This is a genomic window from Sinorhizobium sp. B11, assembly GCA_039725955.1.
Taxonomy (GTDB): Bacteria; Pseudomonadota; Alphaproteobacteria; order Rhizobiales; family Rhizobiaceae; genus Rhizobium.
The window spans coordinates 57,672-113,261 of sequence record CP091033.1 but is presented as its reverse complement, the minus strand read 5'-3'; the positions used below and the strand labels follow the sequence as shown (position 1 = coordinate 113,261).

Genomic DNA, 55,590 nt, shown 5'->3' with positions numbered 1-55,590 from the left:
ATGTTCTGGCTGCTCGGCAGTTTTGGCGGCGTGCGCTGGCCGGAATTCATGCTCGTTTCTGCTGTCGTCGGCTTTGGGCTTGTCGTCTGCCTGCTGCATGCCAGGGTTCTCGATGCTTTTGCCTTCGGTGATGAAGCGGCCGCATCTCTGGGTGTCAACGTCGGCCGGGCGCGCATCGTGCTGTTTGCGCTGACCGCAATGATGACGGCCACGATCGTCAGCATGGTCGGCTCGATCGGCTTCGTCGGTCTTGTCGTGCCGCACGCGGCCCGCTTCGTCGTCGGGCCGCTCCATATCCGGCTTCTGCCAGCCTGCGCCGTTGCCGGCGCAATCTTCATGGTCCTTGCCGACATCGCTTCACGCGCGCTGATCCCGCAGCAGGTTCTTCCGATCGGGGTCGTCACGGCGCTGGTTGGCGTTCCCTTCTTCTCCGTGATTCTCTACCGGTTCCAGCGCGCATCATGAGCATCAAAGCCGAAAATCTCGTCTGGAAAATTGGCAGGAAGACCATTCTTGATGGCGTCTCCTTCGAAGCGAAAAAGGGAAAGATGCTCGGCCTGCTTGGCCCGAACGGTTCCGGCAAGACCTCGCTTCTGCGGCTTCTCGCCGGCCTGAAACAACCCAATTCCGGGCGCATCTCACTCGATCTGCAGGATATAGGGACCATCGGACGCCGCACGATCGCTCAACGCGTCGCCTTCGTCGAACAGAATGCGACGACCAACGCCGATCTGAAGGTCATTGATGTCGTCAAGCTCGGACGCTTTCCGCATCGCTCGATGTTTTCCGGCTGGACACTCGCTGACGATCACGCCGTTGAGGAGGCCTTGACGCGAGCCGGCATGACCGACAAGCGTCATGATCGCTGGCAGAGCCTGTCCGGTGGGGAAAGGCAGCGCACCCACATTGCACGGGCGTTGGCGCAGTCGCCGAAAGAACTGATCCTCGATGAACCAACCAACCATCTCGATATCCAGCACCAGATCAGCCTCATGCGGCTCGTCTCCGGTCTGCCGGTCACCAGCATCATCGCGCTGCACGATCTCAACCATGCGGCCATGTTTTGCGACGAGCTGATCGTCATGCAGAAGGGGACGATCGTCGCCTCCGGCACGCCGGCCGGAGTCTTGACCGAAGAGGTTCTCAGGGAGGTTTTCTCGGTGGATGCGCGCGTCGAAGTCTCAGCCTATCACGCCCGGCCGCACATCCACTATCTCCGTTGACGACGCGGCTTCGCCGAGACAGGCCTTCGCATGGCCCGCCTGCAGGGCGATCACGTTGCCTTGCTTGACCTATCGCTCCGATTTCAGCTCGCGCAGAGCTTCTTCAGCGCCTTCTCCACGCCCTTGCGAAGGGCAGCCGAAATTTCGGGTTCGAACGTCGTGACAACGTCGCCGAACTCTCCCCTTGCCTCGATGATATCGATCGAACTTGCGCTCATCGCACAGGTCGCAAGATTTGCCTGCAGGTGAATTCGAGCCTTCGCCGAGAAGCCGCCCTTCAGAGGGGAGCTGTCCGACGTCTTGCATGCGAGCGTGCCGAGTGCGCTTGCCTCGGCCACATCACCAGCCACTCTGATCTCGATCGTGTCGATTTTAACGAAGTCGAGCTTGTCGATACCCAGTTCGACCTTCACGCCCAAAACCGGCTGACTGACCTTCAAAGGCTTACAGGGTTGGGCGGCCTCGATCGCTCGCTCGAGGACATTGGCGGCGGATGCGGGAGAGTTCAGAGATGGGGCAGCGACAAGGGCCATGCCGAGCGCCGTACACGCCAGATGTCTCCAACCGTTTCTGTATCCCTTGCCGCGGTGCTTCATGTTGCCGGGCGAACCAGCCGGCCAAGATACGGTTTTCGAACCGATGTCAAAATGATCGACAGGCATACTCTTCCTCAAGTCGAAGTGTGTCTGGCGACATCAGAATACAGGGTCTCCACGCAAAGGAAAGAACGTTGCATCAGGTCGTCCCCTGTAGCGCCTTGCCCGTGGTTCGGTCACCCGTTCACAGAGGCACGTCGCCGTTCGACGAGATCATCAGGATCGGACGCTTCCCGCAGACGAAGGACAGGCGGGCGGAGTAATGCCGCGGGGTTCCGGCACTATCTCCGCCCGTCCTCGGCCAAAGCGGCCGGCCGATTTCGGGCGCCTGTCAAACATTCGCGTAGCGACTGCACGACGCCGGGGCTACCTCTTCCGTCAACGTGCCATTGCAGGCTTCGACTTCTTTTCCGTCCACTGCGGCGGAGCCCCATACTTTGAGGCAAGCGCGCCGAGCAGCCCGGGTGCGCGACCGAACGCATCGCAGGCGGCATATTTCGGCTTTCCGCCAAGCCAGGAGCGAGCGCGTTGCCTCGACGGAAGTGAAAGGTTCAGTCCCTTCGGTTCCTTTCCAGCGATCAGCACCCGTGAAAAATCACCGGCAAATTTTGTTGCGAGACCATAGGCGTCCCCGACCTCGGAAACGCGGGGATTATCCTGAATGGAGTTTGCGCCACGCGCCCACAGCATTGCGGCATTCTGCATTCCCGTGGCATCGACAGCTTCGGCTTCGACCGCCAGGCCGCCGAGACCGAAGGGGAGGCGCGGTACGCTTACAGGCAGGGCAAAGCCCGAACCGACACTGACGACGGTCGCGACCCCGGCAGCGGCCTTGTTGGTGGGAACGATGTCGGCGACGACCGAGCGAACGGTCAGATCCGCAGGCTGGCCGGCCGGGACCATCTGGTATTTGTCACTCAGCGCCACGCAAAGCGCCCGGTCGAGAGCATTGGAAACCAGAGACCGGTCGGCTTCGGACTTGATCTTGGACGCAGCACCGAACGAAAAGACGGTCGGGGCGATGGCGACGGTCTTCACACGTGCCAACTGCTGCCCATCGACATAGAGCCGTTTCTTGGCAAGCGTCCCCTTCGATGGACCGAGATTGTTGTAGGAGACGAGCGTTCCCGCTTCCTTGAGTGGCACGGCAGCGCATCCGGAAACGGCTGCTGTTGTCAGTAACGCAAAAAATCCCAGGAGCGACGCCCTATACGGCTGATTGAAAAGTGGCTGGCTGAAAAATCGACGACGTGAATGCGAATTGCTGGGCATGTCTCTCGTTGGCCTCCGGTCATCACGATGACCGGACACTCGAATCAAACAATTGCGACACAATTACATTGCCCGCCGCTTGCTGCGTTTTGCATGCGATACTTCTGTTCCAAACGGACCGCCTCCGGTGCCACTCTCTGATCAGAATTTGCCGTGATCTGCTTGACAAGTTCTGCCACGATTCCCATCCCCGGCTCTTCGCAACCACTCGAAATTCTCCATCCTCATGAAAGAGAGCGATTATTGGGTCCACCGATGAAGTTTGCTGTTTGACTCGCTAGTTGACGACGTATTGTAAAATTTCCTCCACGTCACATGGCTCGGGCAGAGGCACTGCTCCATGAGCTTCGAAGCCCGTCGGCGATTATCACGTCCCGGAGCAGACGGTCGCCGCTCGAACTAGAGAGCGATTTCCGCCATCGCCTAACCGGCCTCAACGCAGACGCCAACGACCCCTCGTGGGAGATTTACTGGTCTACGCGGTACTTTCCTTTCGCATCTCCAGAATGTTTAGGGGATCATAGCGCTGGAGCGATCGACAGCCCGCCGCTGGCGCTCCGAGACGATCTGCTGGCCATTCTGGGCGCGCACAATCGCCTGCAGGACCTTTAACCGCCCCTGCATCGCTCCAAACACCTGGCGTTGACTAGGCGACAGGCCTTTGGCGAGATCTTTTTCGCCACGTAAGATCGCGTTCCTACCGAAACGGACGTCGAGCGCCCTGCTGACCGCGGCGAACTCCTGTTGGATGCGCGGATCGAGTGAGTCGGCGGCAGCGTCGACCGTGGCACCCTTGCCTTTTGCTTGTCTCTTTTTCATGTCAGTCAGGATTCGGCGGAGCGCGTCGTCGGCCGCTTGTGAGAGAGCTGGAATGGCAACCGCCATACGTCGCCGCTCCTCGGTTACTGCCTGGGTCTCGGTGTCGAGGGCAGTGATCCAGGACGCGCCCAGCGAGCGCACGCGACCCACCGCTTCCGGCACCGCCAGCAGCGCCTCCCTCCGTTCTCGCCCGGCCGCGAGCATCTTATCCATCATGCGTTGGGAGCCCCGCAGCGCGCCATAGGCGGCGGGATCGTTGAGTACAGCTGCGGCGATCCGATTGCCCGCGAAACCCTTTTGGATCAGCTCCTCGATCTTGCCGACGGCGCCGGCGGGATCGCGCCAGATGCGGGTCGCCGCGTCCACGAGGGAAGCGCGATCTTGACCATAGTGAGGAACCGCGTGGGCCCTTGTCCGAGCCTCCTCCTCGACTGGCGTTTTGAATTCCGTCAAGGCGGCGAGCATCGGCAACACCGGCATCGTCTCCCTCCCCGGCTCGATACTGGCACCGGCCTCCAGCTGCGTGCGATCTTTCCTCTCTACGACACGCTGCTCCTGGGCAAAGCGGCGCACGACCGAAAACAGACGAGCCAGCTTTTCGCGCCGATCCGGCGCAAGGTCCTCCGGCATGCGCTCGGCAACGCTGCGCTGTGCGATCGCGGCGGTCTTGTCGGTAAAGGCGGACCAACCGAAGCGAGCCGTGAGGGCGTCGTTGACCGCCTTTACCTCCTGCACGAGAAGCCGGTCCTCCACCGCGAAGGTAAAAGCCGTCTTGTAGGCGTCCTGCCCGCCGCGCTCGCGCACGGCTTCAATCTCGACGAGACGCGCCATCGCCGGTTTCGACAAGGCCGGGATCGACAACGACATATGCGCGCGGCGCTGCTCCTCGCGGATGCCGAAGCGCTCGGCCTGCCGGCGGAACTCGGTGGCATGGGCGCGTACGAGTGGCAGCAATTCCGGCAGTGCGGCTGTGGCAGCATTCCGCTCGTCGCGCGCCGCGCGGCCGTCAACCAGGAGATCGGAACCGCGAAGGCGTCCGAGCCGATCAGGTGCTGCCGCAAGATCGTCAGCAAGTCTGCGCGGCTCGATCGTTGCGTCCGACGCCAGCGCATTCAGGCGAACAAGCGTGTGGTCCGGATCGCGATAGATTTTCTCGAGTACCGGGCGCAGGATCGCTTCCCGCTCCTTCCACCGTTCCGAGGCGAGCTGCGCGCGGCGCGCATCCTCATCGACGCTGCGGGCAAAGATCGTGGTGGGCGGGATCAGATACTTTCCGCCGATCGCGATATCTGCAGCGCACGGCTCATTCGGCTCCTCGTGATACGAGACGTGGCGTTCCCGCTCGATCGCAAAACCGAGCGCAACGCTCGCCCGCTCCCAAAGCTTCGCCACCTGTTCGCGCTTTTCCGCAATCCACGCCAGCCGCGCCGAAACCCCATCCTCCATCCCGGCCACGACCCCGGCGAGCGTGTCGATGCCGCGCCGCCGCGCAAAATCTTTCGCATGCGCCCGGTAGCCTTCCTCGCTTTCAAAATCGAGCGTCGTCGTCTTGGCACCGGATCGCGACAGGCGCTCCACAAGCTGCTTGAACAATTCCGGGCGATGGCCCTCGCGTTCGATCCGCTCCTGGCGATCTTCTGCAGATTCGACCTGCCTGGCGGTCCAGACATTGCGATCGACCGTCCGTTCCTCAAAACTCTTTTTTCCGGTCTTCTCATCAATCACTGGGACAGTCACCGTGACCCGTTCGACGCCGTCCTTGCGCAGGGTTACGGTGTCGCCTTCCGACACACCGCCCTCTTCCAGCGCCTTCGGCAGGCTGACACCCCAAAGACGATGAACGGCGCCGTCATCGGTCTTCACGTCGGCATAAGGGCTTTCGTCCGCGTCTTCGTCATTGGGCCGGAACTTCGCCAGCCCGGTTTCCACCAGTTCGCCGATAACGCCAGCGGCATGGTCGACCCGCGGCTTCCGTCCCCATTCCGGCTTCGCCTGAAAGTCCTCGCTTGCGGCATAGAGGTCGGCGCGATCGCGATGGCGCGTCATCGACACATAGGTCAGATGCTGGTCCATCATGGGGGTGGCGAGCACGAAGGTCCGGTCGACGGTCGATCCTTGAGACTTGTGGATCGTCGCTGCATAACCATGATCGATATTGCGATAGCTGTCCTCGCTGATGACGACGTCGCGACCATTGTCGAGGCGGACCGAGAGCAATGCGCCGCCGCGATTGTCGCCGGTGGAAACGACAGTGCCGAGCATGCCGTTCTTCACATATTGGGGACCAAGATGCCGCGCACGCGGCTCAAGGAAACGGGCGTTTTCGAGAAAGATGATCCGGTCGCCGGCGGCGAACTCGCGAAACCCGCGCGCAGTCTGGAATTCGCGCGTATCGGTAAGCGCACCCTCCTGCATCATGACGTTGCGCAGAGATTCGTTGAGACGCTTCACATCTTCATTGGTGTGGGTCAGAACGAGCAACTCGTCACCACGAAGACGGCGCACGTCCTCGCCTCCGGCAGAGTTGCGCAGAAGGTCACGGCGGGCATCGGTCCAATCGGCAACGATACGTTTGACGATTTCCTCGCGCGTCCCTGCTTCAACGAGGAGGCCATGCTGCGCATAGGCATCAAGCCCCTCTTCGACCCGACCACGAGCGAAGAGACGCGAGGCCTCACGCGCCCACTCCTCACGCTGTCGGCGCACGCCGGCGAGTTCGGCAAAGCCAACGCGGTCGCTGATCGCCCTGAATGCCGCACCCGCGTGGATCGGCTGCAGCTGCATCGCATCGCCGACCAGGACGACCTTCGCCCCCGCGTCTTCGACGATCTTGAGGACACGGGCCATCTGCTGCGAGGACACCATGCCGGCTTCGTCGACGACAAGGACGTTTCCACGTTCGAGCAACTCGCGGCCGCCGGCCCATGCCAGTTCCCAGGAGGCCAGCGTGCGCGACCGAATGCCGGAACTGTCCTCCAGCCCCTCGGCCGCTTTTCCGGCAAGCGCTGCGCCGATCACCCTGCGGCCTTCTCCCTCAAAGGCCACGCGAGCCGCCGCGAGAAGCGTCGACTTGCCGGCACCGGCAAGACCGACGACGGCGGCGATAGCATTGTCGCCCGTCACATGCCTGATAGCATCGACCTGCTCGGGATCGAAACGGAAGGGTTTCTGCGGATCCTGTGTCTCGACTCTCTCGATCGCCGTCACGACGGCACCCTCGGCAACAGCAAAGCCGTGCCGCTCCGACAGTACGTGCGCCGACTGCGCCATGTCATATTCGATGCGCAGGATCTCCCGTGTGGTGAAGATCGCCGGCTCCGATACCTTGCCGCTTTCAGCTTCGACCTGCTGCCGCTTCAGAAGTACCAGATCGTCCGAGGCCATCAGCCGTTCGCGGATATTGGCAAAATCCACGGGGTCGTCGACGTAGCGATGCAGTGCCCTGGCGATATCGCGCTCATCGAAGGTGGAGCGTTCATTGGAAAGCTGCTTCAACAGCAGCGCGGGATCAGCCAGTAGGCGGTCGGCCATATCCTGCCGACGGGCAAGATCGGCCGGCGCGAAATAGATCTCGGCGCCTTTGCGCGCGAGCGCGGCTTTTTCTGGCCCAAGGTGTTTCTGCGCAATCCCGTCGAGCCCCTGTTCGGCATAGGAGCGGCCATCGAGGCGGATCTCATGACCGGCAAGCGCCAGATGGCGATTGGCCGTCTCCGCCCAGGCGATCTTCCACGCCTTCATGGTTTCCTTGTCGCCGGCCCACAGCCTGTAGACGATCTTCCCGTTCGCCCGGTCCGGCGTGGCAACGCGCAAGGGCTCACCGTCCTCGCCTGTTACCGCCACCTTCTTCGGCCCGAAGCCATCTTCGGTCAGCGGCCGCAACGTCGTCATCAGATGGATATGCGGATTGCCGTCCTTGTCATGGAATACCCAGTCGGCGACCATCCCGTTCGAGGTCAGGTTGTCGTGGACGAATTCCCGCACCAGCGCGATGTTTTCCGCCCGTGTCAGCTCCTCCGGCAGCGCTATGATCAGCTCGCGGGCAAGCTGCGCATCGGACCGCTTCTCGAACGCATCGACCGCATTCCAGAGCATCTCGCAGGCGCCGGCGACGGATTTTCCTTCGATCGCGGTTTTCAGCCATGTCGGTATTACATCCGGCAGCGCCAACTCCTCATGCACCAGCTCGGATGCGCCGCCCCTATAGCTGAAGGATGTGCCGGCCTGCTCGTCCATCATTCGGGCGCGATGGCGATAGGCAGCGGCCGAGACAATGCTGCGCCCCGCCGCCCTGCCGATTACCTGCGCTCTGACGAACATGATCGCCACTGCCGGTCTCCCGATCCTCCAAGCACGTCGCGCCAGCGACGTATATTGCGCCCTCAAACCGATCGGACCGAAGGGCAGATGCTGCTTTTTCCGGAGACGGCCATCGGCCGGCATTCCGGCTGCGACGTTTTGGATTGACGCAAGATAGCCTATTTAACTATCTTATAATAGTTAGTATAATCAGCCACGCTGAAGGTATTCACCGAAAGGACGGTTCACCAATGGCCGTAAACTCATCAATTTCAAATCTCGATGCCCAGATTGAGAAACTCCGAGAACGTAGACGTTTTCTGATAGTTAAATCCGCCGAACGCTTCGCCAGAGCCGCCACGAAGTCCGGGCTGGCGCAGATGGAGATCGCAGACGAGGAGGTGGATCGGATCTTCGAAGAGATCGCCGCCCGATTTCGCAAAGAGGGGAAAAAGGCCTTGCCTGGCGCGCCTACTCAGGCACGTCGATCAACGGTTGGTGCGGCTGGAACGCCGGAGGCTATCTTGCATGACAACTGACTTGAAGCATGAAGCACGGGTGAAATTTCTGCTTGGCGGCATTGTCGTCAAGGCGGGTCTGGCGAGAGCCGACCGGGCGTTTCTGCTCGGCGGCCTGCGCGAACTGGCGCGCGTCGCCATCGGATCGCCCCAACATCGGCGGCTGCGCGAGATCGGCAAAGAAGCGTTCAAGGCGTCTTCGCCCAAGGATCGGATTGCGCCCACCGAGGAGATACTGGAATGGCAGTAAGGGAAAAATTGCATCCGGCGTTGCTGCTCTTCTTTGTGCCGATCGCTGTCACGGCCGTCGCCGTCTACATCATCGAGTGGCGATGGACGGGACTGGCTAGCAGCATGTCGGGCAAGACCGAATACTGGTTCCTGCGTGCCGCGCCGTTGCCGGCGCTTTTGTTTGGACCACTCGGGGGGCTCCTGACTGTCTGGGCATCCCCGAAACATCGCCGACGGCCAGTCGCCGGGACAAGCCTGTTGTGCTTCTTGGGTGTCGTCGGCTTCTATGGGCTGCGAGAATATGGACGGCTTGCCCCGTTCGTCCAGCACGGCGTCGTCACCTGGAACGTCGCTCTGTCCTTCCTCGATATCGTCGTGTTGATCGGCGCGCTCGCCGGCTTCATCGCCGTGGCCGCCTCCGCCCGGTTCTCCACAGTCATTCCCGAACAGGTGAAACGCGCGCGGCGCGCGACGTTTGGCGACGCCGACTGGCTTTCGATGGGGGCAGCCGGAAAACTGTTTCCGCCCGACGGCGAAATCGTGATTGGCGAGCGTTATCGCGTCGATAAGGAAATTGTTCACGAGTTAACTTTCGATCCGGACGATTCCTCGACCTGGGGACAAGGCGGCAGGGCTCCCTTGCTGACATACCGGCAAAATTTCGATTCCACTCATATGCTGTTCTTTGCGGGATCCGGCGGATACAAGACAACCAGCAATGTCGTCCCGACGGCTTTGCGCTACAGCGGGCCACTGATCTGCCTTGACCCTTCGACCGAGGTCGCACCGATGGTCGTCGAACATCGCACTAACGTTCTAAAGCGTGAGGTGATGGTTCTCGATCCGACGAACCCGATTATGGGCTTCAATGTGCTCGACGGCATTGAGACATCGGAGCATAAGGAAGAAGACATCGTTGGCATTGCTCACATGCTGTTGTCGGAAAGCGTACGTTCTGAGAGTTCCACGGCCTCGTATTTCCTAAGCCAGGCGCACAATCTACTAACCGGCCTGCTCGCGCACGTCATGCTGTCGCCGGATTATGCCGGCCGGCGAAATCTGCGCAGCCTTCGGCAGATCGTCTCGGAGCCTGAGCCGTCCGTGCTGGCGATGCTTCGCGACATTCAGGAAAATTCCGGATCGGCATTCATTCGCGAAACCTTAGGCGTGTTCACCAACATGACTGAACAGACATTCTCCGGCGTCTATTCGACGGCGTCAAAGGACACCCAATGGCTCTCGCTCGACGGTTATGCCGCACTCGTTTGCGGCAACGCCTTTAAGACGAGTGACATTGCCATCGGACGAAAAGATGTTTTTCTCAATATCCCTGCCGCGCTCCTGCGCTCCTATCCAGGGATTGGTCGCGTGATCATTGGTGCGTTGATAAATGCAATGATGCAGGCTGACGGTGCGTTCAAGCGTCGCGCGCTCTTCATGCTCGATGAGGTCGATCTGCTCGGTTATATGCGCGTTCTGGAGGAGGCACGTGATCGCGGGCGGAAATACGGGATCTCGCTGATGCTGATGTACCAGTCTGTGGGTCAACTGGAACGACATTTCGGCAGGGACGGCGCAACCTCCTGGATCGATGGTTGCGCGTTTGCCTCCTATGCGGCGATCAAGGCGCTCGACACAGCGCGAAATGTCTCGGCGCAGTGTGGTGAAATGACCGTGGAGGTGAAGGGAAGCTCGCGAAATCTCGGCTGGACTACCAACAGTGGGGCGTCGCGGAAGTCGGAGAACGTCAGTTTCCAACGTCGACCGCTGATCATGCCGCACGAAATTACGCAGTCGATGCGCAAGGACGAGCAGATCATCATCGTGCAGGGGTATAGCCCGATCCGATGCGGTCGCGCGATCTACTTCCGGCGGAAGGATATGGGTGCCGCTGCGAACGCCAACCGGTTCGTAGGAAATTGACCCTAAGCATCAGGTGAATCGAGTGGTCACGAGAGAGACTCGTGCGGCAATAACCTGCGACCGCTTTCGGCGGAGACACAGGGTGCGTCGAGCGGTTACGCCGCCGTCAGCCATCCCGGTCGGCCAAATCGGCCGACCTTCCTCTTCCGCAGAGGAAATGAGCTGCCTCATGGCAGCTCCTGCTCCGTGGCGTGTTCGGCAAGTTCGGCCCTCAGCGCTTCCACTTGCGCCTCGATCTCACGACGCTCCTTCGCAGTGGGAGCTTCCCTGGCCTCCAGCCGCAGCTCCTCAATGTTCCGGGCAAGGTTATAGTGATGGTCGTCCGTCATCGTCGTCATCTCCTTGTTGATGTGAAAGATGACGCCCGGGTTGTGAGGATCGTGTCGGGTCAAGGTTCGCAACGCGACCGCCGGAGGCGGCGCGCGGAGGTGCCGATTTTGTCGGAGTGGCGTAAAACGTCACAGCGGCAAAATTGGAGGCGCCGCGTGACCTTGACGCGGCGCGAGCCCCTCACGGTAGACTTGATCTTCTGAGCAGACAGACTTTCGTCTCGTTTGGCACAGTGGGAGGAAGGAAAGGGGCTCGACGCCACTTGCCTTCCCATCACAGCTCGGCAAAGCCTGCGAAGCCGGCCCCGATCGCTCGGGGCCGGCTGCTTATTGCTCAGTCTGGATTGTTCCAGAGGATCACCTTCTTACTCGGATCACCGCCAGGAGCCTGTGCGAGGTTTCCGAAGATCACGCCGATCTCGGGGGCCTCCAGCTTCAGCGAGAGATATTCCTCGCCGGTCTGGCGGGCGATCCGGTTCCAGCCTGCACCGATCTCGAAACCGGTCCGGCGATGGATGACGCGGAAGTCGGGCGCTTCCTCGCTTGCCTTCTGTGCGTTTGGGATGATGGCGATCGGGGCGTTGACCCGGATGGTGGCAAAGATGCCTTCGAGACTGCCGTCGGTCTTTTGTGTCAGGGTTGCGATCGTGGTGGCCATGGTTTTGTCTCCTTCGGTTGCTCGGGACCATTCCCGATGGCGCACGAAGAGACGCCCGACCTGCTGAGGTCAGCTCGGCTGAAAATTCTGCAAAATTGTATTTTCCGCCAGAACAAGGGAGCCGAAATAGAATTTTGCAGAATTTTCGGGCGAGTCTTACCCCTTCAGGGGTTGGCCACAAAAGCAGGCGGTCGTCTATACGAGCGACCCATAACGGGACTGGCCCTCAGCGACCGAAGGACCTGGCAACCGTTTTGGCTGCCCGATCAAGCGCTGTGCAGCACCCCGCATGGCTCAAAACACGTCTTCGCCACCGTCCGGGCGACGCCTTGGCCTCGGCCCGCCGTCACCATTGCAAGCTCAGAGAACCACCACCCCTGCCATCCCTCGTCGGACCGGTTTCGAGATCGTCCATGCGACCAGTTGCCCACTACCGCACAGCGATCCGAAGCGAAGCTGTGCGTGCCGGCTGATGGATGCCTGATCTTCCCAACCCGCCGATACGGCACTCGGTCACCGACGCCGGAGCCATCCGTTAGGGACACCCGCGAAGGGGAAGCGCCCTCGCCTGAGATATCCGGGGACGGTTTCGCCGGCGTCCTGGCCGACCTTCGCCGAGGACGTACGCAACGTGGACCCGGTCCGGCAGCGGATGCGCCCGAGCGGGCGCGGCGCATCCAATTGCTTCTTAAGGGATGCATGGATCAAGCAGCCATATCCCAACCCCACTTTGCCAAAACCAAATCGCGCCGGCGAGGCCGCGTTGGAATGCATCTTCACGATCACGCAGAGCGCCACGACCTGCGAAGCGCATATCGACCGCAACCTGACCAATCAGCAGGCAGAGGACGGGATCGGGTGGCCGGCCGGTGCAAATCTTCGGTTGAGCGGGATCCGGCCCATCCACGAATGCCGCGTAGGAAAGCGTCACCTTCACCCCGGCGAAGGCCCTCAAGGATGCGCTGAAGATAGTCCCTGTCTAGAGACAGCGCGGGAGATGGCGACCAAGATACGATGGCGCTCACGCGCCATCGCCTCCGAAGCGCCAGACTGGAATACCCAGCCGGCGGGCTTTGTCCGCGAGATTGCCAGTGATGCCGGAGCCGGGAAAGACGATGACGCCACTCGGCATAACTGACAGCATATCGTCGTTGCGGCGGAACGGGGCTGCCTTCGCATGTTTCGTCCAGTTTGGCTTAAAGGTGATCTGCGTCACCTTGCGCGCCTCCGCCCAGCACGCCGCGATGCGCTCAGCACCTTTCGGCGATCCGCCATGCAGCAGCACCATGTCGTGGAATTTTGCGCGGGCGCGATCGAGAGTGCCCCATATCGCCTCGTGATCGTTGTAGTCCATGCCGCCGCCGAAGGCGATCTTCGTGCCGGCTGGGATCAATACTGTGTTTTCGGCGTGCTGACGGGCAGAGACAAAATCTCTGGAGTCGATTATCGCCGCGGTCATGTTGGCGTGGTTGACCTTGGAGCCGGTGCGCGGCCGCCACGCCGAGCCGGTTTCAGCCTCGAAGAGGTCGGCTGCAAAGTCGCGCATGAATTCGAACGCGTTGCGCCGTTCGAGAAGCGTGATGCCTTCGGCGACCTGACGCTCAAGCTCCACGCTTTTCACTTCCGAACCGTCCTGTTCGCGCTGACCGGCGTGCTGCGCATCCTCATTGCGTTGAAGTTCGCGCTGGATACGCTCGCCGGCGCGGTGGAAAAGGTTGACCGTGGACCAGAGAAGATCTTCGAGATCAGGCTCCAGCCGTGTTTCGGCGAGCATTTCGAACACGGCGTCGAATATCGTGGTCAACGCTGACTGGACGATCGACTCCTCGGGCAGCGGCCGCGGATCCGGCTCGTCCTGGAATGGGCGATAGCCGTAGATCTGCATCTCGTAGATAAAGCGGTAGGTCGGGGAGGATGCCTGGTCGGGTTCGAAGGCGTCGCCGATGGGAAATGTTAGGTCCATGATTGTCTCCGTCAGTTTCGGCCGCGCCTCTCGCGGCCTGACGGCGATCCCTGTGCAGGCGGTGGGCGGACCGGAACCGCGAGCGAAGCGGAGCGGCCCAGCGTCAGCGCCGGGCGGCTGAAGGGAAGGATTCTTGGAACCGCGAGGAGCGCTGGCTCCGCATCGGCTCGAAAATCCGGAACCGGATTTCGGGCCCATCGAAAGAAAGGGCCGGCGCGGGGAAGAAACCTGACCAACCCGCTGAAGGCCCGCCAACTGCCTGGTAAGGGTCGCCTACTGGCAGGCCCGCAGGCGCGCGTCACCAGACGGAGATTGTCGCGAAACCGGCGGTTCCACCACGCCGCTACCGCACCGTCCTCCACTCACGCCCGCCTCACGCGGACAGAAGCGCCTGCTCGTCCTCCGGTCCGAGTTGTGCGCGGGATTTACGAGGAGCCGATCAGGTCCAAGCCGGCGCCGATCCTCGAACGCGCCGAGTTCCAACGTCAAGACAAGCGGCAGGATGCCAAGCATCTGGGCGCTCTGGCTCAGTCCCTTTATTCCCTGCCGGCTGGTCCTATCCGCGTCGGCGGCGACATGGAGGCAAAGACCGGTTGGCAGCTAGAACGCGGCAAGTTGATTGGTGGTCACCCCCGAGACCATTGGCATGCCAGGCCTCACGTGTTGCGGAGATGCTTTCGAGCCCGTCGCCGGCGGCCATCGCCGAAGCGCAAGCATGGAGCGGAAAGCGGGACTGCTTCGTTGCCGCGCAACGCTAGGGGATCGTCGACCACAAGACAAATTTGGTCGCGCCAAAAAAGGGATCGACTGCCTTGGCGCGTGCTTGCGTCCTGTTGGAGCCGCCACCTCTCCACCCCGCTGTTTCCATCGTCTTTCCTTCGTAATCTCGCGATTGGGGCAGAAACTCTCGCCTTACGTATCGCAACCGCATCTGGCGGCTTTACTGTCTTATTTACGGTAGTAAAATGGTTGTCGTATAGCCTCAATAGCGGACCTGGGGAGAACAAAGATGCGCAGATTTACGATCGGTGGCCGGGTGCTTGATGAAGCGACGCCTGGATTGCAGGCATCCCTCGCACAGGCCTACGAGCAACGGCTGCGGCCGATGTGCATGTGCAATGAGCGGCGAGCGCCAATGTACATCGCGCGTGTTGAAGACCACTATTTCATCAAGCGGATGCCGTTATCGGGGCGCGATCATGATCCTGTCTGCCCCTCTTACGATCCCCCCTACGAGCTTTCTGGCCTTGGGCCACTGATCGGCGGCGCGATCCAGATCGCCGCGAACGGCAAAGCCGATCTAAAGCTGGACTTCTCGCTTACGAAGCGTGGGCGCCGCGCCGCAGCCGGCCAGCTGTCAGAAGCGCCTGAGCATGGCATCCGCAACGAACCACGGAAATTGTCGCTGCGGGCAATGCTGCACTATCTATGGGAGGCAGGCGAATTGACCGAATGGCGTTCAGCCTGGTCAGGCAAGCGCGGCTGGGGTCGCGTGCGGGCAAATCTTCTCAGTGCTGCCGCGCAGATGACCGCAAGAGGCAGCAGCCTGGGAGACATGCTCTTCGTACCGGAAGTGTTTCACCCCGAGGACAAGGACGCGATCGCCGTCCGGCGCGCTACGGCGCTCAAGGGCGTACAGGCTATCGACTCCGGTCCACGTAAGCTGATGATGATCGTGGCCGAAGTGAAAGAGTTCTCTGCCGCTCGCGAGGGCCAAAGGATCGTCGTGCGGCATATGCCCTTTCCGCTGATGATCGAGGAGAGCGCATGGCGACGGCTCGCCGTGCGCCATGAAACAGAGCTCGAACTGTGGCGCTCCAATGAGGTGTTCCATCTGATTGTCATCGCCACGTTTGGCATTTCAGCCGCCGGTATTGCAGCAGGCGAAGAGATCGCGCTGATGGTGGTCAACGAGCACTGGCTGCCATTTGAGAATATTCATGAGCTGCGGCTTCTGGAAAAGGTGAGCCACCTCAAGCGAAAGAGTGTCAAAGGCTTGCGTTTCAACCTGCCGCAAGATGCGCCGATCGTGTCGGTGACATTGCCGGAGCAGAAGCCGGCCCCCGTGGCGATGTTCATCGTGCCGGCGAGCGCCAGTGAGGATTATGAACAGGCGCTTGCGGACATGATCAACGCGAAGCCCGAGATTACGCCCTGGGTCTGGCGGGTCGCCGACGGCGAAATCCCCCGCCTGCCCTAGTCGCAATGATCATGCGGTTGAGGGAGCCTTCACCTTCTCGGCGATCTCTCCACACAATGGGGATAGGATGCCTCGCCTCCGGAGATGCCGGTCATGCCAATCGCCATGATTGTGGTCGCACATTATTTTTCCAAATCGCACGCATCCCGGTAATAGATTTCCGTCACGCGAAACTGTCCGTCAATTCGCTTGCACTGGACGATCACGTCAATGGCAAGCATCAGCATCTCGCGGATGTCGTGCCGGTCGAGGTCTCCGCCCCTCTCCGATTCCTTGATGAGCAATGTTAACTGCTCTAAGGCGAGGCGGGCGGAGCCAGCATGGACCGTCGTGATCGATCCAGGATGCCCAGAATTTACATTTCTAATGTAATAGAAGGCCGTCCCATCGCGCAGTTCCTGCAGCAGGATCCGGTCGGGCCGCATGCGCAGGCAGGATTCGAGTAGATCCTTGGCACCGATTTTGGACGTTCCCTGGCCACCTTTGGAATAGAAAAGCCGCACGTGGTTTGGGTGCGGGATCACCAGTTCTGGTGTGTCCTCAATGGAAATGACGCGCTCGCTCTCAGGGATGTAACGGATCAGCGCTTTGCATAACGTCGTCTTGCCCGAACCGGTAGCACCTGAAATGATGATGTTTTTTCGCGCCAGCACGGCCTCTCTAAGGAATTGCTTATAGGCTCCGTTCCGATAGAGTTCCGATAGCTCTTCAACCGACTGGTCCGTTTTCCCGGCTCGCGCGACATCCGCAAACAGCCCTCGAAAATCGAGGTCATCGAGATTGAGCGTGACGGAAGAGGGCTTACGAATGGTGAGGCTGACAGTCCCCCTCGTGGTCGCTGGTGGAATTACGATCTGGATACGCTCGTCGTCGGGCAAGGCCGCTGACAGGATCGGGTGGGTTTCATCGATCGACTGATTCGAGAAGCTTGCGATCACTCGCGCGAGCCGCATCAGTCTCTCGTAGGAGAGCACGGGTATTTCGTGGGCCTGCCATCCGTCCGCCCCCTCGGTGACGACCTTGCCCGGCTCATTGACGATGACTTCATAGAGTGAATCGTCCTGAAGAAACCGGGACAGCGGCAGGAGTAGCTCTCGCACAACACCTGAGTCCGCGGCTTCAGTCATCGCGTCCTCTACTTCGTGACCAAGTTTGAGCCCAAGCGGAAATCGCCCAGCACGGCACGGTCGTAGATACGGTTGCGAGGTTCGGTGACGCGGAGCCGGTAGACGGTTGAGAAGTCGAGATCGCGCGCCACAAAGATAGAAACGAGTTCGCCCTGTACCTTCTCGAGCGTCGGCGGAATATTGATGGACTGCTCCACTGCGATCGCGGCGGCCTGCTGCCCCGCGTCCGTTGTATTCTGTGCCTCGACATTGCTGTCCTGCAATCGACCGTTCGCGTATGAACTGGCATCGGCGACGATGGATAACAGGATGGCGCTCCCGAACCGCTCCCACCAGTGCGTGTCGACGTAGCCGTCTACGCCGCCTCGTCCAAGCGGGTCGGTTGCCGGAGAGGCGAGTGTTATGATCACGCCCTTCGGCGTCTTTGCCCGGGTCCAGAGCACGAAGAGCCGCTTTTGCCCGCGGCGAAGACCGCCGCGATATTCCCCGACAACCTGCGTACCCTTTTCCATCAGCACGACACGACCGTTGTCCGACAGGACATCGCGGTTAATGAGACAACTAGTGAAGCCGGGCTGGACAGAGGACAACGCCGTTTCCAGCACGCATGAGATTGACGTCCCCATCGCGACGATGAAGTCACGGTTTCCGAGCGTGCCAGCGCGTGCCCCCTGCAACTGTGTCGGTGCCATCATCCGGTTGAACCTTTGCTCCTCGTTCTCCGTCTGCCCGGCAAGACTGGTTGGCTCGGTCCCGAGCGAAACGTACTTGGAGTCTAGGTCGGTAGTGGCACCGTCCTCCTGCCGCCTGCCGGTTGGCGTTTTCTCGGCACCATAGGCCATGACCGGCGCGCGACGTGCGGCGTCGAGCAGCTCGTCACCATCAGTTGGCACCATTTCGGTGAGGACTGGTGTTGGGAGTTGGACCTCGGTTGGCGTCGTCACCGGTTGCACCGGCTCCTTAGCCGGTTCGAAATCCGTCGTCTGGCGGATGACGACCCGCTCCGGCACGCCATCCGCCGGGGTATTGTTTGCGCGCATAGTCCACAGAGCGAAGGCGACAAAGGCAACGATCGCCACGGCGACCACGCCACGTTTCAAAACCGGATTGTTGTCGCGCCGGCGGCCGGTCGACGTCTCGGCGCGCTCGCCGGGAATCTGGGTGATTTCTTCCTCGGCCATGCCACCTCCTATTGCGCTTCGCCAGACGCCGTCTTGACAACGCGCTCGACTGACGGTGACGTCGTGTTCGTTTCTGGGTTGATGCCAACGCGGTCGTAGGCCTCGCTGAAGACGCAATGTACGTCGCCGCCGCGACGCAGAATGAACTTACGGCTGATCGCGTGGACTATCACAAGATTGCCAGCGACGGATTTCGGGACTAGGCTTTCGGAACCATCGGAGTTCTCGACGTAAATCGCCGGCATTTCCTGGTTTCCGACAAAGGCGAAGGTCGTGACTTTTCCATTATCGTAGACCGCTTGCGGCTCTAGCGCCCCGCTACCCTGAGCGGAGTAGCGCCAGTTTCGTGGACCATACGCCTCATGCAGCGCAAGAACGCGATCTGCGTCGCCGGCTTGTTTCGCTTGCGCGCGCGCGGCGGCGTTGAGCCGGCGCCGCTCGGCCTCGTCGGCCGGGTAGCGATACTTAACGTAGAAATAGGTGTTCTGTCCGGCCTCCACGGTGCCATCGCGAACGGTCAGTTCCATCTGATAACTGCGGGTCGAGCCGTCCCGTCTGGTCGTCACGACCGAAATATTGGTCACCGGCTGGTTTTCGCGTGGCTTGAGAAAAAGGATATTTCCCGCTGGCGCGACTTCCCATGCCACACTGTTGCCAAGCGCGACATGGGCGATCTCCTCATCGGCGGCAAACTCGATCTGCACCGACGACCTCAGCGTCCCGACAATTTTCGTGATGTTATAGGGCTGGTAATCGACGAAGCGGATGCGACTGTCCTGCGACGACCCGCGCGGGATGTCGAGAGCGAAGGCGGACGACGACAGCCCAGCGGCAAGAGCCAACAGCATGAAAAAACGAGAATTCAATTGATTGCCTCCGCATCGGCGCGATAGTCGCTGACGACGAAACCCAGAGGGTTGACCAGCCGATCAGTGGACGACATCGGAGCGTTAACGTAGGAAAAGGTGAGCGTTGCCACCCAATGCGTGGTGCGCACTTCCTCACCGCGCGTGACCGTGCGCATATAGCGGACTGATGCCACCTTCGCGTTGATCAGCGAGATCGAGACGACGTTGATCCGCGATGTCGCGCTTCGGCCATAGATATTCTGCGGGGAATCCGGATTGCTGCCGCGGTACGTGGCGGCGAAACGAGTCTGCTCAGGCTGCGTCGACAGGAGTGCCACGGTCCGGAAGTTGTCTTCCGCCTCGCTTGACACAAAGCCTTCGCGAGAGCGAACATATTTGGCCGCGAAATACTTCGTCACCGCCTCGTCATAGGTGCCGGCAGTCGAGGTCAGTGCGGAAACCACATCAACGATGCCCGTCGACTTGTCGACGCGCACGACGAAGGGTTCGACCGTCTTTAATGGCGTGAGCCCGGCGATGGCGAAGACGGAGACGGCGGCGATGATGCTGGCGCAAGTCGCAACGAACCACGCGATGCGGGCGGAGCGCTCGACCTGGATCAACCGGTCCTGATCGAACCGGCGAGCCTTCTCGAAATAGCTTTTAAGACTGTCAGTGTTCACCATGTCATTGGGCCTCGCAGGGTCGATATGAGCCGGCGACATCGAACTGTGCAAAGGCGGCGGGCGTCACAGAGGCGGGTTCCTCCACCAGGGAGGCAGCCCTGCTTGTCGGCTCGGTGCCGGCCCCGGTGGTCGACTGATTGCTGTCGCCCTCCCATTGCCACATCGACCGGTTCAACGGGCGCCGGGAATAGCCGTCACATTTGGGAAGAGGGTGGATGATCGATCCGCAGCCTACGAGGCTTGCGGTCAGGAAAAGCAACAGAAGCACACGGGGCATTCAGAAATACCTGTCCAGTTTCTGATATCGAGTCAGTCATTCCGTCCGGTTCGGGGTGAGCCGGCGGCCGACGGCGCGGGTTCCGCGGCCGATGGCCATGACGGTGTGCGAGGCAGACCAGGCGAGTGTGCTTTCATGCGCGTCTCGTGCTGCACCATAGCCGTAGGTCAGGGATGCGCCGCCGGCGGCGAGAGCCGACGCGATCCCGGGCAATTGATAAAAGACGTAGAGAGCGGCGATGCAGATGGCGCAAAGCGCGATCGGCCGCATCAGCACGTCGCTGTAACCCTCGATGGCGGTAAAGGTCGTGTCGATGCAGGTGATGAGCAGCGAGCCGATCGCAACGACCAAGACCTGGAGGATCACAAAATTCGCAAGCTGACCGATCCAGGATTCGGTAAAGCGGCGTGTCGATTGAAACATGGCGAGCGCGATGAAGATCGGACCGATCGCCAGCACGATGGCGAGCGCCAGTCGCGCATAGAGCGAGACGATGTAGCCGATGGCCGCCACAAGGAAACTCGCGCCGATTACCAGCATTCCACCGACACCAGTCACAATATCGACCGGCCATGAGCCGCGCGACCAGATCTCGTAAGCGCATTTTTGCCCCTTATCAAGCAGACTATCGAAGGTCGATGCGCTCGGCGCCGTCCCAGAGTTCAGCGCCTGCGATAACTCACGCGGTAGCGCGTCGAAGAAGATATTCGTCACATAAGTCTGATAGTCGCTGGCGTTCCTCACCAGCATGACGATGATCGCAAGCTTCATTGCGCGAAAGGCGAATTCAAGGATCGGTTCCTGCAGGGAGCCGCGCAGCACGAGGTAGCCGTAGAGCACGACATACAGTGTCAGCGCCGCTGTCAGTGGACCGCTAGCCCAATTGGCAATGTTCGAAGTGCCGGAAGAAATGAAGTTCTCGAGCGGTGCCTTGAACTGGCCGTCGACGAAGCTGAACACCTCATACATCAGCCAGCCTCCGAGCGACTTGCGGATGCGCTCGAAAGGCAGTTTGCCGTCGGCCGCCTTGGCGCTTCGGCGGTCGGGCGTGTCGCACAGCTGTGTTGCCCCATTCTGCGATAATTCTTGTCATCGGCGCGGGATCGGCTACCAGCTCAGCGATGGTATGGATCTTTACCGCTTCCGAAGAGCATGAAGGCAGGAAAAACGCCCGCGCGACTAAAGCCACCATATTCATTTAAGCGCAGCTCCCATTGTGTCCATACGCTGGCGCCAGTCTTCGGCCTTGCGTTGGTCGGCGACCTGGACTTGAGCCTGCTGGACCATCCGTAGTCCTTGCATGCGCAGCACATCGCTCTGCAGGAAGGCGGTTTCCGCCTGCAGGCGGGCCTGCAGATCGGCGATGTCCTTGGCGTCGGCGGCGCTCGAAATCTTCTGGCGTAGCTGGTCAATGCCATCGATGCGCTTGGTGGCAGCATCATAGATCTGCTGGCCCAGGCTCATCTGCCCCGCGTTTTGGTTCTGCATGCGGGAAAGCTCCTGAGCGTAGAAATCGTTCGCGCTGGTGCGATAGGTCGAATTGCCCTGGAGGAATTTCGATGCGGATTCGCTGAAGACGCCGCTTAACGATCCCTTGAACAAGCTTTCGATGGCATAGAAGTCTTGAGGGAGCGCCTTGCGGATCGATGGATCGTTCAGGACGGTGGCGACATCGGCCATGTTGGTGATCTTGTTGAGTGAGCTATAAAGCTGCTGTGCCTCGGAAATCTGCTGGTTCAGCGCATCGAGCTGGGACTTGAGCTGGGTGATGCTCTCAATCTGTTTGGCAATTGAAGTCTCGTCGATGACGGGAATGCCCTGAGCTCGCGCGGTAATGACTGATGCAAGCAACGCCGCCGTCAATAGAACGTGGCAAGTCATCTCTTTGCGGATCATGCTCTTCTCCTTCGCTCCTGAAACACGGACAGCCAGTCTTCATGTCTTTCGCCGAGCTCGGCGCGGATTGAGTCGGCGAGTTCTACATTTGCCGTTCGGCCCGACAGGATCGCCAGCTCGTCGTCGAAGCCATTGAGGTTGAGCTCCGCAACGACGCTGTTGTGCCCCTGCTTGACGATGAAGCGCCGGCTTTCCACCGATAGTTCGCGGGCGATCAGCTCGAACTCCCGATCCGTCAGCTTAAACCCGTCGACATAGTCGACGCGGTCACCGCGCGGATTGGGCAGGAAGACCTGCGTCGGGCATTGCTCGATAATGGTGTGGGCGATCGGCGAGACAATGGCGTCGCGCGGGCTCTGAGTCGCAAACAGCAGAAGACCGTTCTGCTTGCGGATCGTCTTCAGTTTGTTCTGCGCAAGATCACGGAAGCCCTCATCCTGCAATGCCTTCCAGAACTCATCGATGACGATGATGATCCGGCGCCCGTCGATCAGCTGCTCGATCCGATAGAACAGGTAGGCCATCAGGGGCGTGCGGATTTCCTCGTTGTCGAGGAAGTTCGTCATGTCGTAGCCGATAAACTTGGCGCCGATACCGATGTCGTCCAAATCGTTGTCGAAGACCCAGCCGAGCGGCCCTCCCCTTTCCCACCGGCGCAGCCGCGAAGCAATACCTTCGGGATCAGTGTTGTTCATGAAGGTCCGCAGAGCGCCGATGGAGCGGCGCTCGACGGGAAGGTCCGCCAGACCTTCGACGGCTGCGGTGATGTCGCGCAGCTCGGTGACACCCCATTCCCGCGTCGCCGCTCCCACCAGCTTGGCGATCCAGCGCGTGAGAAAAATCTTGTTCTCGGCCGTCAGCTCTAGCGCCTTCAGCGGTGCGCAACCGGTAGACAGGCCGTTGCGGAGCGACAGATAAGTACCGCCAGCGGCGCGAACAAACAAATCGGCCCCCCGGTCCTTGTCGAAGAACACTACGTAGGGATCATGCTTCTCGAGCTGAGAGAGCATGAAGTTAAGGAGAACGGTCTTGCCGGTGCCCGACGGTCCGCAGACAAAGGTGTTCCCAAGGTCACTGTAGTGAAAGTTGAAGTAGAATGGCGAGCCCGAAGCCGTCTTCAGCATGGCGACCGCCGGTCCCCATTCGTTTCCATCCCTTTGCCCAGTTGGGTAGGAATGGTAGGGAGAAAGCCCTGCAAAATTGCGGGAGGTGATCGCGCCCGATCGCGCGCGATAGCGAAGATTGCCTGGCAGTTGCGCCCACCAGGCAGCCTCGAGACCGAGATCCTCGCGAGCAACGACAGCGCCGCCACTCGTCAGATACACTCTCGCCTTCGCCATATGTTCGGTCAGTTCTCTAACCGATGGCGCGAAGACCGTCAGACCAAGGTGATGCTCGCCAATGACAAAACGGTTGGATTCGAGGTCGTCCATGGCCTCGCCGAGTTCGTCGATTTGGGAGGCCGCCTTGTCGCCAGCGCTGACCATCTGGTTTTGCTTGCGGCCCATGATCGTGCGGGCCTCAGCTTTAGATGTAAACGCGAAGGATTGCGTCAGCATGAGCTCGAAGGGGGCGGTTAGGATGCCGTCGAGCATTCCGCATCTCGTGGTCGCCGGATATTCCTTCAAGCCAAACATGCCGGCATAGCGGGTGTCGGCCTCATGGCGGATCTCGACTGTCTCCCGACCGAACAAGACACGGTCGGAATAGATCGCCGACGAAATGCGCCCCTCGGTCAAAGGTACGCGCTCGCGACGCCCGCCGACGAGCTGGTGCAAAAACTCGCTCGGCTCGGAGAATAGGATGCCGCCGTGCTCATAAAGCGATAGGGTGCGCGGCGAAAAGCGTTCCAGACCGGCGGTGACATCCAGGACCTTGTCGCGCAGGTGCGTTAGTGCTGTCTCGTCGGGTTCGACGCCGGACCGGCGCGCCTTGCGCAGGCGCGACAGGAGACTGGCGGCTTTTTCCGCAGGATCGCGATTGGGGTGCCAAACAAGCGTGAGATATAGGTCGTTGCGGAACAGGTCCTCCCGCAGCATTCGCTCGCAATACTTTGCATTGAGGCCGCTGGAGAAGCGGTTGATAAACTGCCCTCCGGGGTAATCGTTGTCGCGCCGACGGATGACATGTGTCCAAAGCGCCAGCCGTTCGTCGGCGATGTTGCGATAGAGCGTGTTCAGACTTCGATGCAGCCCGTCGAGATCAAGGATATCGGCAGTTTCGAAGGAGACGCCTTCAACGACAAGAACGGTCATCAATGCGCGGGAATCAAGGACGACAGTTGATTCGTCGATGTGGCGCACATACGGAATGAAGGTCTCCGGGCCCAGCTCGCGGGCGCGCAATTTTGTGATATTAGGCAAGGCCGAGATCCCTTTCGTCATAGCGCCGAATAACCCTCAGCGGCGAGAGCGTTGCGCCACCCCAATAGAAGGCGTTGCGTGTGCGGCCTCGGGTCTCAATCCAGGCGATCAGAATGCGGAACATATTGTGGTCGTGTTTGACAAGCCCCCGGAAGATCACGTGGAAGACAATGCCGACAAACGCGTAAGCGATCGACCCAGCGGTGATGTAGAGAATGGTCGTCAGCATGATGTTGAGGCCCATCGCCTCCATGGTCACGCCGGCGATCATCGCCGGACGCGTGCACGCCAGGAAAAGCGTGTTCTGTTCAAGGGTGGGAACGCTAGCCATTGGTCGTCAGCCGCCCACGATGGTGTTGACGAGCTCGGTGGCGCCGAAAATGCCGCCAATGCCGATAATCCAGAAGCCAGCCCGGCGTAGGTCCATATAGCCGAACATCCAGGCGATGCTGATGATGATCACCGCGATCACCGCCAGGAGTTTGGCAATATTGCCCGTGAGCATCGTGACGATGTTTTGCAGCACGGTCTCGATGCCCGCCGACTGCGCAAAGGCTGGCTCGACGAGACATGTGACGATGGCAAGCGCGATGATGGCGGCGGTCACAAGCGGGCGGACATGGGTTTTGGAAATCATTCGTGTTACTCCGATCGGCCATGTTGGAAAACAAGGATCGAAGAGCGCCGACGGGAGCTGAACACGTCCCATGATGCGGGCACTTCGGCTTGGAAGATTTGATTTGCAGGAGGCTCGGCCATTTGCTCGCGGGTTCGGCCGGGGGGGGCGTCTTCCGCGTCCGTTCCGGCGATGATCACCGATGTGAGGGTTTTGGAAAGCCGCTTCGCCTCTTTTCGGACCTGCTCGTCGTATTTAACCATGGCGCCGACCGTCGGATCGTCTCGACCGTAGTAAGACTGCAGCATGACATTTTCTGCCTGCGCGGGATCGGCGCCGGCACGCACCGCCAGCCGATAATAGCCGTCAAGGAGGGTCGCGGTGGCCTTCAGGTTCAGGCAGGGGTCGAAGGCGTCCGAAACGGAGAGGTTGAGCTCGTTCAGCTCTTCTATTCCGATACCTCCAAGTCCGATCTGGATATACTGATGATCGCGCATCAGGGACGTGGCCATCTCGATCGCCTCCGCCTTGCTTGCAGGCTGCGAAGATAGCGGCTCATCGCTATTGATGCGGATATTGAACGGACGAAACCTGCTCTCGAGACTGACGACGCCCGCCAGGGTTTCGACCTGAACCATTGGCGCGCAACTCTGCGCGATCTCGGAGAAGCCGGCCGCCATGGATCAGTACCACACGCGCTGCTGACCGACGCCATCGATGGTCACGTCGATATAGTGCGGCTGCGGCCGCACGTTCGGGCGCTCTATCGGATAGCCCATGCATCGACGTTGGCGGCCTTCGCGCCGCCACCGTGACGACAACACCGAGCCGCTCGCCCTGTCGTCGTCGCTGCGATTTTCGGAGCAAAACGAACTGTTCACACGCTGAAGAGAGGTCGAGACACAGGTTGCCTCCTGACCTCGCGGCCCGTAGCTGGCCGACAATCGATAGCCCGCATCGCAATAATAGGGTTCGTAGCCGGGGTGCGAGCTCCGAAAGCCGACACCGCTGCACGTTGGAAACGAGCGCCCTTTCGCAAGCTCATTCCAGAGTTTCTGGATCGGTGGCCGGCATGCCGCATATTGGGTTGACCCCGCTGGATTGGAAAGGCACAGGATAACCTGACATCCCCAACCATCAGCCCGCGCATAGCTCCTGGAAATCAAGTAGGGTGGCAACATGAACGAGATCGAAAGCAGGATATTCAGCAGAAGGCATTTCATGGACTTGACCCTCCGAGACGATGGCGGCCTTCTGAGGAAGCAACTTTCAGCTCCAGAGACGCCCTCTTAACTGACGAATATAACACAGTTAAATGACATGACAAGAGCGCTTAAGACACAGTTGCACAACCTTGCCTTCTCAGGACTCATCCTCCATGAGATCCTTGACCATCCGCTTGAGGACGAGACCCCCCAGGCACGGCTGAAGGAGATCGGCATGATGACGATCCTCTACACGATGACCCAGGCTCACCAGAAGTTAACTCTATCAAACATCATGGAAATTACCGAATTGACGCGGAGTGGAGCAAAGGAGACGGTCGATCTCCTCGTTAGGCGGGGAATGCTCACGGAAACGATGGTGAAAAATTCCATGGGCCGCGGGACAGCCCGTCAATTCGAGATTTCCGACGGAATTCGCAATAAGCTGAGCGCTTTTGGAAGCACTTAGTGTCTGCCAAGACTGTGATGCTTCCTCGGCAGTTAACATGACCGAGAATAAACCGCTTTCGGGTGAAAGCGTCGGTTTCGCGGAAGCTGTCCGGGGCATTGGTTTCGATTCGGCTGCAAAGGAACATTCCCGCCGTCGCGTAACTGTCGTTCGCAATAAGGAGTTGCGCACAGAAGAAAATGCAGGCATACATAGCATCGGCTGATGCATTGATGGCGCCGTCCCAGTGCCATAGCGGTGGCTGTTCCCCTCTGGAGGTTTTGACCTTCGCACTTAAAAAGGGCCCCGGGTATTCCGGTGGCCCTATTTTTCTGCTTGACAGGCGCGAAAGGGGAGACCTCTAGAGAGGTCAGCGCAGCTCATTTTAAGACTACCAGTGAGCACCTTGAGGTCCTCAGGTGGCGAATGACCACACAAACCGCCTCCAGTCTTGCCACCAAATCGGCGACAGCCCGACGCCCGGCTCCTCCACGCCAGCGGTCGGCATTTCGATCGCATGATCTTTCTTTCTCCGAAGACGAGACCGACGCATTTCACCTCAGCGTACACCAATGCCGCGCTGGCGCTCGATCGGTACCGTTATCGGCATTGATCGCGCCGTAAACGACCATCCATCAGGACACCGCCTGTGCTGTTTTCAGCTGATCGAGGGACTTTGATGGCGACATCCTTGCCGACGGGTATAGAAGGCGCTGCTCGATGGCTCGGGCGACAAGTGAGGCAGGCCAGGCGAGCAGGAAATAGAACAGAGCAGTTAAGGCGAAGACATGCAAAGGCAGGAAGCTCTCCGACATGATCTCCCTCGAAACCAACGTCAGTTCGGGGACGGCGATCAATGCGGCGATCGAACTGTCCTTCAACATCGATACTAGGTTGATCACAAGCGGCGCGATGGTGTGGCGGACCGCCTGCGGCAGCAGGATCAGGCGGAATGTCTGAAGGGGTGTCAACCCACTCGCAAGCGCGGCTTCGCGCTGCCCCGCCGGTACGGCATCAAGCCCGGCGCGGAATACTTCGCAGAGATAGGCGCCATAGACGGCGGCAAGCCCAACCGTCGCCGCGAGCTCAGCCGGCAAGGTGATACCGGCACCCGGAAGCGCGAAATACATCAAATAAAGGACGACGAGAATCGGCACTCCGCGCGCGAACGCGATATAGACCCGGGCGCTCAGGCGCAGCGCCGCAAGACGGCGAGAGCGAAGATATTCGAGCGCGAGCGCCAGCAGAAAAGCGAGCGCAAAGCCCCCCCCAGTCAGGACGAGCGTCGTGCGCAGGCCGGTGAGCATACGTGGCGCCCAGTCGCCCAGATTGGCGAAGATCGTATCAAAGAACATCATGGTGTCTCCAGCTTGCGTTCGACGAGGTAAACCGAACCGGCGACTGCCATCGTCAGGACAAGATAGACGGCCGCCGTAAAACCGTAGACAAGCGCCGTTTCGAACGTTTCGTTCACCAATTGGCGTGCGTTGAACATCACCTCTGGTGCTGCGATTGCCGCCACGAGCGAAGTATCCTTGACCAGCCCGACGGCATAATTGCCGACGGAGGGCAGCGAAAGACGCAGGCCCTGTGGCAGAACGATGAGCCAGAAGGTTGCAAGCGGCGTCAGGCCAATCGAAGCGGCCGCCTCTTTTTGGCCGACGGGAACCGACTGAAAACCCGAACGAAAGATATCGACGAAAATCGCTCCGCCGATCAGTCCGAGGCCAAGAACCGCGGCGACGATGGAGGACAGCCGGATCCCGGCAGCCGCGAGCCCGAAATACAGGAGAAACAGGAACGTTAAGCTTGGAATGTTGCGAAGAGCCTCGACGTAGACGCGGATGAGCGCATGCACCGCGCGAAGCTTGCTCAAGAAGTCGACCATTGCGAGGCCTAGTCCGATCACAAGGGCCACGGCCATAGCGCCAACCGTTACTTCGACCGTCACGCTCACGCCTGCGAGTAACACGGCGACGATCCTCTCGAGGAGTACGCTATCCATCGCGTTGCCCCCTCTGCGAGAGATTAGCCAGAAACTGCTTGAGGCGTGGCGATTGGGGGTGATCAAGAAGATCCTTCGCCGGTCCTTGCTCCACGATGTGACCGTTATCCATGAACAGGATGCGATCAGCGACCTCCCGGGCAAAGGGAATTTCATGAGTGACGAGCACCATGGCCCTACCCTCGCGTGCAAGCTCCTTGATGACGCTGAGGACCTCGCCGACAAGCTCCGGATCGAGCGCAGATGTCGGCTCGTCGAAGAGTAGGAGCTTTGGCTTTTGGGCGAGCGCGCGGGCGATGGCGACACGTTGCTGTTGTCCACCGGATAGACGCTGCGGAACCTCGTCGACCTTGTGAGCGAGATGCACCTTGGCGAGCATCTCTTCGGCCAGACGCCCTGCTTCGACCCTGGAAACGCCTCGGACCTTCTGCGGTTGAAGTGCGACATTAGCGCGAACACTCAGATGTGGCCACAGATGGAAATGCTGAAATACCATGCCGATTTCAGCCCGCTGCGGCGCAAGCGCAAGGTCGCTCATGCGACGGCCATTTTTCTGGCGACCAATCAGACGCCCGTCCAACCGGACATCACCGGCGGTCGGTGGTTCGAGATAGTTGATGGCTCTCAGGCACGTCGATTTGCCGGATCCGCTTGGCCCGATCAGTGCGATACGTTCACCGCGCTGCAGGGCGAAGGAGACATCCTTTAGGACCGTGTGATGGCCATAGGACTTGCCGAGGTCGGTGACCTCGAGAAGATATTCGGCGGTCATTTCCGCCTCCGTGAACGATGAGAGGAACTGGCGCGGCCGGGCAACCGGCCGGGAGGGGTTTACTTCCCGCAGACAGGCGGCGTCCAACCTGTCGGCCGATCAACACCTATCCGAAAATTCTCGACCGATGGGGTATAGTTCGCTCGACTGACATTTCCGTAACGCTGGCCGATCGCATTGACCGTGCAGGAGGTCCAGAGGTCGCGGATCTGCCCACTCAGCGCATCCGCGAGCGCCGCGTTGTCTTTCGACAGGCCGAAGACATATTGTCGCCCAAGGCCGGTCAACAATGGATAGTCCGGATTGTTGTCGGTGAACGGAAGATTGACGAGCCCCCAGTCTGGATTCTTAGCAATCGCGTAGTCGATGACAGGAGGATCGCCAATCAGCGCTTCGATGCGGCCGGCGAGAAGATCGCGCAGTGCCGCGTCCGAGCTGTCGTAGAGTGACAGTTCGAGACCCTTGATGTTGCGGAGTTCCGGCAGGAAGGAGAAGCCGGTCATCGATCCGACCCTGCGGTTTTCTAGATCCTTCAACTCGTGCCAGGCTACGTCCTTGGGTGAGGTGATGCCATTCTGGAAGTAACCGGTCGGGTCGGTCAGGGACAGCGTTTCGGCGCGTTGCTTCGTCCAAGCGACATTGCCGCCGATAATGTCGACCCGACCCGTCTGCACGGCGGCGATCGCGCCGGACCATTCCATAGGCACCGGCTTGATCTTCAGATCGAGCCGCTCGGCGACGATTTGCAGGATATCGCCGTCATAACCGGTGAGCTTGCCGTCGCGTGCCACGAGGCCCGGCATGTCGCCAGTAATGGCGACCGATAGGACCCCCGCTTCGGCAAGATGATAGGCCGGGTCGGTTGCCGCCGATGAATCCGGTTGGAGCGCAACGGCGATCCCGATGGCGCCACCGAGCAATCCGAAAATGAAATGCTGCATGTCTGTTCCCTCTTTTATAGATAATTCTCAGGCTGAATGAGGACTGCCGCATCTGCGGCGGCGCGTCCCTTGTCGAAACGGCTCATCGAAAGCCCGTCGATCTCCGTTGGTGAGTGCCCCTCAAGGCAAAGCTCGGCCAGCACGGCGCCGACTGCGGGCCCGAGCTGGAAGCCGTGACCGGAAAAGCCGAAAGCGTGAAAGAGCCCTTCGAGTCTGGGGCTCGGGCCTACGACAGGCAGACCGTCCGGCATGCGACCTTCGATGCCTGTCCAGGTCCTGACGAGCAGCACGTCGGCAAGTGCGGGAACCATCGCTATCGCGAGCCTAGCCGCTTCGCGCGTAACCTCGGCGTGGGGACGTGCCTTCAACTGGCGCCGGTCGGCCGTGCCAAGACCGCTTCCGAAGATGACGCTTCCCTGCCCTGTCTGGCGGATGTAGATGCTGCCGCCGCAGATCCCGAGATTGGAGCCGATCAGGGGTGCGATGGGCTCGGTCACGCACATGTTAGGCGCCATCACCGCTTCTTCGACCTGATCGCCGAGCGATGCGGCGATCGCAGCGCCCCACGCGCCGGCAGTGTTGATGAGCAGCCTCGCCCTGACAGGAGACGGATCTGCTGCCTGCCAAAGCAGAAATCCCTGCTCCGATACCCGGATCTCTTCAACGCAACAGCATTCACGGATGTCGGCGCCGAGAGCGCGCGCAGCGCGGGCGAAGGCCGGCGCGGCCAGACGGGGATTGGCCTGACCGTCTTCCGCGCAGAACGAGCCGCCAGCATAGATTGGTGCGACATACGGAAAGCGCAGGCGCAGATCGGCCGGTTCGAGAATTTCGCTTTCAACCTCATAGCGTCCAAGCAGTTCCCGATGCGCCAAAAGCTCGTGCATGTCCGCATCATTTCGCGCGAGCTTCAGATGGCCCGTCGCCCTGAATTCACAGTCACTACCGACCAGGCTCTGCAGATTGCCCCAGATCGCGCGGCTACGGCGGGCCAACGGCAGTTCCGCTGCGTGACGCCCCTGCTGGCGGACACCGCCATAGTTGACGCCGCTCGCCTGAGCTCCGCAACGGCCGCGTTCGAAGAGTATGACGGAGGCGCCCATGCGACGTGCATGCAGGGCCGCGGCGCAGCCGGCCAGACCGCCGCCGACGATCGCGATGTCGAAGGACGCGCTCATCGGCCGACCGCCGCGAGATGCTTGAGCGACATCGGCTTGATCGGAGCCTGACTGCGCAAGCGGCCGACGACGCTGATATCGACCCCGGCAGTTGCTGCAATGATCTCGGCGGCGGCCGGCGTGCAGATGCGTCCCTGGCATCGCCCCATGCCGAGCCGGCAGAAGGCCTTGATACGATTGATGTCTGACTCGCCGGAGTCGATAACGGTCCGGCGGACGTCACCTGCAGTGAGGCCTTCACAGCGACAGACCATTGTCTCATCAGGCAGTGTTTCGGCGATGTGCGACGGAAAGGGGAAGACGCGATCGAGGACATTGCGGAAGCGCGCCATTCGTCTGATAAGGCTCCGGTCGCGCTCTGAAGGTCCGCTTTTCTCGTGTGAAACATCCCGAAGGAGCGCCGCCGCCGCGATCCTACCGCTCGCGGCGGCGACGACGCCCCCACGAACAGACGAGCCGTCGCCCGCCAGATAGACATTCGGAAGTGACGAGCGTCCGTCAATGTCGACCACCGGCAGCCATTGTCTCTGTAGTGCATCGAACTGGAAATCGACGCCGAGGAGGTCGGCGATCTGGGTCTCCGCTTTAAGGCCATGTCCCACCGCGAGCGCATCACAGGCAAGGAACATATCCCGGCTATCAGAGCGGAATTTTATCCCATTCACGCGACCATCACACCCGCGCGTCGCCTCCACGGGAACAACACCGGTCAGCACGGGAATACCACGCGCTCGAAGCCAGGCCATGAAATAGAGCCCTCGGGCGAATGTAGCGCCGCCGGAAACCAGTGCCGGCAGGGCCGATAGATCGTCGAAGGGTCTTGCGGTCTCCAGGACGGCCGGGACAATCGCTCCGGCCCGGGCATATTGATAGGCGACGAGGTAGAGAAGCGGCCCAGTGCCTGCAAACACGACAGTGCGGCCGATCAATGATGCCTCCGCCTTGAGGGCGATCTGCGCGCCGCCCAGACTGTAGACACCGGGAGCCGTCCAGCCCTCCATCGGCACGACGCGATCCATGGCGCCGGTCGCAATGATCAGATGCGACCAGCGCTGCACGAAGGCGCGCCTGCAGCTTACCAGGTGAAGTGAGCCGGGTTCCGCGCTCCAGGCTGTTGTTTCGGCGTGGTGTTCGACGGCAGGTTTGAGATCGGTCACATCAGCGCGGAACGCGTTAGCAGGCTTTGCATCGAAGCCGTAGAGATCGCTCGGCGATCGCGAGAGCTCCGGCTCGGGCTGGCGGAAAATTTGGCCGCCCGCAGATCGACCCTCATCGATCACCACCGGACGAAGCCCGGCATCGGCGAGCGTCCTGGCTGCGGCAATGCCGGCCGGCCCGGCGCCAATAATTACGATGGACTGGGTTGGTTTCATCGAAACGCCTCCGGCGATCGGGTCAGGAGCCGCATACCGGCATCGACCCGGCTAGTGCACGCGCGAAGACGCTCGCCCTCCTCCCGCCAAAGCCAGCAATCCTGGCAGGCGCCCATCAGGCAAAAGCCGGCGCGTGCTTCGTTCATGAATTCAAAGTTGCGCACATGACCTGGATCGGACCGCATCGCCGTCAGCACAGTTTCACCGAGCCGCGCGCGTACAGGGAGGCCATCGACGAAAATGTTGATTGCAGCTCCTGCCCGCAGGTCTGGCCGCGCCCGGCCTCTTTCCACCAATTCCATGGCTGAAATTCCTCACTCCCGATTTCATATTGACAAGCTTCACATCCACAATATGAATTTATATATTCACAAACGATCAGGCAATTAGGCTCTAACTGAGGATGTTCGAAACTTGACTACTACCTGTGAGAGTGACCGACGCGATGAACGGGCATTCGTCATCGATCGTCTTGCGACGATGTGCACGTCCCTATCAGCCGCACCGTCCCACGTGCTTCACGCCACCCGGCGAACACTTGTCGACACAATCGGTGCGGCCGCGGCTGGGGCCGCTACCAGAGCAGGACAGGCCTCCCTGAAAGGCGCCCCGCTCATCTGGGGATCAGGAGACTATAGTATCTGGTTTTCCGGGCAGCGCTCGACTGCAGTCGGAGCCGCCTTCGTCAACGCCACTTACGCGGCCGCGCTCGATCTTGACGACGGCCACAGGCAGGCCTCTGGCCATCCGGCCGCTGCGATCATTCCGTCCGTACTGGCTTGCGCCGAGCACAATGGAGCGGGCGCCGACACGATCCTCACCGCCATCGCACTTGGCTATGAAGTGGCGGTCCGCGTATCGAGCTCTCGCGAGATCGGTGCACTTCGAACCACCGACAGCGGTCTGTGGTGCGGATACGGCGTCGCGGCCGCAACTGCGTGGCTGGAGGGGGCCTCCGCGGACACCATGAGCCACGCGATCGCGATCGCCGGCCAGACGTCGACGTCTCAGGCCGCAACCGGGTTCACCCGCATCGGCCATACGGTGAAAGAAGGCATACCCTGGGCAACGGCGAACGGCATCCAGGCGGTGGTGCTTGCTACAGCCGGTCATCGAGGACCGGTCGACATGTTGGATGAGCGCGACAATTACGTCAGGACACGCCTTGTCGGCGTACCCGGAGATGCATGGGCGATCGAGAGCGGCTATTTTAAGCTCTACAGCTGCTGCCGCTGGGCACATGCTGCGATCGACGGGGCGTTAATGCTTCAGGTTCGAATGTCGCTAAGCAGCGGCGACATCGACACGATCATTGTAGAAACCTTCGAACGCGCGCTGTCCTTGCCGAATCTGCCGGACCCCTCCACGAGCGAGGCGGCACAGTACAGTATCCCCTTCTGTATCGCGCTGGCGATGGTGCATGGCGAGAAGGCGCTGCTGCCACTGAAGGAGGACTATCTCGGCGATGCCGCGGTCGTCGCACTCGCCCGGCGCGTTAAGCTTGTAAACTCAAGGAATTATGAGCATGCTTTTCCGGAATCAACGCCAGCACGCGTGACGATTGTGGGGAAGGGCCAAGTCGACCAGCAAGAAGTGCTGTCACCGCGAGGGGAGCCTTTGAACCCACTCACCCCTAAAGCGCTTGAAACCAAATTCCTGGCGCTCATGGAAAAGTCGCCCTTTAACGGCAAGCAGGCGATGGCGTTGCTTGAGGCTGCAGGTCGGCTGGGCATTGATCGTGAACCTTCCGACCTCTACGCCGCTCTAAGAGCAGGGGTGGTATAGTCGGCTTGGGTTTGGTTCAATTGCCGGGTTCACATCGGCCGCCCGAGACAATTCTTTCGCCCAGCCTTTGGCTCGCCGTCAACACGCAGAAAACCAATAGCTTCTTATGGGTATTCTACGGCGAATTTCTAGGTCTATCCCTTGCTCTTGAGGCTCGGCCTGTCCCTTCTGGCTGTAGCGCGCTGACGAACTTGGTATGCTTGGCCGCGTGCCCACAAGCATTTACAACAACGCCATGTCGTATAAGGAATTCACAGAATGTGAGATGAGAACTGACATGGCCAAAGAAGAGGTTACGGCGACCGGCACCCAACTGCTCGATAGGGCAGTGGCGATCCTCAAGCTCCTTGGCGAAAGTGGACAGTCGGGACTGACGATGACATCGATCGAGGAATCGATGGGATTAAAGCAGCCGACCGTCCATCGTATCGTCACGGCGCTCGAACGTCACGGGCTCGTTGACCGCGAACGGCAAACCAAGCGCTATCGGCTGGGTCTTGCGTTATTTGCTATGGGCGCGTCGGCTGCCGATGGAACGGGTCTGCGCCAGCTCGCCCGCCCTTCCCTGATGCGCCTTGCAGCGGTGAGCGGCGATCCGATCTTCCTAATGGCGCGCTCTGGTTTCAATGCTGTCTGCGTCGACCGTCAACAAGGCGCCTACATGATCGATAGTCTAACCGGCCACGTCGGTGGCCAGATCCCGATGGGTGTGGGTCCAGCAAGCCAGGCAATCCTCTCCTTCCTGCCCGAGACGGAGATTGACATTGTTCTTGCTACCAACGCGCCGCTCTTCAAAAAATATCCCGGCTTGACGGTGCAGAAGGTCAAGGACGACATCAAGAAAATCCGCGAGACCGGATTTGCCATTGACGAAGGCGAACTTGTTGCCGGGATTTCTGCAATCGCCGTGCCGATACTGCCGCCCGGACGCGACGCTGTCGCATCAATTGCGATTAACCTGACGAGCGCGCGGCTGCCAAGAGAGCGTATTCCCGAGCTTATCAGCCTGCTCTCACGTGAGGTTCAGGACATCGAAGCTCAGCTCAATCCGCTTGAGAAGGGCGTTTGAGCGCCATATCCCCTAGACTGAATCAGCCGTGCCCTAACCCCAGTCAATCGATGGGAGGATGAAATCGGGTTCGACGCCATGCTGCAGAAAAAGATCCTGGAGCATGGGACGGTCTATCTTACCGTCGCGTTTCAGGCAGTTCTTGTGGACGCCGGTCAGCACCAGCGCCGTCTCAAAACCGGCTCGCTTACCGCCGACAATATCGGTTGCAAGGCTGTCTCCGATTGCCAGAACCCGCCCCGCAGACAGACGAAGAACCTCCAATGCCTTTGAATAAGCCGCTTGGTAGGGCTTTCCATAAAAGAAGACGCGCCCCCCAAGCATTTCGTAGTCACGCGCAAGCGCACCTGCGCAAATGACTTTCTTTTCTGCAATGTGAACCTCGAAGTCCGGATTGGCACATATCAGGGGCAGTTTGCGGGCAAGACCGGCATGAAGAAGTTTGCCTGTCATTGCGCTCTCTTCGGGCCAGCCGGTCGCGAGTATGAAGTCGGCAGCGTCTATGCTTATCGACGCATTCATCGGCAGCCCCGACAAGAGCTCGGCCAACTCCAGGGGTCCTAAGTGAAAATAGGTAGAACCTGTTGGAAATTTGGAAGATTCGCTGAGCGCTTCATAAACGAGCTCACCTGATGTGATCAGCCCGTGATACAGATCACGTCCTATCCCCATCGCCTCCAGGCGTTTGGCAACCTCGTCGGATCGTCGCGGTGAATTGGACAGAAGGCATATACGCATACCTTCGTTTCGGAGCCGACAAAGGCTTGCGCGTGCCTCTGGGAAGACTGAGACCCCGTCGTGTATGACCCCGAAAACATCAAGGACAACGCCTGCGTAGGCTCCAACAAGTTGCACTAGTGAGATCATTTCCAGCGCGGGGTCGGTCATATTAGTCCTCCGTTTGCACCGATTGGCTTTTTTTGCATCGTTAGGTGCGCAGCCACGGACACCAGGATTACGCCCCCTCCGATCACCATCAGCAGGGCTGGTCGCTGATCAAAAGCCAGCCAGACCCACAGCCCTGACAAGGGCACTTCACAGAGTGATAGCAAAGCTGTCTCAGGTGGGGGGAGCCGACGTGCGCCTCTGGCATAGAGGATCAGGCCGAACGATATTTGGAAGAGAGCAAAACACGCGGTGACGAATACCTGTTTGGCATCAAGAGCAAGGCTGGGCGCCAGGGCCACCCCCGCAAGGACGGCGATTGCGTTCGAAAGCCAAACCATCGGAAGGACCGACGGCACAAGTGAGCGCCTGAGGGCGATCGTCATCAGCGCCATGAAGATCGTCATCATCAATGCCAACCCGTCGCCGGCCAGTCGTATGCCGGACGACGCGGAGCCCGCGAAGATGATTATCGCGCCCAGGGCCACCGACAGGCAAAGGCCGATGGTGCGATGGCCCATTTGTTCCGTGAGGATCAATCGGGAAAGGGCAACCGCAATTAGAGGCAGCGCACCGTGAATAACAGCGACGTTTGCGACCGATGTTAATCGCAGCGACGGGATGAAGGTGAGTGTCGCTGCAGCCGAGAGAATTGCTGCAAGGAGACCGGCGCGATCGAGGCACAAGAGTGCGATCGAGGTGGGCCGCATCGCAACGAAAATTGAGGTGAAGCCAAGTGCAAACAGGCTACGCCAGAACAGGATCGCCCAAACATTCATGTCGAGAAAACCCATGAAGAAGCCAGCCGTACTAAATAAGCCAGCAGCGAGAAGGATGGACAGCCTTGGCGGCAGCTCGCGCCTCATGCTTCCTTCCGATGCTCTAAGGCCACGTAAGAGCGGCGGCAGGCGGCTCCGAGACGCAGCATCACTTCCTGCGCAACGGTAGCGCCAGCACGCGCCATCGCGTCGGCAGGCCGGTCCCTCGTGATCAGCTCGACCCATTGTCCCGGTTGGCAAAGCTGATCCGGTACGTCCGTCAGATCGATCGCGACATATTCCATGGCAACTCGGCCCACGAGGGGCGCAACATGGGATCCGATCTCCACAGTCATTCTGTTTGACAGAGACCAGGCCAGACCGTGCGCGTACCCGATGGAGAGGATGCCGAGACGTGTGAGTCGGTTCGCGCGGAAGGTGCTTCTGTAGCCTACGGCAGCGCCTACTTGAACCTGCCTGACATCAACGAGACAGGCTCGCAGTCTGAGGACATTCGCAAACCGATTGGGGACACGGTCCGTAGTGTTCAGGCCGTAAAGGGCCGATCCAAGACGCACGAGGTCGAAAAGGTAGGCCGGCCCCAGGAACAATCCTGCCGACGCTGCGAGGCTGCGCCGCGTCGCGCCCAGCAGTTCGGAAATGCAGACGAACCTGTTTTTCTGCAACTCGTTGAGCGTATTGGCCGGCTCATCGGCGCATGCCAAGTGGCTCATGACCAGGACAGGTTGAGGAAGACAACGGTGGATGAGGCTGCGCACCTCAGACGATCCCAGCCCGAAGCGCGAAAATCCGGTTTCCAAATTGAGTGCGTAGTCACAGCGCCCCTCCGCTGCTGCGACTGCTTCCTCCAATGTATTGCATACAGGGACAAGTCGGTTTTTGCGGCAGTGTTCCGCATGGCCGCGTTCCATTCCGGCCAATATGAAGACGGTCCCGCCCTTCGAGTGATTGCGTACACGGCTGGCCTCAGAAAGATCGGCCACGAAGAAGTTCCGACATCCGGCAGCAACCAGAGGTTCGATCAGTCTATCAAGACCTAGACCGTAGCCATCGCTTTTGACCACGGCGGCCACGTCCACGTCCGGGCCGGCTATCGAAGTCGCGATCGCAAAGTTTTGCTGGATGGCATCCAGATCAATGATCACTTCCGGCCTGTGTGAGCGCATATGATTGCCTACTTATCGGTGTATTCGTTGCACTGGTAATTTCCAGTTGCAAATTACACCAGAGCAGAGCATTGTGCAATCTATTGATGCATTCAGGATCTAAATAAACTCACAGGATGCGAGAGGAGGAATGACTATGACAAGAGGTGCCTCACCCACGAAGATGCTGATTCTCGGTCAAGGCGTTCTCGGTGGCGACGTTCTTGATTTTCTGCTTCAAAGCGACACACCGCTGGCACTCGTCGTCGGTGTACGAAACCCTGAAAAGGCGCTGCACCGCGTCAATCTGGCTCGATATACCGCAATGAACCTCGGACAGTCCAAGCCGGTAGAAATTGAAGACATCAACCTTATGGACATCGACGCCACAGCGGCGGCGATTGACCGGCTGAGACCGGACATCATCTTCAACGCGACCACCCTGCACAGCTGGTGGATCATCACCAAGTTGCCTTCGGAAGCCTTCACGAAACTTGATGAAGCCCGAGGCGGTATCTGGACCCCGATGCACCAGGTCCTCATTCGTCGCCTCATGAAATCTGTCCGAATGGCAAACAGCCGGGCTACGGTTGTCAACGCGTCCTATCCTGATGTTGTCAACGCCACGCTCGCGGCCGAGGGACTGGCGCCCGCGGTTGGAATTGGAAATATCGCCAATGCAGTCCCCGGCATCCGGCTTGCCGCCGCTCATATTCTTTCGCTCGACCCATCCTCCATCGAGGTTCGGTTCTTTGCCCAGCACTACCTTAGTTACCGAATGCCGAGTACGGGGGGGACGGACGGAGCGCCCTATCATCTGACCATCTACGCAAACGGGCTAGAAGTGCCGAGATCCGAGATCGATCATGACGTGCTTTTCTCGCTGGTAGCAGGCCGCTTCCGTCGACTCAAAGGGCTAGCCGGTCAGTCGGTGACGGCGTCGTCTGCAACTGCGATGTTGCTTGCACTCGCAAACCGTTCGGGTCAAGTAGTGCATGCCCCGGGACCGCTCGGGCTCGTGGGCGGTTATCCTGTCAGGGTTTCACCGAACGGCCTTCTCATTGACCTGCCCGCCAAATTGACACTCGACGACGCCGTCGACATCAACAGGCAATGTCAGCGCTTCGACGGCATTGAAAGCGTTGACGACGACGGCACAGTGCGCTTTACCAGCCGATCGACCGAAATCATGCGCGATGTTCTCGGCTATGAGTGCGAAGCGTATCGGCCGGAGGAGTGCGAGGAACGGGCCGAGGAGCTCGGCGCCCATTTCGCGAACTATGCCCGTATGCATGGCAAGGAGGTCGCAAGCGCAGCCTAGGCCATGGCGCGAACGTCGAGCCTGACGCGCTGGTAAGGTATTCTATCCGGCCGCCCGAGCGATATCATCGCCTCGCGTCGACGGCAGTCGAAGATGACTGAAAAAGCGGTTTCGGTATGTTCGCGCTGTGAAATGGATTTGCATATCGCGTCGGGGGCGCCCGTTCTGTCGCTGAGAAGCGCCTCGATATCGCGGGCACTCTCCAGCGGGAAGCGGTAGGCCGCCCGAAGCCGCTCGCGGCTCGAAGGGTAGAGCTGCGCGACGACTTCGATGTCCTCCCACGCGGTAATCACTGGCAGGAGTGGATGGTTGGTATGGCGAATGACCTGGACAGCGGCATCCGCAACGCCGGCAGACGGGGAGATTTCCGCCATTGATAGGGAACCCGAAGCGTCGCCAATGATAAAACAGCGCCCGCCCAGATGATCGCTCTTCCTCAGCACCTCGATCGCCTCATCTACGGATCCTGTTGCGAGCATAAGGCGCCGGATGGCAAGACTTGGAATCCCTTTCTGGCTTCTGTCGACAATGAGATCATTGTTGACGAAGGCAAGCCCGGCGCCATTCATGCCGACCCAGCCAAGCGTTCCCGCCGAGGCTATCGTAACGAAGGGCCGGTCTGGATCGTCATGAACGAGCGTTACGAGCTCCTTGCTACGACCCGCCGGAGCATCCCAATTCTGAGCGACGAAAGTTCCATCGCTGGTCTGCAGACCAACGGAGGTGCAGCCTGTCAGCCCTTCGTCGAAATACTCAAAACAGGACAGGAGGTAGATGTCGAGAATGTCGAGGCGGGTTACCTCGGCGAGACCTTCGAGCTCCGCCGTGAGAGCGGGCGCGACGGCACGGAGGCGAGCGAAAGATTTCGCGCCCATACTTCTAGCGCGACGCCATCGCTCCGGGGGAAGCGCTCTGCGCAACTTGGTCAAGCCCTCAAGGATCAACTGCATGAGAAGGTAACCCTGTTGTCGGCCCCGTTCGGATGGTGAGCCAGTCAGTCTGATGAACGGCATTTGCAGATGCACGCGTTTGATCCATTGCTCGTAAACCTTTGAACATTCATAATGTGGATTATCTTTCCAAACCAGCTGATGCTCGTCCTGGCTGTGCGAAACTTCGCTACATCGCCTGAGCGAGTTAATGAGAAAAGGGACAGCTCTTCGAGCGACTGTGATGAGCAATTGTTAGGGCATGCCTTTACATCAGTAGGTAGTCGAACTACAAACACAGGTAGTCATGAAAATGACATACACGTATATAATGCATAAGTAATTTTGCAAAAACCGCGCCCAAATCGAGTGTGTTGACGCCTTTTTGAGAAGGATAGCCGGTGAAATCCGTTCCCCGCGGATATTTTGGTCGAGTTCCTCACAGCCTGCGATCAGGCGAGAAATCGGGCAGAGCTTCTGCGGGGCGTTGAGCGCGTTACATCATACCTAGGCATCGATTATGTTGCGATGGCCTGCCTGCCCTTGCCGCATGAACGGGTCGACAAATTTTTCGTATGGCAGCAGTGGCCGAAGGCCTGGTCTGAACGCTATTTGAAACTGAACTACTTCCATGCCGACCCCGTCGCCAATTTGGTGCGCCAAACCGGCCAGTCCGTGATCTGGTCAAAGGCGCTGGATCAACGAGCCTTGCCGACGAAGGCGAAAAGGATCATGGCGGAAGCTCGTGATTTCGGCCTCATCGATGGCGTAACGATCCCCCTGCACTCATTGCCAACAGGCCACGAGGCAATTTTCTCCGTCGCTGGCGCACGAAAGGCGATGACGCGGCAAGAAACAGAGCTGCTCGAACTCGTGGCAGACCGGGCGTACCGACGGCTGAACGAATTGGAGCCGATCCGCCGCCCCCCTGCTATACAACCACATATTACAAGATCCGAAAGTGAATGCCTGACGCTGTGTGTCGCCGGCAAGACTGACAGAGAAATCGGACGCCTCACGGGGCGTTCGCCACGCACCGTCCAAGGCCATATACGCAGCCTGCAGCGAAAGCTGTCGGCTGTGAATCGAGCCCAATTGGTCGCTGAAGCGTTTCGCCGCGGCCTTCAGCGCTGAAATACACGACAAAATACGGATAGTATTCCCTTATCACTGGTTGCATTGTTAGCGCGTGCAGCCGGAGTGATACTATGTTGCAAATTATCCATGAGCATGACGATCCAGCGTTGATGGATCGGGTCTGGTCGTTTCGCCACACCCGTTTCGTCGAGCAACTCGGATGGGAAGCGGTGCGTCGAGCGGACCGACGCGAACGTGATCAGTTTGATGGCCCTTCAGCAATTCATCTGATCCTCGAACATGAGAAGCAAATTGTCGGCTATTCCCGCCTTCTGCCGACGGCCTTCCCGCATCTGGCGGGTGAGTTTTGTCCCGATTTGATGAAAATGCTGCCGGCCGAGCGATATCCGTTTGAATGGACCAGATGCGCCATCGCTCCCAATGCGCCGGCCATTGACGGCATCGGTGTTTCGGACCTGCTCATGACCGGTGTCCTGGAATGCCTGCTCGTCCTCGGAGCAACCGCCGTATTCTTCCTGACCTACCCCCGCGTCGTCGCGATGATGCGTCGCAGAGGTTACCGGTTCGACCTGATAGAGACCGTTGCAGAAGAAAAAGGTGTCCCGATCCAGCTCGCGGCCGCGAGCGTGTCACGTGACCTCCTGCGACTGCACCTCGACAAATACCGCATTTCTCAATCCATTCTCTGCTTCAGGGCCAGCTTCGCAGGCGGTTGCGAATCCTCGCCCGCGGCTGCGTGAGGGAACCGAGCCAGTGGCTCGTCGCAGCAAGTCAGAAATGGATGCCGACAATGCGCGGGCATTCATGATGGCAACAGTGCACAAGCAGACTGCGCAGCTGCTGAAGGCGGTCGAGGAGATCTGTCGTCGATATCCGCCGAGCGACGACTTGAATTTTGTTCGTTACCTGCTGCGCATGATCGTTTCCGAGACCGATCGCGGCAACGGAGCCGATGACCCGTGAGGGATGCACCAAATGCGCTTTATCGCTTAAGTTGTTAAGACGTTGTCTTAAGGTTCTTTTCAAACGTGAATCGGGTTGATAGTGTACAACTCAGGCGATCGGATCGCCTTGGGGCGTGGAAACCCCATTTTGGTTTGATGCTATAAGCGACTTCTTCGCGACCAATCAATGGTCCGGGAGCCTGTGGAGTATACAAGAGGCGTTCGCGCTAAAGTCCACGGGGCCGTAACCAACGGCATTTCCACCTCCCCGGCGTTTCGGTTGCCAGACATCTGGCTAGCGTGGAGCGCGGTGCATGCAACAGAACAGTTTAGCGAGGTCTTTGCCCGTCGTCGTTGACGATGCCATTGGCGACGAGGCCCGTCACCACTTGGTAGACGTGGTGGTTGGGAAACGCATCAAGAAGCGACGCCAGCAACTGAGGATGTCGCAAACCGCGCTTGGGGCTGCGGTCGGCGTTTCCTTCCAGCAGATCCAGAAATACGAGCGCGGATCCAATCGCGTGAGCTGCTCGGCGCTCTATGAGATTGCGCAGATGCTGGACGTGCCGATGGCATTTTTTTTCGAGGGCCTGCAGGAACCTGCGACAGCGGGCAACGAGGATTTGGACAGGAAAGCCGTTTTGCGCGAGGAGTTCGTCGCAACGGACCAGGGCCAGAGGCTTGTGGATGCCTTCATGGCAATGCCCAAGAAGATGAGACCGCGGGTCATATCATTGCTCGCGGCCTTTGAAACCGGTGACTAACGGCCAAGACGGCCGAGAATGACCGTTCTTACTCCATACCGCGCCCGTCACCAAGAAACTGCACAATGCCGAGGGGGAGTTTTTGACGCGGCTGCATCAAACTCCGCGGTCACGAACTTTTCCATTGTCTTACCCTGAAACTGCTGAGCAGTCGCAGCGAAAGATTGAGGGGTAAGAATCGCGTGGCGTATATCTTGGCTTGCCTGCGCCCGCGGCCGATTTTAAATCGAAGTCTAAAGGTGAAACAGCTCGTGTCGGCGGATTGCGGGAGCCGATAATGCGGAGCTCGCGGACCACGAATTGCTGATAAACAGCTTGTACTGTCCTCCGCAACCGCCCGGCACGACGCGGCAAAGGCCACTCCCAGTTTTGACATCGTGGCAAACGTCCCGCGGTAGCGCATCGGTTCGATGCCTGGCGATCCGAATTGATCCTCGCAGAGTCCGGAATCAGAGATGTCGTCGCACACGACCATGCACGTGCGTTGGTCGTGTGTCGTGCAAACGGGTTGGAGTCCGAGACCGGCCTGAAGAAATCTGCCGCGCTGGATGAAGGCGTCCCACGTCTTCGAGATCGCACAGGCCCGAACCCCATTTTCGAGGGAATGCAAGCTCCATCCAAACATAAACCATCAAAAGACTGCACTGAGACAGCCGAAGGAACCCTGATGTACAAACATATCGCTGAAAGTTTCGTCGCCGTCCGATACGCCCCGAACGTTGCGGAGAAACTCTCCGCTAGGATCGGCGAATTTTGTCAATCGATCCTGTCCGAAGGATCCGAGAGATCTCTAAGGTTTGAGGACGGATACGTCGTCATACTGCCCACTGACAAGGGATTATTCTTTCGGGTTTCCGCCCGAGACCTGGTTGTCTTTTATGGAATCCAGACCCTCATCGAGGGCAGCCTCTCAACCTTCGCAACCGTTTCCGCCGAAAGGATCAAGTGGCTAAAAACGGACGTAGGAGCGCGATCCGCCGCTAACGGATTCGAGCCGATCGGCTATCGCGCGGGAGACAACGAGGCAGGCATGGATCAGGATCTTTGAGCCAGACCAATTGGTCTAAGATCATGATTCGGTTGAACTCTGTGGCAGGAGCCTCTACTTTGGAGATCAGCTGCTCCTGGTTCCGTGATCAATGCTAGCATATGGGTTCGACGCGAAAATTGCCGTAGTTGGGACTAGACGTCAGATCTTAGCTCGAGCCTTTCCCAAGCGTGATTGTCATCTCCGTGGTACATATCATATGTCCACACTTCATAGTCCTCCTGCCGCTGTGCGGCGCGCTCCGCTCGGCGCGGACACACACGACGCAGGCCGGCGCCGGCGTCGCGGATCGCAGAACAAATCTCACTTTCCCGGGATGCAAGCGCCACGGCGTCGATCAGGCGCCGCTTTTAGAGCTGAAAGGCTCTCTGCCCATAGCTCCCGCTATTTTCCGCCAATCTCGGCCTCCCATGTAGGGAATGCGCAGGCAGTCGACGTTCGACAAGTGCTCCATGTCGCGTACGTCGACATAGCCGAGCTGATGCAACTCAAGGAGGAGATAAGGCTTTAGTTTAAGGTCTGCGAGCTTTGTCATGGCGGGATCAAATCATCCGCTCGTCTGCAAATCAACTCACAGAATTGATAGTTTCGGCGTGCCGGTCTCCGCGCCAAGTGTACACCTCGGTCCGGAGCCGGCTCACTCTTCATCATACTAATCCGCGCATGAAGGCCTGCAGCTGACCGGAACAAACTGAGCAACTTCCGCCTATCGGCTGAGGGATCCGGAAGTTTCGGACGTCGATAAATCGGCCCTAACTTAAGCCCTATCGAACTTTCAATGACAACACCAAGGTCATGGGGTTCGCCGGCGAAGCCGTGAATCCGTAATGTTCATAAAAGGCCTTGGCCTCGTCGGAGATCGCGTGAACCAGAAGGCCGCGAATACCCATGATGTGCGCCGCCTGTCCGGTGCGCAGCACGGCGTCCTGCAACAGCGCCGCTCCGAGACCTTTTCCCTGCCAGTTGCGATCGATAGCCAGTCGGCCAAGCACCGCAATCGGAACCGGGTCAGGCATATTGCGCCGGATTGCTCCCGGCGCATCGGCGACCGCGAGCGCTCCAGACGACAGGCAATAATAACCGACAACGCGCTCGCCTTCGCAAACCACATAGGTTCGCGATGCGCCACTGGCCTGATTGGCCCGCGCCCGGCGGCGCAGCCATTCATCAAGACTGTCGTGCCCGCTGGCGAAGAGCTGGAGATCATGCGCTTCGCCGAGAAGCGCCGGCGCTGACAACATCATGGCTGCCAGGGTTTGGGGGCGTTCATCAGCCGTTCGAAGCCTTCTCCTCCTGGCGGCTGGTCGAGGACCGCTAGATAGTGTTTATAGCTGTCCGGATTGACCTGCACCAAGGTCTGATCGAGAAGTGCGTCTTCGGCGGCGCGCCGGGCGGCGTCGATCATAAAATCCGACCGGGTTTTGCCGTGCGCCTTAGCGGCACGGTCGATCAGGATGCGAACGTCTTCACGGATCTTCAAATTGACGGGGCGTTTATGGCTCTCGGGTGCGTTTTTGCTGGTCATGGCGTTTTTTCCTTCAGGACCAATATACCACATTCGGATACACAATGTGTATCTATTTCTTACGTTATCGCGGTTCCATGGCGTTAAGCCGCCCTTTCAGCTCCTTTCGGACATGGGCGCCGATGGCTTCCACGGCGAACCTGTCCGGCGTCGTCCGGGGACAAGTTCGGCCTGCACACCCATGAAGCTGCGATAGCCGGTTTCGAACAGGAACGGCTTATCCCCATCGATGGCATGGGCGCTGAAATTCATCAAAGAACTGTTGGCGACCCGATGCCGAAAATACCATCCAAGTCAATCCTGAGGCTGATGCCTAAACCAGCGATCACGAGGAGAGCAGCTCGGGATAACGGCAGGTCTTTTTCAGGAACAATCCAAGAAAGGATCTGGCATGTTCAAACCGCGCCACGAACAAGTAACCCACACCCAATCGCTACCCCTTCCAGCTAAGGCGGCCCTCTGTTCACTCCCGAGGGCGAAAAGCTTTGGATCAACGAGTGGAGCCCACATTATTTGCAGCCTGAAAGCGGCGCGACCGAGGAGGGAATGGTCTTCACAATCGGGGAAGGTGACACCCTCACCTACTAGACCGCTTCGGCGGGCTCTTTCGATCGCATAATGGCCCTTATTCTAGGCCGACCTCCGGTCACGGAGCCGAGAAAACTCCTTTAAATTGCATTATATTCATGATACACCTCTGACATCAACCGGATTTGTGCACTTCCCCAAGTGCAAGTTCGGAAGAGGCAGGCAATGCACGGCCCGTAGTCGCCTGCGTGATTGGTCGGTCCCCGACTGCAGGAGGGCGTCACCCCTCGTCCTCCTGCTCCTCTCAGCGCGGCATTAGCGCTGGCCCGAAAGCTTGACTGTCACACAAATTTTACACACCCTGAGTAGACAACAGCGATCTGACAGGTAAATTTCTGCGTGCGCTGATGCTGCACTATCAGCGGGAGAAGGGCTCTTTATTCCTAACTCAGAGACCCTTCTCCGTTTTTCTCCAAACGCACAATCGAAGGTAGCTCTTCTCCACCTTTTCCTCACGGTTGCTCCCCCTTGTCGACCGATCGTCACCGACCTATCTGATCGGACCCATTCGGACTTGTTCAAGTGAGGATGGATGAGCCATGCTGTGGTGGATCTTGTACATTTACCTGAATTAGCCCCGAAAGGCCCGGACATGCCCGCTAAGAATGGCATGCATTACCAATTGGAGGAAAAGTGAAGAACATTGTCGAGGGCTTCAAAGAGCAGGTCTGGCGCATCGTCGAAATGGCTGGTGCCGAGATAATTTCTGAAGAGTTCATCCCTTTATCGGACGCGACTGAAGCCCAGATCATCTCAAGGATAGAGACAATGGCCAAGAGGCACTTGTCCGAACGGGAAATCGCTGAGTCGCCGTCTCTCTTCAAGGCCGATCGCGACGAAGGCAAAGGCGATCGCATTATCTACATGGCGGGCGAGAACCCCTACATCATCGCCAGCTTGTGGCGCGCTGACGAACTTTCCTCAAGCGCCCGCCAGATCCCCTCACCCGGAAACTGATACGCCTCGCCCGCAGTAAGGGACGCTGCAGCCATGCAGGCTCGAAGCGGATGCTGGTGTCTTCGAGAATGTACTCAGGCGGTAGCGGGCGCATTCAGATGATCTTGCCTTACGCCAGCTACCGCCCAACTTCTCATGCCGTGCGTTTGTCAGAAGAAGCATCTGCTCACCTGAGGAGGCAAAATGAAACTGGTCAAATTCACACATGCGGCCAACAACGAACCGGACATCTACATCAACCCAGATCAGGTTACCGCGGTCAAACCACTCTCGAAGACTACCCTAATTTACGTTGCGGGCAGTTCAGGGAACGCAGCCGTTTGTTTCCCTGTGCGCGAGCCGATAGACGATGTGGTGTCACGTCTGACGTCATAACGCCCGCCACAGACCCTGCCCGGCGGCTCGTAAGATTGGCATGCAGTGAAGAAAGCCGCTGCCATGCATGAGATTGCATTACCGAAGAGAGCGGCAATCACTACGCGCTTCATGTCACTTTCCGGTGATGCTGATGTCTTCGCCCTAGCTCGCGGAAGTAGAAATGAGCATCGGAGATGGAGGCGGGCCGCTGTAGGCCTCTGGTTAGCCCGAGAAAACCCCGCCATTGCTGACGGGGCTGTAGAAATCAAAAAAAGAACGCCATCTTAGCGGATGTACAGCTGGAACACTGACCGCGGGTAATAGTAGCCGTCGCTGTGGCGACGATAGCCCTTGCGATAGTCCCGATATCCGCGATGTCCATTCCAGTAGCCCGGGCGATAGTGACGACGTTCGTAGCGGTCTCGGTCGTGTCTCTCACGACGCCAGTCATCGCGGCGATGTTCCCGGTACTGGGCGAGTTCCACATCGCTTGTCACCTGCGGATGCTGTCCTGCCGACGGCGCGGCCGATGCCATTCCGAAGCTCGATGCTGCAATAACGGCCGCAACTACAGCGGTGCCAATACGCGAAAATGTTCTATTCATGGTTACGCCTTTCCAGTGGTAATGTGCGCGACCATGCTCTTGCGGGGATGAACGTTATATGAACTTGGCATTCATGTTTATGCCCGCCCGGCGAGCCGGAGCGGGCTGTGGCATTCGTTGCAGGCTTTAACATCGGCTTCGGCTTCCTCGGCCCGCACGGCGAGGAATACCGAGGAAATGCCAAACGAGTCATGCCTCACCTCGCTTAATCACATCGACCTTGCGGACGGCAAAGAGAACCGTGGTGTGATCGCGTCCGCCGAACGGCCGAGCGATCGCCGAGAGGCTAAAGCCGAATTTCTTCCTCCCCCGTGAGCTGCTGGCGCGCCTTGACGATTGCATGGCTTGGCTGCGGCCGATAATGCCGCGAAGGCGAGACGGTCACATTCTGGCCGGAGTCGCCGCCGGCCAAAATCCCACCGCCCGTTCCACATATGCCGTCCGATCTCCTACCATGGCCGCGTCCTGATCAGCGCATTGCTCGGGACTATTATCATGTCCCATATAGCGCCAGTTAGGCCTGAGCAACCTTCATAGAGTAGGTTTCGGGGTCCATTCCGAACGGTTTGAGACCGGTGCGGCAGTGGAGCTTGACGCGTTCGGCGAACCTCTTACCCTTCTTCCGTCATGACAATAGAGTACCTCGAACCTTAGGCCCTGCAAGTTTGAAATACTACGGCAGCCTCGTATCGCCCTCGCAGGAGGAGGCGACGCCCGTAGACCTCATATCGCGTTCGCAAAACGTTCAGGTTGCGCCGCAATCCCCTAATTTATCCCAACCAGAAGGGGAACAAACTGAGGCGGCAGCACTCGCAGAACATGTGGTCGTGGCCTCGGGACCGGATCGTGATGCCGAAGTGGTCCAGATCTAAAGCGTGTAGGAAAGAACCGCCGAAACGGCAGGAGCCAGAGAGTGGCTTACCCTCCGGCTCCATGGGGCGAAATTGGGTTCAGTTAGCGGCAGACATTGGTCGTGCGCGTGACTCGCTCACCATACCGATACGTCGTTACCCGTTTGGTGAAGCAAGACGGGTGGCGCCGGTAATCTTCATGGACCATTCGAGCTCGCCACCCACGGTGACCGTTATACCAGCCACGATGCTGGCCACGTTCCCAGCCGCGATGCAGGCCCGGACCGTCATCAGTACGAATGATGACGCTGTCCGCATAGGACACGGCCGGGACGGCAATGACGGACGAAAAAGCCAGAGCTACAGCAAGGATGATTTTTTTCATGGGGCTTTACCTGAAGTTATTGGACCGCGGTTAAATGATTGCCCGGTCTTTGCGTTCCACCAAAAAACTCAACTCGGACTTCAGTCTGAGGTGACGTCAGACCATTGGCGCACCTATGGAAAACCCCTGTGGAAACCGGGGAGACAATGACTAAGCACGCTAAATTACCCATTGGCGGCTGGCCTGCGGTCCTCAGGCACGAGTATGCTGCCGCCTATGACGGCGAGAAGACGGTTGACGTCTTCCTGGTGCCGTGTGGGAACGATGTGGCCGAAGCCGTTCATCGACACCGGCACAGGCAAAGCGAAGTTCAGACCGTGGCGGAAGATCCATCTGCACAGGGCGATCGACCAGGAAGCGGAAGAGGCGTGCCGGAGGCATACTGATGGTGCTGTGGAAATGCCCCGGTACACGTCCTTCAAGACGCTTGCCAGTGGGCTCGACCGGCTGTTACTGGACCTGCCCCAGCCTGTACCGCAAAGCCGGCTGCCCTATCTAAGCGCCCCCGCTGCTCGGCGAGAACCTTCCGTAAAACGAGCTAATCGTCGCCGCTAAAGTGTGGAATGAGTGCCTCGACGCGTGGAAAGCCGAACGGAAACCCATGGAGCCGGTCGAGACGCTTGCGAGATATGGTACCGTCGAGTGGCTCCAGAACGCCTACCTCCAGCACGATTCCCTCCTCGAGCGCGTCTCGGAGTTCAGCCGTCCAGATTACAAACGCGTGGTAGATCTACTCTGCCTTGCTCACGACTATGTTTGACAACCTGCTGCGCAAATCATGGCATCCCCACCCAAGTATCATCATGCGGCCGCGAGCTTCAGAACGATGGTGCTGCGCCTGGCGGGGCAAGACCTACTTGACTATGGCCCGTTGGCAAAGTTCTCCACATTAGGGAATTTCGATAATGGCCAGATGCTCTCCCACCGACCAGTTCGAATTACCGCGAGCAATCAGAGCGAGAACGGCGATTTCCCGCGGCGTCAGCGCGTCGTCGGTCGCATGTATAGCGAGATTGGTCGCCACCCCGGCGTCGACATGCTTCTTGCCCCTGACGGCCGACCGGATGGTATCGATAAGTTCGCGCCTTACCGAGCTCTTCAGCAGGTAGGCCTGGGCACCCGACCCGATCGCCTTGGCCGCCAGTTGCTCGGTATCGTAGGTCGTCAGGACGATGATCCGGGCCCTTGGGTGTCGTTCCTTGATTGGCACCAATGCCTCCAGTCCCGTGAGATTCGGCATCTGCAGATCAAGCAGCAGAACATCGGGCCGAAGTTCATCGAAGCGCGCGATTGCTTCATGTCCATCGGATGCTTCGCCGACGATGACAATGTCGGGCTGTGCAGCCATAAGCGCGGCGAGCCCCTCTGCGCATCCTCCCGTGCGGCAGTAGACGTCGGTGTAGGGGCCGTCAGATCGCGAAATGTCATCGTGAACGCTCTAGTCTCGCTGAACCCAGCGCATGGCCAATTTCCGTCACAGACATAGAGGACTTTTCCAGGAGCGTTTTCGTACGCTCGTTGCGCCGCATGATGTGGTATCGATGTGGTGGGACGCCAAACACCGCATTGTATAGGGGAACCTCGGCCCAGCGCTCCTGCCTTCGTCTTCACTGCCGTCATGCAGCTCAAATCGCAGGGAAACTCACCGTTTATCTCTCGTCGCCCATCACCGTCTCGACCGCTGCCGCCCGATGAACATGTACAGCAACCGCACTGAGCGCATGCCCCCAGATGACGATGACACCGCGCGAGCTGGGCATCCCGCCATCACCTCCGGTGTTCAATGCCGGTCAGCATTACGAAATGGGCGCGAGGAGACACTTCGTCTCACCCAATCAGCCACGCCCACCCCAGGCGTAGCGTGGAAGAGGAAAGCACGCATGCTCCATCTGGCGTAGCCGCCAGTCTCTTTCGAACAAGTGGCCAATCCCCGGGATTTCTGCGAAAAGAATGTTGCGCGATCCGGGGACAAGTATGCATCCAAGCGCCGAAACGACATCCCATCTGACCGACCTGATCTACGGTAGCCTCTTTGGTGAATGCACCTGGCAGGACTTCCTGGATGCTGTGGCGAAGACATCGCCGAACGGCAAATCAGCACTCCACTACCACGACCTCGCTTCCCCTGTAGCCCACGTTCCGTTCATCTCAGGGTTTTCCGAGGGCGAAGTTGCTCAGTTCAGCACCCATTATGCGGCGGTCAACCCATGGATTCCACGCATGAGTCTCGTCCCGGTCGGACAAGGACTTTGTGGCGACGAGATCTTCGCCCGGAAAAATATGCTGAAAACCGAGTTCTATAACGACTGGTTGAAACGGCAGACAGACTGCGAGACGAGTATTGGGGTCTCGATCATCAGGGAGGAGGCGCGGAGCTTCATCCTCTCAACGGCGACATCCTCTGCTGACCCAGTGGCTAATAGGAAGGCTGCCGAGCGATACACCGTGCTTGCGCCCCATTTGAAGCGTGCTTTCGACTTTATCAGGAAGCGCGATCTCCTCGTCCCGGAGAACCAAGAGGCACGTTCGCTTTTCGAAAACATAGGAGCGGGTCTATTCTACGTGTCGGAGCGGAAGCGATTGCGCTGGTCGAATATCGCGGCGGGCACTATGCTTGCTGCTGGCTACCCTGTCCGCCTTCAGTTTGACGGGAAGGTAGCGATATGCTGCCAGCGGTCCTCGGCGGCGCTCGACCTTCTTATGGTCCGGGGAGCTGCGGACAGAAGACCACACACCACCCATGTCCGCAATGATGACGGAGATGCTGCCTTTCGCATAACGGTGGTGCGTCTGCAATCCAGCGCCCTCACAGAGTTCCTCGACGGGCCGACCGTAGCCGTGATCGTCGAGCCGATCGTGGCCGTTCATCCGCGAGATCGGCAGTTGAAATTGTTGGAAACTGCCAAGCTCACGCCGACGGAAGTGAAGGTGGCGCTCAGTATCGCTTCGGGCAACTCGCCGCGCGAAGTCGCACACGCCTTCCGCATCGGCTACGAGACCATCCGAACACATCTTCGGAGCATCTACTCGAAGTTGGGTGTGAATTCGCTAGCCGCCCTCACGGCACTACTGCTCGCAAGCTGAAGCACATGTTCAGTGCACGGACGAGGAGCGTTCACGTCCGCGCAGCGGCTTGAAGTAGACGTGGCAGCAATAGCTGGAAGGCACGTATTCGGCCGCCGCCGGCGTGATGAGCCGGAAGTTGATCAGCAGGAATGGTCGGAATCCTGATCGGACGGCGGTTCTGCCCGCCCATTAAACAGACTTTGCTGCAACGCAGTTGTCCTGAGGGCGCATCCTAATCCGACAGGGCTAGGTTGCGTATTCCGGATCGATGGCCCTCCTGTCCAGCCTATGGAACAAAACGACAATCTGTTGCTTTGTGCTTGTTGAGGTCGCGTGCTGCGTCGCCTGACGTGACGGGGATGACGAAGGCGATGAGTTTTCGGTTTCTCATCGCAAAGTACCGCGGCGGGCAAAGGTGAGTAGGCGATCAGGCGTCTGGGCAAGGTGATGAAAACGGCGGCATGACAGACGACCGAGCGACCGCGCTGCGCGTTCCCGGAACACGCTTTTCGCTTGGAGCAGATTCGATGATCGGGCTGGTCCCTGGTATTGGTGACTTCGCCGGGGCTGCGATCAGTCTCTACATCGTCAATGAGGCCCGGAGGCTTGGCGTGCCGAATGACAAGCTTTTTAGGATGCTGGTCAATATCGGTTTCGATGCGGCGGCCGGGAGCGTTCCGTTGGTCGGGGACCTGTTTGACGTCTACTTCAAATCCAACCGCCGTAACCTCGACCTCGTTCTGGATCACTTCGGTCTAGACCATTCCGATCTCGATCGCAAACGGCCGACGGGTGAGTGAACCGGCCTGTTCGGCCGGTACGCTCACTCAATATCCGTAGCGCCGATCAAGTTCATTGAGGGCAGCCTGAACCTCATCAATGGAAACCGGCTCCGGTGTCCCTGGCATATGGCGGAATGCCGGCTTCGAGTCGACCGCGTAGAAGTCCGAGGCCCAAGACGCCAGGATCGTCCGTTTGTCGTCTGCGGAAAGTGCAGGCGCTTTTGCCACCTCGAGCGGCCGCTCAATCTCTATGCCCTGAAGAAGAATCTTCGGGCCCATCGCAGCGGCGCTGCTTGCGGCCTGCCGCAACATCTCGTGCATATCGGCCTCCTTAGCGAACGTGCGGATCTTTGTCATGCCTGCGGCGGGAGGCGGCGATCACGTCGGTTTCCGGCGCCAACAGATCATGTTTTTCTGCAAAGGCAGCGAACAGGCCACGCGCGGTCTCCGCTTCGATATCGCCCCGCAGCGCGGCACTGCATGCCTTGAGCGCCACCGAATGCGCCGTATCGCGCAACGATGCTGGCCATTCGGCCAGATGTCGGTAGGCGTCCATGACGGTGTGGACCTCAGCCGGAAAGCCAAGGCCGACGAGGATGGTAACAGGTTGTCTGAACATATCGGGTTTCATCGCTCTCTCCTTCCCAACCCGGAATGTTGATGGGCGCCACCGCCGTGGCGCCCATGTTCTGCGGACAATGCAGGTTACGCTGCCTTTTGCGCTTCGATTTGCGCGGGAGCAGCAGAGGTCAATGCGGCAACGCTCTTAATATCGATCCTCCGCGGCTTCAAAGCCTCCGGGATCTCCCGAACGAGATCGATCGACAGGAGACCATTCTGCAGATCGGCGCCGTTCACCCGAACATGGTCGGCAAGCTCGAAGCGGTGCTCGAAAGGCCGGCCGGCGATGCCGCGATGCAGGTAGTCGTCATTGGCGGTCTCCTGCTTCTTGCCGGTGACGGTCAGAAGGTTGGACTGAAAAGTGATGTCGAGCTCGCCCTCGGCAAAGCCGGCCACCGCAATCGAGATCCGGTAGCTGTCGTCGCCGGTCTTGACGATGTCATAGGGCGGCCAGTCGCTGATCGAACGGGCGCGCTGAGCGTTTTCGAGAAGATTGAAGACCCGATCGAAGCCGACAGTCGACCGGAACAAGGGTGCATAGTCATAAGATGTTGCCATAGCCATATCCTCCTTGAAGCAACATGGTACGGAAGCGCCGAAAGGCAGCGCTCCCAGCAAGGCCAGCTCTGTCTTCAGCAGCTGGCGGTAATCGATTTGGTTTTTGGGAATTTCGGTTTCAAGAGCGTCAGCAGAAAAAAACTAAAGGTGACAACGGCCGCCAACATTAGCTCAGTCGAGCTCGTAGGCTGCAGCATCGTTCTGGATCTCGCCTAGGCCTCTGTAGGGGCAATACGCAGATTGCCATCATCGGATATGAAAATACGCGATGGTTTCATTTGCCTGACCAGAAAATAGCGATGCAACCTCTCCGGATCTAAGTGCGCCCTCGCCTCAAACCCCTGTCTGATCGACGTCGGCGCCGTCCATCAAGCCATCAAAAACCTCCATCATCGCATTCGTAATGGCTTGGCCGAGCGCATTTCCCGCTGCGCGGACATCGTCTTCGGTGCCGTCGCGCGCCGCGCGGGCAAGCTCGAAACCTTGATCGGCGACGATCTGCTTGGCCATCTCGATGGCCCAAAGCCCGAAGTCGCCGCGATTATCGATCTGGATTGCTTCTTCCATTTTTCGCTCCTCTATTT

58 protein-coding genes and 1 pseudogene (1 of these 59 cut by a window edge) are annotated in these 55,590 nt (G+C 59.3%); 19 read left to right on the top strand and 40 right to left on the bottom strand.

The window, feature by feature from the left end; translation table 11 throughout:
• Together LVY75_00555 and LVY75_00550 are read left to right on the top strand one after the other, a co-directional pair.
• Positions 1-465: the 3' portion of an iron ABC transporter permease gene (locus LVY75_00555; GenBank protein XAZ20491.1), read on the top strand. It extends 576 nt beyond the left edge of the window; the window shows 465 of its 1,041 coding nt (coding positions 577-1,041); its start codon lies off the left edge, out of view; its stop codon occupies positions 463-465.
• Complete coding sequence (locus LVY75_00550; protein ID XAZ20490.1) at positions 462-1,223, top strand: ABC transporter ATP-binding protein; 762 nt, start codon at positions 462-464, stop codon at positions 1,221-1,223. The genes LVY75_00555 and LVY75_00550 overlap by 4 nt, the downstream gene beginning before the upstream one ends.
• 83 nt (positions 1,224-1,306) lie before the next feature.
• Here the strand turns inward: LVY75_00550 and LVY75_00545 are convergent, their stop codons facing one another.
• From LVY75_00545 to traA, 3 genes are all read right to left on the bottom strand, one after another.
• Positions 1,307-1,885, bottom strand: coding sequence for a hypothetical protein (locus LVY75_00545; GenBank protein ID XAZ20489.1), 579 nt, complete (start codon positions 1,883-1,885; stop codon positions 1,307-1,309).
• A 312-nt stretch (positions 1,886-2,197) separates the two neighbouring features.
• A complete protein-coding gene (locus LVY75_00540; protein ID XAZ20488.1) occupies positions 2,198-3,091 on the bottom strand; it encodes a DUF3313 domain-containing protein in 894 nt (297 codons plus the stop codon).
• Positions 3,092-3,601: 510 nt separating this feature from the next.
• Complete coding sequence (gene traA / locus LVY75_00535) at positions 3,602-8,236, bottom strand: Ti-type conjugative transfer relaxase TraA (GenBank protein XAZ20487.1); 4,635 nt, start codon at positions 8,234-8,236, stop codon at positions 3,602-3,604.
• Between the two features lie 221 nt (positions 8,237-8,457).
• Between traA and LVY75_00530 the strand changes: the two genes are divergently transcribed.
• The 3 genes from LVY75_00530 to traG are packed head-to-tail and all read left to right on the top strand — an operon-like array spanning position 8,458 to position 10,878.
• Positions 8,458-8,745: a TraC family protein gene (locus LVY75_00530; GenBank protein XAZ20486.1), complete on the top strand. Its 288-nt coding sequence runs from the start codon at positions 8,458-8,460 to the stop codon at positions 8,743-8,745.
• Entirely contained in the window at positions 8,735-8,974 is a 240-nt protein-coding gene (locus LVY75_00525) for a conjugal transfer protein TraD (GenBank protein XAZ20485.1), read from the top strand. The genes LVY75_00530 and LVY75_00525 overlap by 11 nt, the downstream gene beginning before the upstream one ends.
• Positions 8,965-10,878, top strand: coding sequence for a Ti-type conjugative transfer system protein TraG (gene traG / locus LVY75_00520; protein ID XAZ20484.1), 1,914 nt, complete (start codon positions 8,965-8,967; stop codon positions 10,876-10,878). Before LVY75_00525 ends, traG begins: the two co-directional genes overlap by 10 nt.
• Positions 10,879-11,045: 167 nt before the next feature.
• Here the strand turns inward: traG and LVY75_00515 are convergent, their stop codons facing one another.
• The 4 genes and pseudogenes from LVY75_00515 to LVY75_00500 all read right to left on the bottom strand — a co-directional run bounded on the left by LVY75_00515 (position 11,046) and on the right by LVY75_00500 (position 14,528).
• Entirely contained in the window at positions 11,046-11,207 is a 162-nt protein-coding gene (locus LVY75_00515; GenBank protein XAZ20483.1) for a hypothetical protein, read from the bottom strand.
• Between the two features lie 334 nt (positions 11,208-11,541).
• Entirely contained in the window at positions 11,542-11,865 is a 324-nt protein-coding gene (locus tag LVY75_00510) for a DUF736 family protein (protein ID XAZ20482.1), read from the bottom strand.
• Between the two features lie 1,021 nt (positions 11,866-12,886).
• Entirely contained in the window at positions 12,887-13,828 is a 942-nt protein-coding gene (locus LVY75_00505; protein XAZ20481.1) for a DUF2493 domain-containing protein, read from the bottom strand.
• Positions 13,829-14,201: 373 nt separating this feature from the next.
• Positions 14,202-14,528: pseudogene (locus LVY75_00500) on the bottom strand (DNA primase).
• Between the two features lie 309 nt (positions 14,529-14,837).
• Between LVY75_00500 and LVY75_00495 the strand changes: the two are divergent.
• Complete coding sequence (locus LVY75_00495) at positions 14,838-16,028, top strand: DUF1173 domain-containing protein (protein ID XAZ20480.1); 1,191 nt, start codon at positions 14,838-14,840, stop codon at positions 16,026-16,028.
• Positions 16,029-16,150: 122 nt separating this feature from the next.
• Here the strand turns inward: LVY75_00495 and virB11 are convergent, their stop codons facing one another.
• The 12 genes from virB11 to LVY75_00435 all read right to left on the bottom strand — a co-directional run bounded on the left by virB11 (position 16,151) and on the right by LVY75_00435 (position 26,245).
• Positions 16,151-17,155 carry a P-type DNA transfer ATPase VirB11 gene (gene virB11 / locus LVY75_00490; GenBank protein ID XAZ20479.1) on the bottom strand — a complete coding sequence of 335 codons (1,005 nt, stop codon included), beginning with the start codon at positions 17,153-17,155 and terminating at the stop codon, positions 16,151-16,153.
• Positions 17,156-17,163: 8 nt separating this feature from the next.
• On the bottom strand, positions 17,164-18,336 hold the full coding sequence (gene virB10 / locus LVY75_00485; GenBank protein XAZ20478.1) for a type IV secretion system protein VirB10: 1,173 nt from the start codon (positions 18,334-18,336) through the stop codon (positions 17,164-17,166).
• 8 nt (positions 18,337-18,344) lie between these two features.
• Positions 18,345-19,184 (bottom strand): P-type conjugative transfer protein VirB9, encoded by an 840-nt coding sequence (gene virB9 / locus LVY75_00480; GenBank protein XAZ20477.1) that lies wholly within the window; start codon positions 19,182-19,184, stop codon positions 18,345-18,347.
• A 14-nt stretch (positions 19,185-19,198) separates the two neighbouring features.
• Positions 19,199-19,870 carry a virB8 family protein gene (locus LVY75_00475; GenBank protein XAZ20476.1) on the bottom strand — a complete coding sequence of 224 codons (672 nt, stop codon included), beginning with the start codon at positions 19,868-19,870 and terminating at the stop codon, positions 19,199-19,201.
• A gap of 1 nt (position 19,871) precedes the next feature.
• Complete coding sequence (locus tag LVY75_00470) at positions 19,872-20,147, bottom strand: hypothetical protein (GenBank protein ID XAZ20475.1); 276 nt, start codon at positions 20,145-20,147, stop codon at positions 19,872-19,874.
• A gap of 36 nt (positions 20,148-20,183) precedes the next feature.
• Positions 20,184-21,116: a type IV secretion system protein gene (locus tag LVY75_00465; protein XAZ20474.1), complete on the bottom strand. Its 933-nt coding sequence runs from the start codon at positions 21,114-21,116 to the stop codon at positions 20,184-20,186.
• 225 nt (positions 21,117-21,341) lie between these two features.
• Complete coding sequence (virB5, locus tag LVY75_00460; GenBank protein ID XAZ21385.1) at positions 21,342-22,028, bottom strand: P-type DNA transfer protein VirB5; 687 nt, start codon at positions 22,026-22,028, stop codon at positions 21,342-21,344.
• A gap of 11 nt (positions 22,029-22,039) precedes the next feature.
• The gene (locus tag LVY75_00455; protein XAZ20473.1) at positions 22,040-24,406 is read right to left on the bottom strand and encodes a VirB4 family type IV secretion system protein; all 2,367 of its coding nucleotides are present in this window, start codon (positions 24,404-24,406) and stop codon (positions 22,040-22,042) included.
• Positions 24,399-24,737, bottom strand: coding sequence for a type IV secretion system protein VirB3 (locus LVY75_00450; protein ID XAZ20472.1), 339 nt, complete (start codon positions 24,735-24,737; stop codon positions 24,399-24,401). The genes LVY75_00455 and LVY75_00450 overlap by 8 nt, the downstream gene beginning before the upstream one ends.
• Before the next feature lie 6 nt (positions 24,738-24,743).
• Complete coding sequence (locus LVY75_00445; protein ID XAZ20471.1) at positions 24,744-25,043, bottom strand: TrbC/VirB2 family protein; 300 nt, start codon at positions 25,041-25,043, stop codon at positions 24,744-24,746.
• A 5-nt stretch (positions 25,044-25,048) separates the two neighbouring features.
• Entirely contained in the window at positions 25,049-25,702 is a 654-nt protein-coding gene (locus LVY75_00440) for a transglycosylase SLT domain-containing protein (protein XAZ20470.1), read from the bottom strand.
• Between the two features lie 3 nt (positions 25,703-25,705).
• The gene (locus LVY75_00435) at positions 25,706-26,245 is read right to left on the bottom strand and encodes a hypothetical protein (GenBank protein ID XAZ20469.1); all 540 of its coding nucleotides are present in this window, start codon (positions 26,243-26,245) and stop codon (positions 25,706-25,708) included.
• A 97-nt stretch (positions 26,246-26,342) separates the two neighbouring features.
• Here LVY75_00435 and LVY75_00430 point away from each other — a divergent pair, with 97 nt between their 5' ends.
• The gene (locus LVY75_00430; protein ID XAZ20468.1) at positions 26,343-26,696 is read left to right on the top strand and encodes a MarR family transcriptional regulator; all 354 of its coding nucleotides are present in this window, start codon (positions 26,343-26,345) and stop codon (positions 26,694-26,696) included.
• 614 nt (positions 26,697-27,310) lie between these two features.
• On the opposite strand, the gene LVY75_00425 is transcribed toward LVY75_00430, so the two are convergent.
• From LVY75_00425 to LVY75_00395, 7 genes are read right to left on the bottom strand one after another with little or no spacing between them, the layout of a single operon-like run.
• Entirely contained in the window at positions 27,311-28,033 is a 723-nt protein-coding gene (locus tag LVY75_00425; GenBank protein ID XAZ20467.1) for an amino acid ABC transporter permease, read from the bottom strand.
• Positions 28,030-28,680 carry an amino acid ABC transporter permease gene (locus tag LVY75_00420; GenBank protein XAZ20466.1) on the bottom strand — a complete coding sequence of 217 codons (651 nt, stop codon included), beginning with the start codon at positions 28,678-28,680 and terminating at the stop codon, positions 28,030-28,032. The genes LVY75_00425 and LVY75_00420 overlap by 4 nt, the downstream gene beginning before the upstream one ends.
• The gene (locus tag LVY75_00415; GenBank protein ID XAZ20465.1) at positions 28,673-29,452 is read right to left on the bottom strand and encodes an amino acid ABC transporter ATP-binding protein; all 780 of its coding nucleotides are present in this window, start codon (positions 29,450-29,452) and stop codon (positions 28,673-28,675) included. Before LVY75_00415 ends, LVY75_00420 begins: the two co-directional genes overlap by 8 nt.
• 59 nt (positions 29,453-29,511) lie before the next feature.
• Positions 29,512-30,393, bottom strand: a complete 882-nt coding sequence (locus LVY75_00410) for a transporter substrate-binding domain-containing protein (protein XAZ20464.1) — start codon at positions 30,391-30,393, stop codon at positions 29,512-29,514.
• A gap of 14 nt (positions 30,394-30,407) precedes the next feature.
• Positions 30,408-31,571 (bottom strand): FAD-binding oxidoreductase, encoded by a 1,164-nt coding sequence (locus LVY75_00405; GenBank protein XAZ20463.1) that lies wholly within the window; start codon positions 31,569-31,571, stop codon positions 30,408-30,410.
• Positions 31,568-32,944, bottom strand: coding sequence for an NAD(P)/FAD-dependent oxidoreductase (locus tag LVY75_00400; protein XAZ20462.1), 1,377 nt, complete (start codon positions 32,942-32,944; stop codon positions 31,568-31,570). Before LVY75_00400 ends, LVY75_00405 begins: the two co-directional genes overlap by 4 nt.
• On the bottom strand, positions 32,941-33,246 hold the full coding sequence (locus LVY75_00395; protein ID XAZ20461.1) for a (2Fe-2S)-binding protein: 306 nt from the start codon (positions 33,244-33,246) through the stop codon (positions 32,941-32,943). Before LVY75_00395 ends, LVY75_00400 begins: the two co-directional genes overlap by 4 nt.
• Positions 33,247-33,358: 112 nt before the next feature.
• Between LVY75_00395 and LVY75_00390 the strand changes: the two genes are divergently transcribed.
• Both LVY75_00390 and LVY75_00385 read left to right on the top strand, forming a co-directional pair.
• Positions 33,359-34,729, top strand: coding sequence for an MmgE/PrpD family protein (locus LVY75_00390; protein ID XAZ20460.1), 1,371 nt, complete (start codon positions 33,359-33,361; stop codon positions 34,727-34,729).
• 196 nt (positions 34,730-34,925) lie between these two features.
• Entirely contained in the window at positions 34,926-35,798 is an 873-nt protein-coding gene (locus tag LVY75_00385; GenBank protein ID XAZ20459.1) for an IclR family transcriptional regulator, read from the top strand.
• A gap of 33 nt (positions 35,799-35,831) precedes the next feature.
• Here the strand turns inward: LVY75_00385 and LVY75_00380 are convergent, their stop codons facing one another.
• The 3 genes from LVY75_00380 to alr are packed head-to-tail and all read right to left on the bottom strand — an operon-like array spanning position 35,832 to position 38,607.
• Positions 35,832-36,686, bottom strand: coding sequence for a TIGR01459 family HAD-type hydrolase (locus tag LVY75_00380; GenBank protein XAZ20458.1), 855 nt, complete (start codon positions 36,684-36,686; stop codon positions 35,832-35,834).
• Positions 36,683-37,549 (bottom strand): DMT family transporter, encoded by an 867-nt coding sequence (locus LVY75_00375; GenBank protein ID XAZ20457.1) that lies wholly within the window; start codon positions 37,547-37,549, stop codon positions 36,683-36,685. The genes LVY75_00380 and LVY75_00375 overlap by 4 nt, the downstream gene beginning before the upstream one ends.
• Complete coding sequence (gene alr, locus LVY75_00370) at positions 37,546-38,607, bottom strand: alanine racemase (GenBank protein XAZ20456.1); 1,062 nt, start codon at positions 38,605-38,607, stop codon at positions 37,546-37,548. The genes LVY75_00375 and alr overlap by 4 nt, the downstream gene beginning before the upstream one ends.
• Before the next feature lie 184 nt (positions 38,608-38,791).
• Here alr and LVY75_00365 point away from each other — a divergent pair, with 184 nt between their 5' ends.
• Complete coding sequence (locus LVY75_00365) at positions 38,792-39,928, top strand: hypothetical protein (GenBank protein XAZ20455.1); 1,137 nt, start codon at positions 38,792-38,794, stop codon at positions 39,926-39,928.
• Here LVY75_00365 and LVY75_00360 read toward each other — a convergent pair.
• Entirely contained in the window at positions 39,925-40,941 is a 1,017-nt protein-coding gene (locus tag LVY75_00360) for a C45 family peptidase (protein ID XAZ20454.1), read from the bottom strand. The genes LVY75_00365 and LVY75_00360 overlap by 4 nt on opposite strands.
• A gap of 342 nt (positions 40,942-41,283) precedes the next feature.
• Between LVY75_00360 and LVY75_00355 the strand changes: the two genes are divergently transcribed.
• From LVY75_00355 to LVY75_00335, 5 genes are all read left to right on the top strand, one after another.
• The gene (locus tag LVY75_00355) at positions 41,284-41,991 is read left to right on the top strand and encodes a LuxR family transcriptional regulator (protein ID XAZ20453.1); all 708 of its coding nucleotides are present in this window, start codon (positions 41,284-41,286) and stop codon (positions 41,989-41,991) included.
• A gap of 74 nt (positions 41,992-42,065) precedes the next feature.
• On the top strand, positions 42,066-42,695 hold the full coding sequence (locus LVY75_00350; protein XAZ20452.1) for a GNAT family N-acetyltransferase: 630 nt from the start codon (positions 42,066-42,068) through the stop codon (positions 42,693-42,695).
• Between the two features lie 37 nt (positions 42,696-42,732).
• Positions 42,733-42,918, top strand: a complete 186-nt coding sequence (locus LVY75_00345; protein ID XAZ20451.1) for a hypothetical protein — start codon at positions 42,733-42,735, stop codon at positions 42,916-42,918.
• A 295-nt stretch (positions 42,919-43,213) separates the two neighbouring features.
• Positions 43,214-43,663: a helix-turn-helix domain-containing protein gene (locus LVY75_00340; protein ID XAZ20450.1), complete on the top strand. Its 450-nt coding sequence runs from the start codon at positions 43,214-43,216 to the stop codon at positions 43,661-43,663.
• Between the two features lie 667 nt (positions 43,664-44,330).
• Positions 44,331-44,711, top strand: a complete 381-nt coding sequence (locus LVY75_00335) for a hypothetical protein (protein XAZ20449.1) — start codon at positions 44,331-44,333, stop codon at positions 44,709-44,711.
• Positions 44,712-45,048: 337 nt separating this feature from the next.
• On the opposite strand, the gene LVY75_00330 is transcribed toward LVY75_00335, so the two are convergent.
• The 3 genes from LVY75_00330 to LVY75_00320 all read right to left on the bottom strand — a co-directional run bounded on the left by LVY75_00330 (position 45,049) and on the right by LVY75_00320 (position 46,236).
• A complete protein-coding gene (locus LVY75_00330) occupies positions 45,049-45,246 on the bottom strand; it encodes a hypothetical protein (GenBank protein ID XAZ20448.1) in 198 nt (65 codons plus the stop codon).
• A 229-nt stretch (positions 45,247-45,475) separates the two neighbouring features.
• On the bottom strand, positions 45,476-45,952 hold the full coding sequence (locus tag LVY75_00325) for a GNAT family N-acetyltransferase (protein ID XAZ21384.1): 477 nt from the start codon (positions 45,950-45,952) through the stop codon (positions 45,476-45,478).
• Positions 45,952-46,236, bottom strand: coding sequence for a DUF1778 domain-containing protein (locus tag LVY75_00320; protein ID XAZ20447.1), 285 nt, complete (start codon positions 46,234-46,236; stop codon positions 45,952-45,954). The genes LVY75_00325 and LVY75_00320 overlap by 1 nt, the downstream gene beginning before the upstream one ends.
• Before the next feature lie 1,221 nt (positions 46,237-47,457).
• Between LVY75_00320 and LVY75_00315 the strand changes: the two genes are divergently transcribed.
• Both LVY75_00315 and LVY75_00310 read left to right on the top strand, forming a co-directional pair.
• Entirely contained in the window at positions 47,458-47,781 is a 324-nt protein-coding gene (locus tag LVY75_00315) for a hypothetical protein (GenBank protein XAZ20446.1), read from the top strand.
• Between the two features lie 183 nt (positions 47,782-47,964).
• Complete coding sequence (locus LVY75_00310; protein ID XAZ20445.1) at positions 47,965-48,156, top strand: hypothetical protein; 192 nt, start codon at positions 47,965-47,967, stop codon at positions 48,154-48,156.
• A 266-nt stretch (positions 48,157-48,422) separates the two neighbouring features.
• Here LVY75_00310 and LVY75_00305 read toward each other — a convergent pair whose 3' ends face one another.
• The 3 genes from LVY75_00305 to LVY75_00295 all read right to left on the bottom strand — a co-directional run bounded on the left by LVY75_00305 (position 48,423) and on the right by LVY75_00295 (position 51,327).
• Positions 48,423-48,743, bottom strand: a complete 321-nt coding sequence (locus LVY75_00305; GenBank protein XAZ20444.1) for a hypothetical protein — start codon at positions 48,741-48,743, stop codon at positions 48,423-48,425.
• A gap of 954 nt (positions 48,744-49,697) precedes the next feature.
• Positions 49,698-49,979 (bottom strand): hypothetical protein, encoded by a 282-nt coding sequence (locus LVY75_00300; protein XAZ20443.1) that lies wholly within the window; start codon positions 49,977-49,979, stop codon positions 49,698-49,700.
• A gap of 889 nt (positions 49,980-50,868) precedes the next feature.
• Positions 50,869-51,327, bottom strand: coding sequence for a response regulator transcription factor (locus LVY75_00295; protein ID XAZ20442.1), 459 nt, complete (start codon positions 51,325-51,327; stop codon positions 50,869-50,871).
• Between the two features lie 626 nt (positions 51,328-51,953).
• Here LVY75_00295 and LVY75_00290 point away from each other — a divergent pair.
• A complete protein-coding gene (locus LVY75_00290; GenBank protein XAZ20441.1) occupies positions 51,954-53,063 on the top strand; it encodes a helix-turn-helix transcriptional regulator in 1,110 nt (369 codons plus the stop codon).
• 443 nt (positions 53,064-53,506) lie between these two features.
• Positions 53,507-53,845: a DUF4112 domain-containing protein gene (locus LVY75_00285; GenBank protein ID XAZ20440.1), complete on the top strand. Its 339-nt coding sequence runs from the start codon at positions 53,507-53,509 to the stop codon at positions 53,843-53,845.
• A gap of 27 nt (positions 53,846-53,872) precedes the next feature.
• Here the strand turns inward: LVY75_00285 and LVY75_00280 are convergent, their stop codons facing one another.
• The 4 genes from LVY75_00280 to LVY75_00265 all read right to left on the bottom strand — a co-directional run bounded on the left by LVY75_00280 (position 53,873) and on the right by LVY75_00265 (position 55,573).
• Positions 53,873-54,184 carry a hypothetical protein gene (locus LVY75_00280; protein XAZ20439.1) on the bottom strand — a complete coding sequence of 104 codons (312 nt, stop codon included), beginning with the start codon at positions 54,182-54,184 and terminating at the stop codon, positions 53,873-53,875.
• Positions 54,159-54,458 (bottom strand): DUF982 domain-containing protein, encoded by a 300-nt coding sequence (locus tag LVY75_00275; GenBank protein ID XAZ20438.1) that lies wholly within the window; start codon positions 54,456-54,458, stop codon positions 54,159-54,161. Before LVY75_00275 ends, LVY75_00280 begins: the two co-directional genes overlap by 26 nt.
• A gap of 74 nt (positions 54,459-54,532) precedes the next feature.
• Positions 54,533-55,006: an Hsp20 family protein gene (locus LVY75_00270; GenBank protein XAZ20437.1), complete on the bottom strand. Its 474-nt coding sequence runs from the start codon at positions 55,004-55,006 to the stop codon at positions 54,533-54,535.
• 333 nt (positions 55,007-55,339) lie between these two features.
• Positions 55,340-55,573, bottom strand: a complete 234-nt coding sequence (locus tag LVY75_00265; GenBank protein XAZ20436.1) for a hypothetical protein — start codon at positions 55,571-55,573, stop codon at positions 55,340-55,342.
• Between the last annotated feature and the right edge of the window lie 17 nt (positions 55,574-55,590).

What these genes read in the sequence shown, in the direction of transcription:
- traG (XAZ20484.1), top strand. Translation starts at nt 8,965, where the DNA reads ATGGCAGTAAGGGAAAAATTGCATCCGGCGTTGCTGCTCTTCTTTGTG.
- LVY75_00470 (XAZ20475.1), bottom strand. Translation starts at nt 20,147, where the DNA reads ATGCCCCGTGTGCTTCTGTTGCTTTTCCTGACCGCAAGCCTCGTAGGC.
- LVY75_00340 (XAZ20450.1), top strand. Translation starts at nt 43,214, where the DNA reads ATGCAACAGAACAGTTTAGCGAGGTCTTTGCCCGTCGTCGTTGACGAT.
- LVY75_00525 (XAZ20485.1), top strand. Translation starts at nt 8,735, where the DNA reads ATGACAACTGACTTGAAGCATGAAGCACGGGTGAAATTTCTGCTTGGC.
- LVY75_00350 (XAZ20452.1), top strand. Translation starts at nt 42,066, where the DNA reads ATGTTGCAAATTATCCATGAGCATGACGATCCAGCGTTGATGGATCGG.
- LVY75_00445 (XAZ20471.1), bottom strand. Translation starts at nt 25,043, where the DNA reads ATGATTTCCAAAACCCATGTCCGCCCGCTTGTGACCGCCGCCATCATC.
- LVY75_00440 (XAZ20470.1), bottom strand. Translation starts at nt 25,702, where the DNA reads ATGGCGGCCGGCTTCTCCGAGATCGCGCAGAGTTGCGCGCCAATGGTT.
- LVY75_00360 (XAZ20454.1), bottom strand. Translation starts at nt 40,941, where the DNA reads ATGCCGTTCATCAGACTGACTGGCTCACCATCCGAACGGGGCCGACAA.
- LVY75_00395 (XAZ20461.1), bottom strand. Translation starts at nt 33,246, where the DNA reads ATGGAATTGGTGGAAAGAGGCCGGGCGCGGCCAGACCTGCGGGCAGGA.
- virB9 (XAZ20477.1), bottom strand. Translation starts at nt 19,184, where the DNA reads ATGCTGTTGGCTCTTGCCGCTGGGCTGTCGTCGTCCGCCTTCGCTCTC.
- LVY75_00335 (XAZ20449.1), top strand. Translation starts at nt 44,331, where the DNA reads ATGTACAAACATATCGCTGAAAGTTTCGTCGCCGTCCGATACGCCCCG.
- LVY75_00330 (XAZ20448.1), bottom strand. Translation starts at nt 45,246, where the DNA reads ATGACAAAGCTCGCAGACCTTAAACTAAAGCCTTATCTCCTCCTTGAG.
- LVY75_00430 (XAZ20468.1), top strand. Translation starts at nt 26,343, where the DNA reads ATGACAAGAGCGCTTAAGACACAGTTGCACAACCTTGCCTTCTCAGGA.
- LVY75_00545 (XAZ20489.1), bottom strand. Translation starts at nt 1,885, where the DNA reads ATGCCTGTCGATCATTTTGACATCGGTTCGAAAACCGTATCTTGGCCG.
- LVY75_00505 (XAZ20481.1), bottom strand. Translation starts at nt 13,828, where the DNA reads ATGGACCTAACATTTCCCATCGGCGACGCCTTCGAACCCGACCAGGCA.
- LVY75_00280 (XAZ20439.1), bottom strand. Translation starts at nt 54,184, where the DNA reads ATGACAAAGATCCGCACGTTCGCTAAGGAGGCCGATATGCACGAGATG.
- LVY75_00345 (XAZ20451.1), top strand. Translation starts at nt 42,733, where the DNA reads ATGGATGCCGACAATGCGCGGGCATTCATGATGGCAACAGTGCACAAG.
- virB11 (XAZ20479.1), bottom strand. Translation starts at nt 17,155, where the DNA reads ATGACTGAAGCCGCGGACTCAGGTGTTGTGCGAGAGCTACTCCTGCCG.
- LVY75_00300 (XAZ20443.1), bottom strand. Translation starts at nt 49,979, where the DNA reads ATGAAAAAAATCATCCTTGCTGTAGCTCTGGCTTTTTCGTCCGTCATT.
- virB5 (XAZ21385.1), bottom strand. Translation starts at nt 22,028, where the DNA reads ATGACTTGCCACGTTCTATTGACGGCGGCGTTGCTTGCATCAGTCATT.
- LVY75_00385 (XAZ20459.1), top strand. Translation starts at nt 34,926, where the DNA reads ATGCTTGGCCGCGTGCCCACAAGCATTTACAACAACGCCATGTCGTAT.
- LVY75_00510 (XAZ20482.1), bottom strand. Translation starts at nt 11,865, where the DNA reads ATGGCCACCACGATCGCAACCCTGACACAAAAGACCGACGGCAGTCTC.
- LVY75_00295 (XAZ20442.1), bottom strand. Translation starts at nt 51,327, where the DNA reads ATGGCTGCACAGCCCGACATTGTCATCGTCGGCGAAGCATCCGATGGA.
- LVY75_00425 (XAZ20467.1), bottom strand. Translation starts at nt 28,033, where the DNA reads ATGATGTTCTTTGATACGATCTTCGCCAATCTGGGCGACTGGGCGCCA.
- LVY75_00265 (XAZ20436.1), bottom strand. Translation starts at nt 55,573, where the DNA reads ATGGAAGAAGCAATCCAGATCGATAATCGCGGCGACTTCGGGCTTTGG.
- LVY75_00290 (XAZ20441.1), top strand. Translation starts at nt 51,954, where the DNA reads ATGCATCCAAGCGCCGAAACGACATCCCATCTGACCGACCTGATCTAC.
- LVY75_00475 (XAZ20476.1), bottom strand. Translation starts at nt 19,870, where the DNA reads ATGGTGAACACTGACAGTCTTAAAAGCTATTTCGAGAAGGCTCGCCGG.
- LVY75_00380 (XAZ20458.1), bottom strand. Translation starts at nt 36,686, where the DNA reads ATGACCGACCCCGCGCTGGAAATGATCTCACTAGTGCAACTTGTTGGA.
- LVY75_00540 (XAZ20488.1), bottom strand. Translation starts at nt 3,091, where the DNA reads ATGCCCAGCAATTCGCATTCACGTCGTCGATTTTTCAGCCAGCCACTT.
- LVY75_00400 (XAZ20462.1), bottom strand. Translation starts at nt 32,944, where the DNA reads ATGAAACCAACCCAGTCCATCGTAATTATTGGCGCCGGGCCGGCCGGC.
- LVY75_00495 (XAZ20480.1), top strand. Translation starts at nt 14,838, where the DNA reads ATGCGCAGATTTACGATCGGTGGCCGGGTGCTTGATGAAGCGACGCCT.
- LVY75_00375 (XAZ20457.1), bottom strand. Translation starts at nt 37,549, where the DNA reads ATGAGGCGCGAGCTGCCGCCAAGGCTGTCCATCCTTCTCGCTGCTGGC.
- LVY75_00285 (XAZ20440.1), top strand. Translation starts at nt 53,507, where the DNA reads ATGACAGACGACCGAGCGACCGCGCTGCGCGTTCCCGGAACACGCTTT.
- LVY75_00275 (XAZ20438.1), bottom strand. Translation starts at nt 54,458, where the DNA reads ATGAAACCCGATATGTTCAGACAACCTGTTACCATCCTCGTCGGCCTT.
- LVY75_00310 (XAZ20445.1), top strand. Translation starts at nt 47,965, where the DNA reads ATGAAACTGGTCAAATTCACACATGCGGCCAACAACGAACCGGACATC.
- LVY75_00410 (XAZ20464.1), bottom strand. Translation starts at nt 30,393, where the DNA reads ATGCAGCATTTCATTTTCGGATTGCTCGGTGGCGCCATCGGGATCGCC.
- LVY75_00405 (XAZ20463.1), bottom strand. Translation starts at nt 31,571, where the DNA reads ATGAGCGCGTCCTTCGACATCGCGATCGTCGGCGGCGGTCTGGCCGGC.
- LVY75_00450 (XAZ20472.1), bottom strand. Translation starts at nt 24,737, where the DNA reads ATGGCTAGCGTTCCCACCCTTGAACAGAACACGCTTTTCCTGGCGTGC.
- LVY75_00325 (XAZ21384.1), bottom strand. Translation starts at nt 45,952, where the DNA reads ATGTTGTCAGCGCCGGCGCTTCTCGGCGAAGCGCATGATCTCCAGCTC.
- LVY75_00515 (XAZ20483.1), bottom strand. Translation starts at nt 11,207, where the DNA reads ATGACGGACGACCATCACTATAACCTTGCCCGGAACATTGAGGAGCTG.
- LVY75_00365 (XAZ20455.1), top strand. Translation starts at nt 38,792, where the DNA reads ATGCTGATTCTCGGTCAAGGCGTTCTCGGTGGCGACGTTCTTGATTTT.
- LVY75_00415 (XAZ20465.1), bottom strand. Translation starts at nt 29,452, where the DNA reads ATGACCGCCGAATATCTTCTCGAGGTCACCGACCTCGGCAAGTCCTAT.
- virB10 (XAZ20478.1), bottom strand. Translation starts at nt 18,336, where the DNA reads ATGGCCGAGGAAGAAATCACCCAGATTCCCGGCGAGCGCGCCGAGACG.
- LVY75_00270 (XAZ20437.1), bottom strand. Translation starts at nt 55,006, where the DNA reads ATGGCAACATCTTATGACTATGCACCCTTGTTCCGGTCGACTGTCGGC.
- LVY75_00305 (XAZ20444.1), bottom strand. Translation starts at nt 48,743, where the DNA reads ATGAATAGAACATTTTCGCGTATTGGCACCGCTGTAGTTGCGGCCGTT.
- LVY75_00435 (XAZ20469.1), bottom strand. Translation starts at nt 26,245, where the DNA reads ATGAAATGCCTTCTGCTGAATATCCTGCTTTCGATCTCGTTCATGTTG.
- LVY75_00320 (XAZ20447.1), bottom strand. Translation starts at nt 46,236, where the DNA reads ATGACCAGCAAAAACGCACCCGAGAGCCATAAACGCCCCGTCAATTTG.
- LVY75_00550 (XAZ20490.1), top strand. Translation starts at nt 462, where the DNA reads ATGAGCATCAAAGCCGAAAATCTCGTCTGGAAAATTGGCAGGAAGACC.
- LVY75_00465 (XAZ20474.1), bottom strand. Translation starts at nt 21,116, where the DNA reads ATGTATGAGGTGTTCAGCTTCGTCGACGGCCAGTTCAAGGCACCGCTC.
- LVY75_00420 (XAZ20466.1), bottom strand. Translation starts at nt 28,680, where the DNA reads ATGGATAGCGTACTCCTCGAGAGGATCGTCGCCGTGTTACTCGCAGGC.
- LVY75_00530 (XAZ20486.1), top strand. Translation starts at nt 8,458, where the DNA reads ATGGCCGTAAACTCATCAATTTCAAATCTCGATGCCCAGATTGAGAAA.